The 57220-nt window shown below is 67.4% G+C and carries 53 protein-coding genes and 1 pseudogene (1 of these 54 cut by a window edge); 33 read left to right on the top strand and 21 right to left on the bottom strand.

Annotated elements, in window-relative coordinates:
- The 3 genes from ACWEOE_RS37275 (at position 1) to ACWEOE_RS37285 (ending at position 5096) form a co-directional block, all read left to right on the top strand.
- Positions 1-2973 (top strand): acyltransferase domain-containing protein, encoded by a 2973-nt coding sequence (locus ACWEOE_RS37275; protein ID WP_452017726.1) that lies wholly within the window; start codon positions 1-3, stop codon positions 2971-2973.
- Positions 2974-3064: 91 nt separating this feature from the next.
- The gene (locus tag ACWEOE_RS37280) at positions 3065-3811 is read left to right on the top strand and encodes a thioesterase II family protein (protein ID WP_452017728.1); all 747 of its coding nucleotides are present in this window, start codon (positions 3065-3067) and stop codon (positions 3809-3811) included.
- A 181-nt stretch (positions 3812-3992) separates the two neighbouring features.
- Complete coding sequence (locus ACWEOE_RS37285) at positions 3993-5096, top strand: IS630 family transposase (RefSeq protein ID WP_452017730.1); 1104 nt, start codon at positions 3993-3995, stop codon at positions 5094-5096.
- Positions 5097-5230: 134 nt separating this feature from the next.
- Here ACWEOE_RS37285 and ACWEOE_RS37290 read toward each other — a convergent pair.
- A pseudogene (locus ACWEOE_RS37290) lies at positions 5231-6363 on the bottom strand (IS701 family transposase).
- 574 nt (positions 6364-6937) lie between these two features.
- On the opposite strand from ACWEOE_RS37290, the gene ACWEOE_RS37295 reads away from it, so the two are divergent.
- The 5 genes from ACWEOE_RS37295 (at position 6938) to ACWEOE_RS37315 (ending at position 11907) form a co-directional block, all read left to right on the top strand.
- Positions 6938-7687: an SDR family oxidoreductase gene (locus tag ACWEOE_RS37295; protein ID WP_452017732.1), complete on the top strand. Its 750-nt coding sequence runs from the start codon at positions 6938-6940 to the stop codon at positions 7685-7687.
- A complete protein-coding gene (locus ACWEOE_RS37300) occupies positions 7684-8454 on the top strand; it encodes an SDR family oxidoreductase (protein WP_452017734.1) in 771 nt (256 codons plus the stop codon). The genes ACWEOE_RS37295 and ACWEOE_RS37300 overlap by 4 nt, the downstream gene beginning before the upstream one ends.
- Positions 8455-8602: 148 nt before the next feature.
- Entirely contained in the window at positions 8603-10258 is a 1656-nt protein-coding gene (locus ACWEOE_RS37305; RefSeq protein WP_452017736.1) for an AMP-binding protein, read from the top strand.
- A gap of 8 nt (positions 10259-10266) precedes the next feature.
- Positions 10267-11241 carry a phosphotriesterase family protein gene (locus tag ACWEOE_RS37310; RefSeq protein WP_452017738.1) on the top strand — a complete coding sequence of 325 codons (975 nt, stop codon included), beginning with the start codon at positions 10267-10269 and terminating at the stop codon, positions 11239-11241.
- A gap of 54 nt (positions 11242-11295) precedes the next feature.
- Positions 11296-11907: a TetR/AcrR family transcriptional regulator gene (locus ACWEOE_RS37315; RefSeq protein WP_452017740.1), complete on the top strand. Its 612-nt coding sequence runs from the start codon at positions 11296-11298 to the stop codon at positions 11905-11907.
- 144 nt (positions 11908-12051) lie between these two features.
- Here the strand turns inward: ACWEOE_RS37315 and ACWEOE_RS37320 are convergent, their stop codons facing one another.
- From ACWEOE_RS37320 to ACWEOE_RS37375, 12 genes are all read right to left on the bottom strand, one after another.
- Positions 12052-12273, bottom strand: a complete 222-nt coding sequence (locus ACWEOE_RS37320) for a GrpB family protein (RefSeq protein ID WP_452017742.1) — start codon at positions 12271-12273, stop codon at positions 12052-12054.
- Positions 12274-12521: 248 nt separating this feature from the next.
- The gene (locus ACWEOE_RS37325) at positions 12522-12713 is read right to left on the bottom strand and encodes a hypothetical protein (protein WP_452017744.1); all 192 of its coding nucleotides are present in this window, start codon (positions 12711-12713) and stop codon (positions 12522-12524) included.
- Positions 12710-14536 carry an amidase gene (locus tag ACWEOE_RS37330; RefSeq protein WP_452017746.1) on the bottom strand — a complete coding sequence of 609 codons (1827 nt, stop codon included), beginning with the start codon at positions 14534-14536 and terminating at the stop codon, positions 12710-12712. Before ACWEOE_RS37330 ends, ACWEOE_RS37325 begins: the two co-directional genes overlap by 4 nt.
- A gap of 157 nt (positions 14537-14693) precedes the next feature.
- Positions 14694-15548, bottom strand: coding sequence for an alpha/beta fold hydrolase (locus ACWEOE_RS37335; RefSeq protein WP_452017748.1), 855 nt, complete (start codon positions 15546-15548; stop codon positions 14694-14696).
- A gap of 192 nt (positions 15549-15740) precedes the next feature.
- Positions 15741-16859 carry an acyl-CoA dehydrogenase family protein gene (locus ACWEOE_RS37340; protein ID WP_452017750.1) on the bottom strand — a complete coding sequence of 373 codons (1119 nt, stop codon included), beginning with the start codon at positions 16857-16859 and terminating at the stop codon, positions 15741-15743.
- The gene (locus tag ACWEOE_RS37345; protein ID WP_452017752.1) at positions 16856-18040 is read right to left on the bottom strand and encodes an acyl-CoA dehydrogenase family protein; all 1185 of its coding nucleotides are present in this window, start codon (positions 18038-18040) and stop codon (positions 16856-16858) included. The genes ACWEOE_RS37340 and ACWEOE_RS37345 overlap by 4 nt, the downstream gene beginning before the upstream one ends.
- Positions 18037-19260 (bottom strand): acyl-CoA dehydrogenase family protein, encoded by a 1224-nt coding sequence (locus ACWEOE_RS37350; RefSeq protein WP_452017754.1) that lies wholly within the window; start codon positions 19258-19260, stop codon positions 18037-18039. The genes ACWEOE_RS37345 and ACWEOE_RS37350 overlap by 4 nt, the downstream gene beginning before the upstream one ends.
- A gap of 2 nt (positions 19261-19262) precedes the next feature.
- Positions 19263-20288: a phosphotransferase family protein gene (locus tag ACWEOE_RS37355; protein ID WP_452017756.1), complete on the bottom strand. Its 1026-nt coding sequence runs from the start codon at positions 20286-20288 to the stop codon at positions 19263-19265.
- Between the two features lie 102 nt (positions 20289-20390).
- Positions 20391-20843 (bottom strand): MaoC family dehydratase, encoded by a 453-nt coding sequence (locus tag ACWEOE_RS37360; protein ID WP_452017758.1) that lies wholly within the window; start codon positions 20841-20843, stop codon positions 20391-20393.
- 5 nt (positions 20844-20848) lie between these two features.
- Entirely contained in the window at positions 20849-21610 is a 762-nt protein-coding gene (fabG, locus tag ACWEOE_RS37365) for a 3-oxoacyl-ACP reductase FabG (protein WP_452017760.1), read from the bottom strand.
- Positions 21611-22094: 484 nt separating this feature from the next.
- Complete coding sequence (locus ACWEOE_RS37370; protein ID WP_452017762.1) at positions 22095-22436, bottom strand: indolepyruvate ferredoxin oxidoreductase subunit alpha; 342 nt, start codon at positions 22434-22436, stop codon at positions 22095-22097.
- A 21-nt stretch (positions 22437-22457) separates the two neighbouring features.
- The gene (locus ACWEOE_RS37375) at positions 22458-23450 is read right to left on the bottom strand and encodes an NAD(P)/FAD-dependent oxidoreductase (RefSeq protein ID WP_452017764.1); all 993 of its coding nucleotides are present in this window, start codon (positions 23448-23450) and stop codon (positions 22458-22460) included.
- Positions 23451-23676: 226 nt separating this feature from the next.
- Here ACWEOE_RS37375 and ACWEOE_RS37380 point away from each other — a divergent pair, with 226 nt between their 5' ends.
- The 10 genes from ACWEOE_RS37380 (at position 23677) to ACWEOE_RS37425 (ending at position 33554) form a co-directional block, all read left to right on the top strand.
- Entirely contained in the window at positions 23677-24909 is a 1233-nt protein-coding gene (locus tag ACWEOE_RS37380; protein WP_452017766.1) for a Rieske 2Fe-2S domain-containing protein, read from the top strand.
- Positions 24800-25870 (top strand): DODA-type extradiol aromatic ring-opening family dioxygenase, encoded by a 1071-nt coding sequence (locus tag ACWEOE_RS37385; RefSeq protein WP_452017768.1) that lies wholly within the window; start codon positions 24800-24802, stop codon positions 25868-25870. Before ACWEOE_RS37380 ends, ACWEOE_RS37385 begins: the two co-directional genes overlap by 110 nt.
- A complete protein-coding gene (locus ACWEOE_RS37390) occupies positions 25867-27162 on the top strand; it encodes a peptidase dimerization domain-containing protein (protein WP_452017770.1) in 1296 nt (431 codons plus the stop codon). The genes ACWEOE_RS37385 and ACWEOE_RS37390 overlap by 4 nt, the downstream gene beginning before the upstream one ends.
- On the top strand, positions 27159-28034 hold the full coding sequence (locus tag ACWEOE_RS37395; protein WP_452017772.1) for an alpha/beta fold hydrolase: 876 nt from the start codon (positions 27159-27161) through the stop codon (positions 28032-28034). Before ACWEOE_RS37390 ends, ACWEOE_RS37395 begins: the two co-directional genes overlap by 4 nt.
- Entirely contained in the window at positions 28031-28168 is a 138-nt protein-coding gene (locus ACWEOE_RS37400) for a hypothetical protein (protein ID WP_452017774.1), read from the top strand. The genes ACWEOE_RS37395 and ACWEOE_RS37400 overlap by 4 nt, the downstream gene beginning before the upstream one ends.
- Entirely contained in the window at positions 28165-29049 is an 885-nt protein-coding gene (locus ACWEOE_RS37405; RefSeq protein ID WP_452017776.1) for an alpha/beta fold hydrolase, read from the top strand. The genes ACWEOE_RS37400 and ACWEOE_RS37405 overlap by 4 nt, the downstream gene beginning before the upstream one ends.
- On the top strand, positions 29049-30023 hold the full coding sequence (locus ACWEOE_RS37410; RefSeq protein ID WP_452017778.1) for a quinone oxidoreductase family protein: 975 nt from the start codon (positions 29049-29051) through the stop codon (positions 30021-30023). The genes ACWEOE_RS37405 and ACWEOE_RS37410 overlap by 1 nt, the downstream gene beginning before the upstream one ends.
- A gap of 107 nt (positions 30024-30130) precedes the next feature.
- Complete coding sequence (locus tag ACWEOE_RS37415; RefSeq protein WP_452017780.1) at positions 30131-30862, top strand: IclR family transcriptional regulator; 732 nt, start codon at positions 30131-30133, stop codon at positions 30860-30862.
- Positions 30863-31317: 455 nt separating this feature from the next.
- Complete coding sequence (locus ACWEOE_RS37420; RefSeq protein ID WP_452017782.1) at positions 31318-32754, top strand: purine-cytosine permease family protein; 1437 nt, start codon at positions 31318-31320, stop codon at positions 32752-32754.
- Positions 32751-33554: an alpha/beta fold hydrolase gene (locus tag ACWEOE_RS37425; RefSeq protein ID WP_452017784.1), complete on the top strand. Its 804-nt coding sequence runs from the start codon at positions 32751-32753 to the stop codon at positions 33552-33554. Before ACWEOE_RS37420 ends, ACWEOE_RS37425 begins: the two co-directional genes overlap by 4 nt.
- A 90-nt stretch (positions 33555-33644) precedes the next feature.
- On the opposite strand, the gene ACWEOE_RS37430 is transcribed toward ACWEOE_RS37425, so the two are convergent.
- Positions 33645-34235: a TetR/AcrR family transcriptional regulator gene (locus ACWEOE_RS37430; RefSeq protein ID WP_452017786.1), complete on the bottom strand. Its 591-nt coding sequence runs from the start codon at positions 34233-34235 to the stop codon at positions 33645-33647.
- A gap of 291 nt (positions 34236-34526) precedes the next feature.
- On the opposite strand from ACWEOE_RS37430, the gene nthB reads away from it, so the two are divergent.
- Genes nthB through ACWEOE_RS37455 form a run of 5 tightly spaced genes read left to right on the top strand, consistent with a single transcriptional unit; the run spans position 34527 to position 38611 of the window.
- Complete coding sequence (gene nthB, locus ACWEOE_RS37435; RefSeq protein ID WP_452017788.1) at positions 34527-35234, top strand: nitrile hydratase subunit beta; 708 nt, start codon at positions 34527-34529, stop codon at positions 35232-35234.
- Positions 35231-35860, top strand: a complete 630-nt coding sequence (gene nthA, locus ACWEOE_RS37440) for a nitrile hydratase subunit alpha (RefSeq protein ID WP_452017790.1) — start codon at positions 35231-35233, stop codon at positions 35858-35860. Before nthB ends, nthA begins: the two co-directional genes overlap by 4 nt.
- A complete protein-coding gene (locus ACWEOE_RS37445) occupies positions 35857-36213 on the top strand; it encodes a nitrile hydratase accessory protein (RefSeq protein ID WP_452017792.1) in 357 nt (118 codons plus the stop codon). The genes nthA and ACWEOE_RS37445 overlap by 4 nt, the downstream gene beginning before the upstream one ends.
- 26 nt (positions 36214-36239) lie before the next feature.
- A complete protein-coding gene (locus ACWEOE_RS37450) occupies positions 36240-37772 on the top strand; it encodes an amidase (protein ID WP_452017794.1) in 1533 nt (510 codons plus the stop codon).
- On the top strand, positions 37769-38611 hold the full coding sequence (locus tag ACWEOE_RS37455) for an alpha/beta fold hydrolase (RefSeq protein ID WP_452017796.1): 843 nt from the start codon (positions 37769-37771) through the stop codon (positions 38609-38611). The genes ACWEOE_RS37450 and ACWEOE_RS37455 overlap by 4 nt, the downstream gene beginning before the upstream one ends.
- Before the next feature lie 108 nt (positions 38612-38719).
- On the opposite strand, the gene ACWEOE_RS37460 is transcribed toward ACWEOE_RS37455, so the two are convergent.
- The 4 genes from ACWEOE_RS37460 to ACWEOE_RS37475 form a co-directional block, all read right to left on the bottom strand.
- A complete protein-coding gene (locus ACWEOE_RS37460; protein ID WP_452017798.1) occupies positions 38720-39523 on the bottom strand; it encodes an IclR family transcriptional regulator in 804 nt (267 codons plus the stop codon).
- 234 nt (positions 39524-39757) lie between these two features.
- Positions 39758-40531 carry an enoyl-CoA hydratase/isomerase family protein gene (locus ACWEOE_RS37465; RefSeq protein ID WP_452017800.1) on the bottom strand — a complete coding sequence of 258 codons (774 nt, stop codon included), beginning with the start codon at positions 40529-40531 and terminating at the stop codon, positions 39758-39760.
- 13 nt (positions 40532-40544) lie between these two features.
- A complete protein-coding gene (locus ACWEOE_RS37470) occupies positions 40545-42800 on the bottom strand; it encodes a CoA transferase (protein ID WP_452017802.1) in 2256 nt (751 codons plus the stop codon).
- A complete protein-coding gene (locus tag ACWEOE_RS37475) occupies positions 42797-44407 on the bottom strand; it encodes an AMP-binding protein (RefSeq protein ID WP_452017804.1) in 1611 nt (536 codons plus the stop codon). The genes ACWEOE_RS37470 and ACWEOE_RS37475 overlap by 4 nt, the downstream gene beginning before the upstream one ends.
- Positions 44408-44456: 49 nt before the next feature.
- On the opposite strand from ACWEOE_RS37475, the gene ACWEOE_RS37480 reads away from it, so the two are divergent.
- Genes ACWEOE_RS37480 through dmpG form a run of 3 tightly spaced genes read left to right on the top strand, consistent with a single transcriptional unit; the run spans position 44457 to position 47373 of the window.
- A complete protein-coding gene (locus tag ACWEOE_RS37480; RefSeq protein ID WP_452017806.1) occupies positions 44457-45407 on the top strand; it encodes a 2-keto-4-pentenoate hydratase in 951 nt (316 codons plus the stop codon).
- Positions 45404-46354, top strand: coding sequence for an acetaldehyde dehydrogenase (acetylating) (locus ACWEOE_RS37485; RefSeq protein WP_452017808.1), 951 nt, complete (start codon positions 45404-45406; stop codon positions 46352-46354). The genes ACWEOE_RS37480 and ACWEOE_RS37485 overlap by 4 nt, the downstream gene beginning before the upstream one ends.
- Positions 46351-47373 carry a 4-hydroxy-2-oxovalerate aldolase gene (gene dmpG, locus ACWEOE_RS37490; RefSeq protein WP_452017810.1) on the top strand — a complete coding sequence of 341 codons (1023 nt, stop codon included), beginning with the start codon at positions 46351-46353 and terminating at the stop codon, positions 47371-47373. Before ACWEOE_RS37485 ends, dmpG begins: the two co-directional genes overlap by 4 nt.
- A gap of 88 nt (positions 47374-47461) precedes the next feature.
- Here dmpG and ACWEOE_RS37495 read toward each other — a convergent pair whose 3' ends face one another.
- Positions 47462-47833: a winged helix-turn-helix transcriptional regulator gene (locus tag ACWEOE_RS37495; RefSeq protein WP_452017812.1), complete on the bottom strand. Its 372-nt coding sequence runs from the start codon at positions 47831-47833 to the stop codon at positions 47462-47464.
- Positions 47834-47896: 63 nt separating this feature from the next.
- Here ACWEOE_RS37495 and ACWEOE_RS37500 point away from each other — a divergent pair, with 63 nt between their 5' ends.
- On the top strand, positions 47897-48760 hold the full coding sequence (locus tag ACWEOE_RS37500; protein ID WP_452017814.1) for an SDR family oxidoreductase: 864 nt from the start codon (positions 47897-47899) through the stop codon (positions 48758-48760).
- A gap of 317 nt (positions 48761-49077) precedes the next feature.
- Positions 49078-49719: a response regulator transcription factor gene (locus ACWEOE_RS37505; RefSeq protein ID WP_452017816.1), complete on the top strand. Its 642-nt coding sequence runs from the start codon at positions 49078-49080 to the stop codon at positions 49717-49719.
- A gap of 60 nt (positions 49720-49779) precedes the next feature.
- Here the strand turns inward: ACWEOE_RS37505 and ACWEOE_RS37510 are convergent, their stop codons facing one another.
- Both ACWEOE_RS37510 and ACWEOE_RS37515 read right to left on the bottom strand, forming a co-directional pair.
- Positions 49780-50298, bottom strand: a complete 519-nt coding sequence (locus ACWEOE_RS37510; RefSeq protein ID WP_452017818.1) for a flavin reductase — start codon at positions 50296-50298, stop codon at positions 49780-49782.
- A gap of 111 nt (positions 50299-50409) precedes the next feature.
- Positions 50410-51915: a PAS domain-containing sensor histidine kinase gene (locus tag ACWEOE_RS37515; protein WP_452017820.1), complete on the bottom strand. Its 1506-nt coding sequence runs from the start codon at positions 51913-51915 to the stop codon at positions 50410-50412.
- Positions 51916-52067: 152 nt separating this feature from the next.
- On the opposite strand from ACWEOE_RS37515, the gene ACWEOE_RS37520 reads away from it, so the two are divergent.
- The 5 genes from ACWEOE_RS37520 to ACWEOE_RS37540 all read left to right on the top strand — a co-directional run.
- Positions 52068-53252 (top strand): flavin-dependent monooxygenase, encoded by a 1185-nt coding sequence (locus tag ACWEOE_RS37520; protein WP_452017822.1) that lies wholly within the window; start codon positions 52068-52070, stop codon positions 53250-53252.
- 26 nt (positions 53253-53278) lie between these two features.
- Entirely contained in the window at positions 53279-53677 is a 399-nt protein-coding gene (locus ACWEOE_RS37525; RefSeq protein ID WP_452017824.1) for a hypothetical protein, read from the top strand.
- A 20-nt stretch (positions 53678-53697) separates the two neighbouring features.
- Positions 53698-54420, top strand: coding sequence for an SDR family NAD(P)-dependent oxidoreductase (locus tag ACWEOE_RS37530; RefSeq protein ID WP_452017826.1), 723 nt, complete (start codon positions 53698-53700; stop codon positions 54418-54420).
- A gap of 48 nt (positions 54421-54468) precedes the next feature.
- Entirely contained in the window at positions 54469-56739 is a 2271-nt protein-coding gene (locus ACWEOE_RS37535; protein WP_452017828.1) for a CoA transferase, read from the top strand.
- A gap of 178 nt (positions 56740-56917) precedes the next feature.
- Positions 56918-57220 carry the 5' portion of an amidase family protein gene (locus tag ACWEOE_RS37540; RefSeq protein ID WP_452017830.1) on the top strand. 1011 nt of this gene lie beyond the right edge of the window, so only the first 303 of its 1314 coding nucleotides appear in the window; the start codon lies at positions 56918-56920; its stop codon lies off the right edge, out of view.

Raw genomic sequence — 57220 nt, forward strand, 5'->3', positions numbered from 1 at the left:
GTGGAGGGGCATGGGACGGGGACTCGGTTGGGTGATCCGATTGAGGTTCAGGCGTTGCTGGCGACGTATGGGCAGGATCGTCCGGTTGATCGTCCTGTGTTGTTGGGTTCGGTGAAGTCGAATATCGGGCACACGCAGGCCGCGTCGGGTGTTGCCGGGATCATCAAGATGGTGATGGCCATGAAACACGGGTTGGTGCCCAGAACATTGCACGTCGACGAGCCGTCATCGTTCGTCGATTGGTCGGCGGGTGCGGTGCGGTTGCTGACCGAGGAGGTGGGGTGGCCGGCGACCGGCCGCTCATGGCGTGCGGGCGTGTCTTCCTTCGGAATCAGCGGCACGAACGCGCACGTGATCATCGAGCAAGCTCCGGCCTTCGTGGAGCTCGAGGAGCCCTCGCCGGCCGCCGAGCCGTCCGAGATCAGGGTGGTCGCGGGCGATCTCGTGCCCTGGGTAGTGTCCGGTCGTTCGCGTGAAGCGGTGTCGTTCCAGGCCGAGCGTCTGGTGAGCTGGGTGCGCGCGCGACCGGAGTTGACACCGGCTGAGGTGGGCTGGTCACTCGTCTCGGCGCGCGCCTTGTTCGAGCATCGCGCGGTGGTGACCGGTCGGTCGATCGAGGAATTGCTGGAGGGGCTCGAAGCCATCGCCGAGAGTGCGGAGCCGGCTTCGGTGGTGACCGCCACGACCGTTGGTACCGAAGGTCGGGTGGCCTGGGTGTTTTCGGGGCAGGGCTCGCAGTGGGCGGGGATGGGCCGGGGTCTGTACGAGGCTTTCCCGGCGTTCGCCCGCGCATGGGACACCGTGATGGAGTTGCTGGCCGCGCAACTGGAACTACGTCCCTCACTACGCGAGGTTGTGTGGGCCGAGGCCGGCAGCGCCGATGCGGAGCTGTTGGACAGAACCGGTTATGCTCAACCGGCCTTGTTCGCTGTGCAGGTTGCGTTGGTCGAACTGATTCGCTCCTGGGGCCTCGCGCCGAGTCACGTGCTCGGGCATTCGGTGGGCGAGATCGCCGCTGCGTGGTCGGCGGGGGTGTTCTCCCTCGAGGACGCGTGCCGGCTGGTGGTACTGCGCGCGGGGTTGATGCAGGCGTTGCCCGAGGGCGGTGTGATGGTCGCTGTGGAAGCGGGCGAAGAGACCGTTGAACGGGTCAGATCCGCCGTCGAGGGCGACGTCTCGATCGCGGCGGTCAACGGGCCGAGCTCAGTGGTGCTGGCCGGCCAAACAGGGCCGGTCGAACGGGTTGTGGCTGAGTTGGGAGCACGCTCACGCAAGCTGCGAGTGAGCCATGCATTCCATTCATCGTTGATGGATCCGATGTTGTCCGAGTTCGGCGAGCTGCTCGCGGCGGCACGTTTGCCTTGGCAGCATCCACGAGTGCCACTGATTTCGCTCGTGACCGGTGTGCCGGTCATGGGGGACGAGGTGGGTTCGGGGGAATACTGGGTGCGACACGCGCGAGAGGCAGTGCGTTTCGCGAAGGGGATGGAGTGGCTGCGTGAGCAGGGCGTGACTCGGGTGCTCGAGATCGGGCCGGACACGACATTGACGGCGTTAATCACCTCGGTGGATGCCGACCGGTCTGGGCCGGGCGGGTCGACTGCCGTGGGGATGCTGCGAAAGGGCAGGCCGGAGTCGGAGACGAGCTCCCGAGCGTTGGCAGCGCTGATCGCGTCCGGTGCCGATGTCGACTGGGCGACCACGTTCGGGCCGGTCGGAATCGTACCCCTGCCCACCTATGCCTTCCGGCGGCAGCGATATTGGCCTGAGCCGGCGGGAGCGCTGGAATCGCCTACCGGAATGGTTTCCGGTAGGCGGGCGAGGCCGGTGCCGTCGTTGCAAGAGCGAGTGGCCGGCGCCACTGGTGGCGATCGGCTGTCCGCGGCAATGGAGTTCGTCGCGGAACATGTTGCCGCCGTGCTGGGACACGCCGGCCCGGCCGACGTTGCGACCGACCGGAAGTTCACGGACATGGGCTTCGATTCGCTGAGCGCGGTCGAGCTACGGGCCCGATTGGGCACCGTCGCCGGAGCCGGCCTGCCGATCACGGCGATTTTCGACTACCCGACAGTCAGGTCGATGGCACAGTATCTTCTCAAGCTCCTCGAAGACGGGGCCGGTCAGCGGGGCGACAACGATTCCGGAGAGGAGTCGTGGGAGCTACTCAGTGACGTCATCAGGCATGGTTGGGATGCCGGGAAGCAAGCTGAGAGCGAGTCGATCCTTCGCGCGGTTGCCAGAATTCGGCCCACATTCGACGAGACGGAGATCGACCGGCTTGACTGTACGACATCCCTCACCGAGCGGGAAGGTGACCTCGATGGCTATCTCGTGATGGTTTCTCCACTCGTTGCGATGGGTGGGCCACACGTGTATCGGCGTTTTGGGGCTGCTCTGCCCGCGGGCTTGGCCCCGCTGGGCGTCGCAGTGCCAGGGTTCGAGAAGGACGAAAAGCTGGCCGTCGATCGCATGGCATTGACGAAGCTTGTCTCGGCTTCGATTCTTCGACAGACCGAGGGTGCTCCTTTTGTGCTTACCGGATACTCGTCGGGCGGCGCGCTGGCCATGGAGGTGGCGGACTTCATGGCTGAGTGTGGCAGCGCGCCCCGCGGCGTCGTGTTGCTGGATACGTTCTCGATGAAATCGAAGATAAAAGAAAAAGTCCCGCGGGGATTGCTGGCTGGGATGCGCGAAAGGGAAAATCCCTTGGCTCCGTTGAACAGTGTGCGGTTGTCGGCCCAGATCTGGTATCTCGATATGTTCGATGGCTGGGAGATCTCGGGGTTGCGCGAATTTCCAACTCTTCTAATTCGTTCGAGGGACCCGCTAGGGGATGGTTCCGATGACGGTCCCCTGCCTCCCGGTCCGATGTCGGCGATTCGATACGCCTCGGGTGATCACTTCACTATCATGGAGGATTACGCTGAAGAAACCGCCGATATCGTCGGTGCATGGATAGGGACTGTTCTCTGATGTCCACGAATACAGCGAGTCTCGTCGGTTTGGACTGCCTGGCGACAAAACGTTGTCCTAAAAATGCGAACTACTAGGAGATGTACATTCGATGGATGGCGAGAAATGGCTCCGCAGATTTGGTCCTTCGGAGGAGGCCACTCATCGGGTGGTGTGCTTTCCGCACGCTGGCGGGTCAGCGACTTTTTATCAACCGATGGCTCGGGCGCTGGCGCCGGCCGCCGACGTCGTCGCCGTGCAGTACCCCGGGCGTCAGGACCGGCGGGCCGAACCGATGGTCGAGAGGATCGACGACCTCGCGGACGCCGTTGTCGCCGCGATGGGCAGAAATCATGACCTTCCTCTGACGTTTTTCGGGCACAGCATGGGTGCCGTCGTCGCCTACGAGGTAGCGTGCCGGTTGCGGGAACTGGCCGGTTTTCGCTTGGCGCATCTGTTTGTCTCCGGTAGACCGTCGCCGGGGGCCAGTCGGCCTGGAACGGTTCACTTGCTCGACGACCAGGGCCTGATCACCGAAATCGAGTCACTCGGCGGCACGGATGCCGGCTTGCTGCGGGATCCGGAAATTCAGAATATGATCTTACCGGCGGTGCGCTCGGACTATCGTGCGATCGAGACATATCGGGCCGTCCCAGGGAAGCCGCTGGCGACGCCCATCACTGCCTTGATGGGCGAGAGTGACTCGCATACCACGATTGCCGAAGTGCAGGACTGGGCTTCCTGTACGACAGCGTCCTTCGACCTGGTGGCGTTTTCCGGCGGGCATTTTTTCCTTGTGGATCATGCGCCGGAGATTCTGGGGATGGTAAGGGCAACCTTCGGTGGAAGGCAGCTCTGACAGGGGCTGAGACGCTGACGGTTGTGCCGCAGGCGGCCGAGCGCGCTGATTCTTCGCTTAGTACTGCAACGACACTTCGTGATGGCCGCGTCGTCGGTAGTGGCTAGTGCCGCGCCCCAGAAGGTTGGCGAGGTAATAGCCCATGGCCTGATCCGCTGGTCGCGCCTGGCAGGCTGCCCCGGTGGAGGTGGTGCCCGTGGCTCGTCAGCCCGAGGTGTTCGTGCACGAGTTAGAGCCCGAACAAGCACAACGCTTGGTGAAGATCACCAGGTCGACGCGGGACCGGGTTCGATTACGTCGCGCCGGGATCGTGCTCGCGTCGGTGCAGCGCCGGTCCGCCGGTGAGATCGCGATGATGTTCGCCGAGACCGAGAACTATGTGCGGGAGGTGATCCACGCGTTCAACGAGCAGGGGTTCGCGGCGTTGGACCCAAAATGGAACGGCGGCCGACCAGCTAAATTCGGTCCGGCCGCCCGTGAACTCCTCTGCCGCATCGCCCGCAGCGCTCCCTGCGAACTTGGGCAACCGTTCACCACCTGGAGCCTCACCAAACTGGTTGCTTACCTGCGCAAACACCACCGGCTGGCCGTCTCCGCCGAGACCGCGCGACGCATCCTGAACACAGCGGGCGTCAGCTGGCAGCGCACGAAAACGTGGAAGGCCAGCCTCGACCCGGACTTCGCCCTCAAGATGGCGCGCATCCTGGACCTCTACGACCATCCACCCGTCGACGGGCGGGTGCTTTGTGTCGACGAGTTCGGGCCGTTGAACCTGCAACCCCGGCCTGGTCACGGCTGGTTCCGCCGCGGCCAGCCAGCACGCCTGCGCGCCACCTACAACCGCCATGCCGGTATCCGGCAGATGTTCGCCGCACTGGATCTCGTGTCGGGCCAGGTGTTCTACCGGTTCCGTGACCGCAAACGCTGGCCGCAGTTCCTCGACTTCTGCAAACAACTCCGCCGCCGCTTCCCCACCGGGAAGCTCTATCTGATCTGCGACAACTACAAACCCCACGCCAAGGCCGAGGTCACCGGCTGGTGCACCGACCACGGGATCGAGCTGGTCTACACACCGAGCAACGCGTCCTGGCTGAACTGGGTCGAGTGCGAGTTCACCGCGCTGCGCTACTTCGCCCTCGATGGCAGTGACTACCCGAGCCACGCCGCCCAGGAAGCCGCCATCGCCGGCTATCTCCGGTGGCGCAACCGGCACTGCCACCCGAAGCGACACTTCGCCGTCGGCTCGAAGATCCGCCGCCCGAATTACCTACCCAACGTTGCGTGACACGGCACTAGTACGTGCTCGGGCTTGGCTGGAGCGTCGCCATCGTGACCAGTGCATCGCATGCTGGATTGTGTGGCGGATCGGTGCGGTGACGCGGTTGAGCAGTTTGCGGATTTCGTTGGACGTGAGCGGTATCAGACCGGGTGCGGATCCCCTTTTTTCGCGGCGTCTCGGGTGATGACGAGGAATGCCGCCGCCGCCATGGAGAGGGTGATGTGCCGATACCATGCTTGGTATCGGCGGACCTGGTAGTGGTCGAGCCCTGTTTCGTTCTTCGCGGTTTGAAAACTTTCTTCGATTGCCCAGCGGGTTCCGGCGACGCGCACCAGTTCTTGGAGGTCGGTTGCGGCGGGGCCGAAGCAAATGTAATAGGCGATCTCGGTGGGGTCGCTGACTGAGCGGCGGGCCAGCAGCCAGTGGCCGACTTCTGGTCGGCGCAGGGGCGGATGTCGACGGCGGCCCAATCGTAGATCCGTTGCCCGTGGGCGCCATCGCCGCAGGACAGACGTTGCCAGGTGGCCGGGTCGACGTCCGCGATGACGGCGTGGACACGCCGCTGCCGCAGATCCATGGAAATCACCATCTGGGACTTGGGCACTGCGAGCACATGCGCGATGTCGTGTTATTCCAGCCAGAGCCGTAGCCGCCCGACCTGCCCATAGGCTTCATCGGCGGTGAACCATGCAAACGGGATTCTCGCGGCGAGCGCGCGTTCCACCATCAGTTGTGCCAGTTCGGGCTTGGTCGCGAATCCGACGTCGTCGGGAATACCGGCTGCAGCGCACCTTCCCCGATCCGCGATCCACTCTTTCGGCAGGTACAACTCGCGATCGATCAAAGCCCGCCCCCGATCCGAGGCGTACGCCAAGAACACGCCGATCTGCGAATTCTCGATCCGCCCAGCCGTGCCCGAATACTGGCGCGCCACGCCGGCGGATTTCGTGCCCTTCTTCACGAATCCGGTCTCGTCGGCGATCAACACGCCACGTTCGGCGTCCCCGAGCACGTCGACCACCGCAGTGCGCACATCATCACGCATGCCCTCGGCGTCCCAGGCGTAGAAGTTCAGCAGCCGCTGCATGCCCTGCGGACCCGTCTCACCGGCCATCTCTGCCAGGGTCCAGCCGTTCTTGCGCTCGGTTTCCGCCAGCAGCCCCCGCAGGTAGGAAACCATTTGCCGCCGCGGCTCCACCCGCGAAAACCGCTCCGCGAACCGCCCCGCGAACGCAGCGAAACGCGCCGACCAGTCCGTCACCAGCTCCAGCACACAAGATCAACTACACGACCGTCGAACCCGTACCTAACCGACACGCCGGTCGATTCATAACGAAGTGTCGTTGCAGTACTAAGGCTGCGACCCACGGTGACGGCGCCGTTCTCGTCTCGGCGGAACAGGACGGCGGCGCCGTGCCAAACCGTCAGAGTCATGTGCGTGCCCGGTCCCCAGCCGAGTTCCTCGAGTTGCGTTCGGGTGGCCAACCGGCCGGAGGCGTCCAGCTTGAGGGTCGTGCAGCTCCACATCGCCGCCGGATGCCGGGCATCCAGCTGCGGCAGGGGAGGCGGTGGCGACGGCGACGCGCCGATGGGACGACTGGGGCTCTGGGGCGCACCTGGAGGGATGAGGGCCGCGATTCGGGACTCAGACATCCGACCATCGCCTGGCGGTGTAGCGCAACCTGCAGGCCGACCCAGCGGTCGGACAGGACTCGTCAGAACGCAGTCCGCCTGTCGGAAGATCGAGCGGTCGGTCGAACTAAGCGGTGCGGGATGTATCCCCGGTAGCCTCCACTTAGCAGTCGCTTAGGTCGCACCGGTGTGCGGCAGAACAGGAGACCGACGCTGTGAACTCGTTCAAGGACCGCGTGGCGATCGTGACCGGTGCCAGCCGCGGGATCGGCCTTGCCATCGCGAAGGGGCTGGTCGAGCGGGGTGCGAAAGTGTGCATCACCGCGCGCAAGCCCGAGGCGCTGGCCGAGGCCGTCGCCGGTCTCGGTGAGGACGACGCCATGTTCGTGGCCGGGAAGGCCGACGACACGGCGCACCAGGACGAGACGGTCGCGAAGGTGATGGAGCGCTTCGGCAGGCTCGACATGCTCGTGAACAACACCGGCATCAACCCGGTCTACGGCCCCTCGCTCGACGTCGACCCAGCCGCGGCGGCGAAGATCCTCGCCGTGAACGTGCTGGCGCCGCTCGCGTGGACGAAGCGTGCCCGCGACGCGTGGATGGGCGAGCACGGCGGCTCGGTCGTCAACGTCGCGTCGATCGCGGGCCTGCGCGCGTCGCTCGGCATCGGCATGTACGGCGTGAGCAAGGCCGCGCTGATCCGCCTCACGCAGGAGCTGGGTGCCGAGCTCGGGCCGAAGATCCGCGTGAACGCCGTGGCCCCGGCCGTGGTCAAGACCAAGTTCGCGACCGCGCTGTACGAGGGCAAGGAAGAGGAAGTCGCCTCGGCCTACCCGATGAAGCGCCTCGGCGTGCCGGAGGACATCGCGGGCGCGGTGGCGTTCCTGCTGTCGGACGACGCGGGCTGGATGACCGGCCAGACCGTGGTCCTCGACGGCGGCGTGACCCTGGGCGGTGGCCTGTGAGCGCCGGGGTCGTCATCACAGGCGGTGGCGGCGGGATCGGCCGGGCGCTGGCGCGGCGCTTCGCCGCCGGCGGCGCACGCGTCGTCGTGGCCGACCTCGACGGCGAAGCCGCGGCCGAGGTGGCCGCCGAGGTCGGCGGCACGGCGTTCGCCGGCGACGTCGCGAGCGAGGACGGTGTCACGAAGCTGCTGGCGGCCGCCCGAGAGACGCTGGGCGAGATCGACGTCTTCTGCGCCAACGCGGGCATCGCCCCCTTCGGCGGCGACCAGGCGACCGAGGACGACTGGGCGCGCACCTGGGACGTCAACGTGATGGCCCACGTCCGGGCCGCCAAGCAGCTGCTGCCCGCGTGGCTCGACCGGGGCAAGGGCCACTTCATCGCCACGGCCTCGGCCGCGGGCCTGCTCACCACCCTCGGCTCGGCGCCGTACTCGGTGACGAAACACGGTGCGCTCGCCTTCGCCGAGTGGCTCTCTGCGACCTACCGCCACCGCGGCATCACCGTGCAGGCCATCTGTCCCCAGGGCGTGCGCACGGCGATGCTCGACAGCAGCGGCCCCCGCGGCGAGCTGCTCATGGGCGCCTCGGCGATCGAGCCCGAGCAGGTCGCCGACGCGCTGTTCGCCGCCATCGACGAGGGCCGGTTCCTCGTGCTGCCGCACCCGGAGGTCGCCGAGTACTACGCGCTGCGCGCCACGCAGACCGACCGCTGGCTCGGCGGGATGAACAAGCTGCAGCGCAAGCTCGAAGAGCTGCCGGAGCACTGAGCACCATCCGCCGAGCACCCCGATGTGGCGTCGGGTGCACCGAACGCCACATCGGGGCGCCTTGGCCGGGTGGGGTTGACGGACCGCCAGTGGGATCTCTAGCGTCGCTCTCCATACCGACTGGTCGGTGTCCGAGGGAGGGCGCGGGATGAGCTGGTACGACTCCAAGCCTTGGCTCGCGAGTTATGCCGAGCACGGCCTCGACATCGCGGAGATCACGCCGACGACGCCGCTGGCCACCTTCCGCCGCAGCGCGGGGCAAGCACCGGAGGCCACGGCCCTGGCCTACTTCGACGGTCGGCTCACCTACCGAGAACTCGACGACCTCTCCGACGCGTTCGCCCGCCACCTCGCGGGCGCCGGGTTCGGCCGCGGCGATCGGCTCGCGCTGGTGCTGCAGAACGTGCCGCAATTCGTGATCTGCCTGCTCGGCGCGTGGAAAGCCGGCGGGATCGTGGTGCCGGTGAACCCGATGTACCGCGCGGGCGAGCTGACCCACGTGCTCACCGACGCGGGCGTGAAGGCGCTCGTCTGCTCGCAGCAGGCGTGGCACGAGTTCGTCGGGGCGCTCGTGCCCGGCAGCACCGTGACGATCGCCGTGACCACGAGCGAGCTCGACCTGCAGACCCGCGACGACGAACGCGTGCTGGGCGAGGTGCGCCGTGTCGCGACGCCCGGCGCGGCCGACCTGCTCGACGTGCTGCACTCGACCCCCGGCGACCCGCCGCCGGATCCCGCGTTCGGCCTCGGCGACGTCGCGTTGATCAGCTACACCTCCGGCACGAGCGGGAAACCCAAGGGCGCCACCAACACCCACGGCAACCTCGGCACCAACGCCGCGATCCTCGCCGGCGCCGGACGCGTGGAGCCGGGAGCGACCGTGTTCGCGCTCGCGCCGCTGTTCCACATCACGGGCATGGTGTGCGAGGTCGTCTACGCCTTCGAGGTCGCCGGCACGCTGGCGCTCGCGTACCGCTTCGAAGCCGGCGTCGTGCTCGGGGCGCTGCTGGAGCACCGGCCGTCGTACATGGTCGGACCTTCCACGGCGTACATGGCGCTGATGGCGCATCCCGACGTGACGCCGGAGCACTTCGCGTCGTTCGCCTCGCTGTACTCCGGCGGCGCGGCTCTGCCCCCGGCCATCGTGGCCACGTTCCGCGAGCGGTTCGGCCGGTACCTCCACAACGGCTACGGCCTCACCGAGACCACGGCGGGGTGCGTCGTGGTGCCCGCCGGTGTCGAGGCGCCCGTGGACCCGGCGTCCGGCACGCTCTCGATCGGGCTGCCGGTGGCGGGGGTGGTCGTGCGGATCCTCGGCGAGGGCGGCACGGAGCTGCCGGCCGGTGAGGCGGGGGAGATCGCCGTCGAGGGGCCGATGGTCGTGCCAGGCTACTGGAACCGGCCCGAGGCCACGGCCGAGGCGCTGCCCGGCGGTCGGCTCCTGACCGGCGACGTGGGGTTCATGGACGAACGCGGCTGGGTCTACGTCGTCGACCGGCTCAAGGACATGATCAACGCCTCCGGGTTCAAGGTGTGGCCGCGCGAGGTCGAGGACGTGCTGTACACGCATCCCGGCGTGCGTGAGGCCGCCGTGGTCGGGGTGCCGGACGAGTACCGCGGCGAGACCGTGAAGGCCTACGTCAGCGCGGCCCCGGGCGCAGCGCCTTCGCCGGACGAGCTGGTGGCGTACTGCAAGGAACGGCTGGCCGCCTTCAAATATCCCCGTTCGGTCGAGGTGCTCGCCGAGCTGCCGAAGACCACCAGCGGGAAGATCCTGCGGCGCGAGCTGCGCGCCCGAGGCTAGGGAGAACGATGGTCGAGACGGTGCGGGGTGCGGTGGAGCCGGCGGCTCTGGGCAAGGTGCTGATGCACGAGCACATCTTCGTGCTGAGCCCGGAGTTCGTGGCGAACTACCCGGAGCACGACGGGTTCGACGAGGCTGTGCACGTGCCCGAGGCGATCGCGAAGCTGCAGGCGCTCAAGGACGCCGGGATCGACACGATCGTGGATCCGACGGTGATCGGGCTCGGCCGCTACGTGCCGCGGGTGCAGAAGGTCGCCGCCGAGGTCGGGCTGCAGATCGTCGTCGCGACGGGTCTGTACACCTACAACGACGTGCCGCACTACCTGTCGTTGCGCGGCCCGGGCACGATGCTGGGCGGCGACGACCCGCTGGTCGCGATGTTCGTCGGCGACATCACCGAGGGCATCGCGGGCACGGGGGTGAAGGCCGGGGTGCTCAAGTGCGCCACGGACGAGCCCGGGATGACGCCGGGCGTGGAGCGGGTGTTGCGTGCGGTCGCGAAGGCGCACCGGGCCACGGGGGTGCCGATCATGACCCACACGCACGCGGGGACCCGGCGGGGGCTGGAGCAGCAGAACGTGTTCGAGTCCGAGGGCGTGGACCTCTCGCGGGTGCTGATCGGGCACAGCGGCGACTCGGCCGATCTGGAGTACCTGACGGCCGTGGCCGACCGGGGTTCGTTGCTGGGCATGGACCGCTTCGGCGTGGACGTGTACCTGCCGTTCGAACAGCGCGTGGCGACGGTTGCGGCGTTGTGCGAACGCGGCTACGCCCGAAGCATGGTGCTCTCACACGACGCGTCGTGTTACTTCGACTGGCTCGAGGCGCCGATCCGCGAGGCCGTGCTGCCCAACTGGCACTACCTGCACATCACCAACGACGTGCTGCCCGCGCTGCGCGAACGCGGCGTCAGTGAAGCCGACCTCACCACCATGCTTGTGGACAACCCGCGCCGCCTGCTCGACCACGGCGGCGCCTACTGACCGGCCGCGGCCGGTAGGCTGGTTCTTCTCGGAATCGGAGAGGGGGTGTTCGCGATGACCCGGGCAAGCACACGCAAGACCGCCGTCCCCGACGAACAGCCCGCTGTGCCTCGCCGCCTGCTCCAGCACGCGACGAAGCTCTTCGCCAAGAAGGGTTTCGACCGCACGTCGGTGCAGGAGATCGTCGAGGCGGCCGGCGTCACCAAGGGCGCGATGTACCACTACTTCGGCTCCAAGGACGACCTGCTGTACGAGATCTACGCCCGCGTCCTGCGCGAACAGACCTCCCAGCTCGAACGCGTCGCCTCCTCCGCCGCCCCCCTGCGCGAACGCCTGACCGCCGCGGCGTCCGACGTGGTCGTCAGCAGCATCGACAACCTCGACGACAACACCATCTTCCTGCAGTCCCTGCACCAGCTCAGCGCCGACAAGCGCAAGGCTGTGCGCGCCGAACGCCGCAAGTACCACGAGCGTTTCCGCGGCCTGATCGAAGAGGGCCAGGCCACGGGCGAGTTCCGCACGGACAAGCCGGCCGACTTGGTCGTGGACTTCTTCTTCGGGTCGGTGCACCACTTGGGCACGTGGTACCGGCGGGGCGGGCCGTTGTCGGCGCGTGAGGTGGGGGATCAGTTCGCGGATCTGCTGTTGTCGATGCTGCGGCCGTAATTTCTGCCCCGCCTCCGGCAGGGCGTGCGAGATCGCCTTTGAGCCGGCTTCCGGATTCAGCGGTCTGATCGGCCGGGGGCCGATCGCACCGCCGAATCCGGAAGCCGGCGCGATCTCGCGCCGTGGCCGGGTTCCCGCCTGAGCTCACTCGGTCGGCAGCACCACCCCGTGGCGGGCCAGGACTTGGGCGACGAAGGCCGTTTTGCCTGCCGTGTAGATTTCGCGGTCCGTGGTTTCCGTGGTGAGGCGTCGTTTCAGCGCGCCGTACTCCGCGGCCAGCCCCGGGTCGCCCCGCAGGGCGTCGCGGAAGGTGAGCTGGGCCAACCAGCGCGGGTGGCCGGCCGGGATCACGTGCAGGTGCGCCACGCGGTGCTCACGCGGGATCGGCGGTGGTGACCTGCGGTTTCTCGTACGCCCAAGCCGGCGTTTCGGTCATGGCTCGGCACGTTACCCACGCCCACCGACAGATTCTCTGCCTCGGGTGCGAGATCGCCTTCGAGCCGGTGCCCGAATCCAGCGGTCGGATCGGCCGGGGGCCGATCGCACCGCCGAATCCGGACACCGGCGCGATCTCGCGTCATGGCCGAGTCAGGGAGCGCGGCCGCCGAGGCGGATCAGTCAGGCGTGCTTCCCGGCACGATCTGGTCCGCCGGGTCGAACGGAAGGTAAGTCGTGCCCAGCCTGGGGGCCCAGCCGATCGTCAACTGCGCAACGGCGGGCTTCTCTGCGTGCTGCGGAAGAAACCCGATGTCGACCGGGGTCGAGAAGTCCACGGTCAGGAATCGGGTGGGCTCGGCGACGCTCACGACAACGCCCTCCTGATCGCTTCCTCGCCCAGGATCGGGTCGTTGGTCGGGTCTTCGGGAGCCAGGGCGAGCGCGCGTGGTGCCAGTCGGGGAGCCGTGAACACCGGGTCCGGTGGCGCCGCGCTGTGGTACTCGGGGAAGTGGGCCTGGTAGTCCACCGCGGACTGGACCAGGGCGGGCTCCGCGAAGCGCGGTCCCCAGAACTGGGCCGAGATCGGCAGGCCAGCGGTGGACCCGACGGGGAAGCTCACCATGGGCCAGCCCAGCGCGTTCGGCACCTGGTAGTACGCCCGGTACACCGGGAAGCCGGGGCCACCGCCGGCGCGCCGGCCGATCACGTCGCCCAGCGCCAGCACGAGCATGAAGTCCACGCCGGCGTCCTCCAACGCCTTGGTGTAGTTGGCGATGAGCCGGCGGCGCCGCTGTTCGCCCTCGTAGCGGACGGAGGCGGGGATACCGCCGTTGAAGCGGTCGGCGCTGGCGAAGCTCGCCGTCGATTCGCCGGGCGCGCGACGGCCGTACTGGCCGGTGAGGGTGGCGACGGCGTCTGGCGTCGGGATGCCGCTCGCGCAGAAGTCCGCGACCGCCGCGACGAACCGGACCTCGTAGCGGTTCGCGTTCACCACCGCGGCCGAGGGTGACACCGGCGATCCGTCGACGGTGGCCAGCACGTCCGCCGATGCGAAGTACGGGTTCTGCGCGGGGTCGGTCATGTCCAGGCCCGGGAACTCCTTCACCTGCGCGCCCAGGCTCTTCAGCTGGCCCACCAGGCGGTTGAACGCCTTCAGGTGCTCCGCGCCGTAGGTGTCCTGCGGGCTGACCCCGGTCTTGATCGTGCCGCCCACGTTCATCCAGTCCGTCTGCGGGATCCCGATCGTCAGCCCCCGCAACGGAGTCCGTCCGGGTCGCGGCGACGACGGGATCGCCGGGAACGGCAGGGGCGCCGAGAGCGTCTGCGGGTCGTTCACCGGGTCGGGACCGAGGATCGTGCTCAGGATCAGTGCGGAGTCTCGCGCGCTGCGGGAGATCGGGCCGAGCACGTCGTAACCTGGCGAAAGCGGCATCAACCCGGCGATCGAGACCGTGCCCAGCGACGGTTTGATCCCGCTGGCACCGTTCGCGGCCGACGGCATGATGATGCTGCCACCCGTCTCCTCGCCGATGCACGCCGCGGCCAGCCGCGCGACGGGTGCGACTCCCGAACCCTGGCTCGATCCGCCCGGCACGTACGCGGGGCTCCAGGCATTGCCCGCGAACGTGCCCGTGATCGAACCCGAGAAGGCCGAGCAGATGGTGTTGCCCAGCAGCACCACACCGGCCGCTCGCAGCCGGGCGACCACTGTGGCGTCCTGCAGTGCCTTGTTGCCCGCGAACGCCGGGCTGCCGTCCTGCGCGTTCAGGCCTTTGATGCCCACGGAGTCCTTGACGCCCATGGGGATTCCGCACAGCGGAGACAGGCTGTCGCCGTGCCGGCGCCAGTCGGAGATCCGCTGGTCGGCGGCGCGGGCGGCGGCCAGCGCGCCGGCGGAGTCGACGCGCACGAACGCGTTGTACGCGCCGTTGTCGCCATACACCTCGTACGGGCCGTTGAACTTCGAGATCCGGTCGAGGTAGGCCTTGGTGATCTCGACGCTCGACGTCCGGCCCGCGCGCAGCAGGACGGCGAGCTCGGTGATCTCGTAGTCGACGAGCCGGCCACGGTGGGGGATCTGGTTCACCGGCGGTAGCGCCGGGCCGCCGGCCGGAGCGGCGCTCGCCGGCGCCGCGCCCAGCGTCAGGGAAAGGGTGCCGCCGGCGACCGCCGCGCCGGCGCCGCCGAGCACGGATCTCCGGGTGAGTCTTGCTGGTAGTGCCACGTACTGCCTCGCTTCCGAGCAGGTGGGGAAGGGCAGGCGCGACGCTAGGACCCGGTGATTGCCGGGGAGTTGTGGCACGTGACGGGCACATTTCCGGTTCGGACAGATCGGTCCGAACCGCTGCTCAGTGGCGGCGGAGGTGGTCCACAATCCGCGGCACGATGAACTCCCCGGCCTCCTCCGGAAGCCAGTGGCTGGCCCCCTCCACCACCTCGAACGAGTACTCCCCGTCCACGTACGACCGCGTCAGCTCCGCGGCCGTTCGCCCCAGGTACGGGTCCTCGCTGCCCCACAGGTACAGCGTCGGCACCGAAATCCGGCCGGCGGGGATGTCGAACTCGCTCGCCGTGGGGCCGCGGTACCAGTTGAGCGTGGCGGTCAGCGCGCCTGGCTCCGTCAGCCGCGAAATGTTGCGCTCAACCAGGGCCGCGGGCACCCGATCGCCGTAGGCGGCGCGCAGCTCGGCCGCGTCGTCGGCCAGCAGGGAGGCCTCGGCGCGGCCGTCGAGCCGGCGGAAGAAGCGGACGTAGCCCAGGTCGCGGAACTGGCGGGCATCATCCGTGGCCGCTTGGTGCAGTGCGGCTGGGTGGGGCGTGGTCAGCACGGTCAGCGACCGGAGCTGGTCCGGGTGCGCGCTCGCGAACGCCCAGCCCACCATCGCGCCCCAGTCGTGCGCGACGAGGTGGAAGCGGTCGGAGCCCAGGGCCGCCGCGAAGGCGATCACGTCGGTGATGAGGTGGCGCACGGAGTACTGGTCGACGTCCGACGGCCGGGCGCCCGCCGCGTAGCCCCGCTGGTCGACGGCGACGGCACGGTAACCGGCCGCGCCGAGAGCCGCGAGCTCCGTGGTCCACGAGTCGGCGAACTGCGCCCAGCCGTGCAGCAACAGGACCAGCTCCCCGGTTTCGGGGCCGGCCGCGAGCGCGCTGTGCCGGTGGGTGCCGACGGTGATCGTCAGCTGCTCGGGTCCCGATGCCATGATCATCAGGCTAGAAAGCCGAACCTTGTGGCCACCACAGGAAAAAGTGCACTCTTGCCGCCTGTTCGTACGCGACTGTTTAGCCCGCGACTGTTTTGACGCGACTGTGTCGAGGTACCGGGCGCCACCGTCCACAGTGGCCACCACGCGCGCAGGCCCCGCCGGCCGAAAGGCAGACGGGGCCCTGAAACCTCAAGCCGGCAGGTCCACCAGATCCGCCAGCCGCGCGCGGTGGCGGCCCGGGGTGCCGAACGCGAGCTCGTCGCTCTTGGCCCGCTTGAGGAACAGGTGCGCGGGGTGCTCCCACGTCATGCCGATCCCGCCGTGCAGCTGGATCGCCTCCTCCACGGCGTGCACCGCGATGGGGGCGACGCGGGCCTGGGCCACGGCCACCGCGATCGCCACGTCGTAGCCGCCGGCGAGGGCGTCGGCCGCGTACCGGGCCGTGGCGCGCGCGTTCACCAGGTCCGTGTACAGGTTCGCCAGCCGGTGCTTGAGCGACTGGAACCCGCCGACCGGGCGCCCGAACTGGTAGCGACCCTTCAGGTACGTCACGGTGGTCGTCAAAGCCCACTCGGTGAGGCCCGTCTGCTCCGACGCCAGCAGCCCCGCCGCCGTGGTCAGTGCCGTGTCCAGCGCCGCCTCGGCCTCCGGACCGGCCACGACGAGCCGGGCCGCCGCCCCCTCGACCACGACGTCGGCCACGCGCCGCGTGAGGTCCAGCGACACCAGCTCCGTCACCTGGGCCGCCGAAGCCTCCACCGCGTACAGCGCCGGCCCGTCGGGCCCGGTGGCGGGCACCACGAGCAGCTCGGCGGCGGAAGCGTCGGCCACCGTCCCGACGCGCCCGCTCAGCGTGCCGTCGGCCCCGACCGTGACCGAACCCGGGAACACCGCACCCGGTGCGGTCGACAGCGGCACCGCGAGCGCACCGATCAGCTCACCGGGCGCCAGCCGCCCGAGCAGCTCGGCCGCCACCGGCCCGCCCGCCGCCAGTAGCGCCGACGTCGCCAGCACCGCGCTGCCCAGGAACGGCACCGGCGCGACGCTGCGGCCCAGCTCCTCGAGCACCACGGCCGTCTCGCGCGCCGAAGCGCCGTGGCCGCCGAGGTCCTCGGGCACCATCAGCCCGGCCGCGCCGAGGTCGGCGGCCAGCGTGCGCCACAGCTTCAGGTCGTAGGGCTCCGAAGTCTCCACGCGCGCCAGCAGCGCCGCCGGGGAGGCCTGGTCGGTGAGCAGGTCACGCACTGAGGCGCGCAGGTCCTCCTCCACGTCGGAGTACAACAGGTCCGGGGTGGGCAGCTCGCTCATCGCGGCAGGTCCTTCCAGGCGACGTCCTTGTCCACCCGCGGCTCGGACGGCAGCCCCAGCACGCGTTCGGAGATGATGTTGCGCAGGATCTCCGAGGTCCCGCCCTCGATCGAGTTGCCCTTCGCGCGCAGGTAGCGGTAGCCCGCCTCGCGCCCGAGGAAGTCGACCTTCTCCGGCCGCCGCAGCGTCCAGTCGTCGTAGCGCAGGCCTTCTTCGCCGAGCAGCTCGATCTCCAGCCCGGTGAGCTTCTGGTTCAGCTCGGAGAACGCCACCTTCATCGCCGAGCCCTCCGGCCCCGGTGCGCCCGCGGTGAGCTGCTGGCGCAGCCGGGAAGCCGACAGCCGCAACGACTCGGCCTCCACCCAGTGCTGCACGAGCCGGTCGCGCAGCTCCGGCGTGCGCAGCTCGGGCCGCTCCCGCCAGGTCTTCGCGACCATGCCGATCAGCCCGCCCTCACGCGGCAGCGCGTTGCCGCCGATGGCCACGCGCTCGTTCATCAGCGTGGTCTGCGCGACCTTCCAGCCCTCGCCGATGGCGCCGAGCCGCTGTGAGTCGGGGATCCGCACACCGGTGAGGAACACCTCGTTGAACTCGGCCTCGCCGGTGATCTGGCGCAGCGGCCGCACTTCGACGCCGGGCGCGGTCATGTCGCACAGGAAGTACGTCATGCCCTGGTGCTTGGGCACGTCGGGGTCGGTGCGCGTGACGAGGATGCCCCACCTCGCGGTGTGCGCGCTCGAGGTCCACACCTTCTGGCCGGTCACGACCCAGTCGTCGCCGTCGCGCACCGCGCGGGTGGCCAGCGCGGCGAGGTCGGAGCCGGCGCCGGGTTCGCTGAACAGCTGGCACCACACCTCCTCGCCCGTCCAAAGTGGACGCAGATACCGCTTGCGCACCTCGTCGGTGCCGAAGGTGAGGATGGTCGGCGCGGCCATGCCGAGGCCGATGCCGATGCGGCGCGGGTCGTTGTCCGGCGCGCCGGCCGCGGCGAAGGCGGCGTCGACCACCGGCTGCAGCGCGCGTGGCGCGCCCTGGCCGCCGAGGCCCTCGGGGAAGTGCACCCACGCCAGCCCCGCGTCGTAGCGGGCCCGCAGGAACTCCAGGCGTTCGAGGGACGCGGGGTCGTGGGTCGCGAGGAACGCGGCCACCTGCCCGCGCAGGTCTTCGGCAGTGACACTCATCGGCCGGCCTCCGCCCGGTACTTCTTCAGCTCACGGCGCGCCAGCGAACGCTTGTGCACCTCGTCGGGACCGTCGGCCAGGCGCAGCGTGCGCACGCCGGCCCACAGCTCGGCCAGCGGGAAGTCCTGGCTCACGCCACCGGCGCCGTGCGCCTGCACGGCCTTGTCGAGGATCCACTCGACGGTGATCGGCGTGGAGATCTTGATGGCCTGGATCTCCGTGTGCGCGCCCTGGTTGCCCACGGTGTCCATCAGCCACGCGGTCTTGAGCACCAGCAGCCGCTGCTGCTCGATCTTCACGCGCGACTCGGCGATCCAGTCCTGCACCACACCCGACTCGGCGATGGGCTTGCCGAACGTCTCGCGCGAGAGCGTGCGGCGGCACATCAGCTCCAGCGCCCGCTCGGCCATGCCGATCGCGCGCATGCAGTGGTGGATGCGGCCGGGGCCGAGACGGGCCTGGGCGATCGCGAAGCCGGCGCCCTCGTTGGCGATGAGGTTCTCGGCCGGCACCCGCACGTCCTCGAACAGCACCTCGGCGTGCCCGCCGTGGTCGCCGTCGGTGTAGCCGAACACGTGCATGCCGCGCTTGATCGTCACGCCCGGGGTGTCGCGTGGCACGAGGATCATGCTCTGCTGCTGGTGCGGGGCGGCGTCGGGATCGGTCTTGCCCATCACGATCATGATCTTGCAGTTCGGGTTCATCGCGCCGGAGATGTACCACTTGCGGCCGTTGACGACGTACTCGTCGCCGTCGCGGCGGATGCTGGTGGCGATGTTGCGCGCGTCGGACGAGGCCACCTCGGGCTCGGTCATCGCGAACGCCGAGCGGATCTCGCCGTCGAGCAGCGGCTGCAGCCACTGCTTCTTCTGCTGCTCGCTGCCGAACATGTGCAGCACTTCCATGTTCCCGGTGTCCGGCGCGGCGCAGTTCACCGCGGTCGGCGCGAGCCGCGGGCTGCGGCCGGTGATCTCGGCCAGCGGCGCGTACTGCAGGTTGGTCAGCCCCGCGCCGTCCTCGCCGGGCAGGAAGAAGTTCCACAGGCCGCGCTTGCGCGCCTCGGCCTTGAGCTCCTCGACGACCGGCACCGACGTCCACGGGTTCTCCCGCTGCGCCAGCTGTTCCTCGAAGACGGGCTCGGCGGGGTAGACGTGGGAGTCCATGAAGTCGAGCAGCTGCCCGCGCAGCTCCTCGGTGCGCGCGTCGAACGCGAAGTCCATAGCTACTTCTCCTCTTTGAGCGTCTCGTAGCCGTGGGACACGAGCGGGACCACGGCGTCGCCGATGCCCTCGAACCCGGATCCGACGGTCTGGCCCTTGCTGTAGCGGAAGTAGATGCCTTCCAGGATCACGGCGAGCTTGAAGAACGCAAAGCTCACGTACCAGTTGAGCGCGGAGGTGTCGCGGCCCGAGCGCTCGGCGTAGCGGGCGATGACCTCGTCGGGGCTCGGATAACCCGGCGCCGAGCTGGCGTTGGAGACCATCTGCAGCGACACCTTGTCGCGCTCGGCGTAGGCCACCATCAGCGCGAGGTCGGTGAGCGGGTCGCCGAGGGTGGACATCTCCCAGTCGAGCACCGCGGTGATGCGGTCGTCGCCGTCCACGAGCACGTTGTCGAGCCGGTAGTCGCCGTGCACGATCGTCGCCGGGGGAGAAGCGGGCAGCTTCGCGACCAGGCTGTCGTGCAGCTCTTCGGCGCCGGGCAGGTCACGGCTGCGGGAGCCGTCGAGCTGCTTCTTCCAGCGCCGCAGCTGACGTTCGAGGAAGCCCTCGGGCCGGCCGAAGTCGCCGAGGCCGGCCGCTTCGGGATCCACGGCGTGCAGGTCGACGAGCGTGTCCACGAGCCGGAACCCGATCTCGCGGGTGCGCTCGGTGCCCAGCTTCTCGAGCTCGGAGTCGGTGCGGTACGGCGTGCCCGCAACGAACTCCATCACGTAGAACTGCGCGCCGAGCACGTCGGCGTCCTGGCACAGCACGACGGTGCCCGGCACCGGGACCGCCGTGCCGGCCAGCCCGGAGATCACCTTGAACTCGCGCGCCATGTCGTGCGCCGTCGGCAGCACATGCCCGAGCGGCGGCCGGCGCACGACCCAGCGGTTCGTGCCGTCTCCCACGATGTAGGTGAGGTTCGAGCGGCCGCCTTGCACGACCTCGGCGGTCAGCTCGCCGGTGACCAGACCGGGCCGCTGCTCGTCGAGGTAGGCGCGCAGGCGGGCCAGGTCGAGTCCTGGCGGGTCGGACGGGGTCATCGGGCCTCCTCGTGGTTCTCCCGGGCCAGGCTACCGACTGGTCGGTATGTCGTACAGCCGCCGGCCCGGGTGTCCCCCGGGCCGGGTTGCCCGGCCGCGGTGTCAGGCGATCAGGCGGGCGACGAACTCGGCGACGCAGGCCGGCTTGGCCTCGCCGTCGATCTCGACGGTCCACCGCACCACAGCTTGCTTGCCGCCGGTCACGTCTGTCACCTCGAGCAGGTCCGCGCTGCCGCGCACCCTTGCCCCGACCTTCACCGGCTGCGGGAACCGCACCTTGTTGAGGCCGTAGTTGATGCCCATCTTCAGGCCGTCGACGCGGTAGACCTGCGAGCCGAAGCGCGGCAGCAGCGAAAGCGTGAGGAACCCGTGGGCGATCGTGGTGCCGAACGGTCCCGCGGCCGCCTTCTCGGTGTCGAGGTGGATCCACTGGTGGTCGTCGGTCGCGTCGGCGAACTGCTGCACCCGCTCCTGCGTGACGGTGAGCCACTCGCTCTCGCCGAGGTGCTCACCCGCGGCGGCCGCGAACTCGTCGATGTTCGGGAAAACGCGCATGAGCCTCAGTCCTTCGGTCCGCCGGCGACGTAGATGACCTGACCCGACACGAAACCCGCGCCCTCGCTCACGAGGAACGAGGTCAGGTGCGCGATGTCGTCCGGCGTGCCCACCCGCTGCACGGGGATCTGCGACGCGGCCGCCTTCTTGAAGTCCTCGAAGTCCATGCCGAGCCGCTCGGCGGTGGCCGCGGTCATGTCCGTGGCGATGAACCCGGGCGCGATCGCGTTGGCGGTCACGCCGAACTTGCCCAGCTCGATGGCGAGCGTCTTGGTGAAGCCCTGCATGCCGGCCTTCGCGGCGGAGTAGTTGACCTGGCCGCGGTTGCCCAGCGCGGAGGTGCTGGACAGGTTGACGATCCGGCCCCACTTGGCCTCGGTCTGGTACTTCTGCACCGCGCGCGTCATGAGGAACGAGCCCTTGAGGTGCACGCCGAGCACCGAGTCCCAGTCGTTCTCGGTCATCTTGAACAGCAGGTTGTCGCGCGTGATGCCCGCGTTGTTCACCAGCACGGTCGGCGCGCCGAGTTCCTCGGCGACGCGGGTGACGGCGGCCTCGACCTGGTCGGCGTCGCTGACGTCCAGCGACACGCCGACGGCCCGGCCGCCCTCGGCCACGATCGCCTCCGCACCCTGCTTCACCGACGACTCGTCGAGGTCCAGCAACCCGACGGCGAACCCGTCGGCGGCGAGGCGACGGGCGACGGCGGCACCGATGCCGCGGCCGGCTCCCGTCACGATGGCAACCCGGGCGGGGGAATCGGTCACGAGGACCTCCTCATCATTGAGAAACAGCGATCGGGCACGCAGTGCGCGCGCTAAGCATCTGCTTAGGGAAGATACCCGGGGGGCTCTCGGAGGGCCACCGGCCCCGACGTTCGCTCGTTGCGGTGGTGACCACGGAGGGCCGGCTGTCGGGACCCCTGTCTGTGCCGGCGCAGACAAACGCCTGGAGACGCGTGCTGATAGTGATGTGCTTCACGTTGAAAGCCGGTCGTGAAAAGTTCAGCCGTGGGCGTCGCGTTCAGTGATGGAGGCCGGCTGAAGGACTGTCAGCTCTGCGATGGCCGCGGATCGTGGACGTGATCCGCGGCGGCCCGCAAGCCGTCAGTGAGCGGCCGTGGGCGGCACCGCCGCGCCGGCGTGCTCCCGTTCGGCAAGGCCAACACCGTGTGGCGGAGCGGGCGAACAGCGAAGCCGACGGCGGCAACCCGCGGCCGGCTTCGCGGGAGCGGACGCGACCGGGTCCTCGTCAAGCCCCGTAGCCTGCGATGAAAGCGGTGTCCACTCCCAGCTCGCCGACCGTGGCCGAACCGCCGGGATCGCCGAGAGGCCGGTCGCGACCGGGGAGCGGGTCGGTGAAGAAGGCGAGGGAGTCGGTGAGGAACACCTTCTTGTCGTCGTCGGTCCTGGCCTTGCGGTCGACGAAGATGGCGTCCACCGGGCATTCGGGTTCGCACGCGCCGCATTCGATGCATTCGTTGGGGTTGATGTAGCTCTTGCGGTCACCGATGTAGATGCAGTCGACGGGGCAGACATCGATACAGGCTCGGTCGGTGACGTCGACGCAGTTGGCTCCGATGACGTAAGACATGATTTCTCCGGATTTCTTCGGTTAGACGTTTTCGGTCGAGTGGCCAGGAAAGAGATTCAGTTCGGGATCGATTTCGACGGCAGCGTTGTTGACCGCGGTCGCGGCTTCCCCGAACCCGACCGACATGAGCCGAACTTTGCCTTCGTACTCGGTGATGTCGCCCGCCGCGTAGACGCGGTGGAGGTTGGTGTGCATCCGCGAGTCCACCAAAATCTTTCGGCGGCGCAGTTCCAGGCCCCAGTCGGCGAGCGGGCCGAGATTGCTGACGAAGCCCAGCGCGGCCACGACGCTGTCCACCTTGATGACCTCCGGGTCCTCGATACCGCGGACGCGCACGTGCGCTTCCTCGACCGTTTCTGTTCCATGCAATGCTTCGACTTCCGCATTGGTGATGATCCGCACGCCGGATCCGGCGAGTGCGGTGACACCGGCCGCGTGGGCCCGGAAAACCTCCCTACGGTGTACCACCGTCACCGATTTGGCGACAGGCTGCAGCGTCATTGCCCAGTCCACTGCGCTGTCGCCGCCACCGACCACCAGCACGTCTCGGCCGGCGTGCATTGACGGCGCCGGCACGAAGTAGGTCAGTCCCCGCCCCAGGAAGCTTTCACCTGCCGGCAAAGGACGCGGTGTGAAGGTCCCCAGGCCACCGGCGAGGATCACCGCGCCGGCCTCGATCACCTCTCCATCGGACAAGGTCACCCGAGGTTTGCCCTCGTCCGAGCGGCCGAGACCGATGGCTTGCCTGCCAAGCCGATAGCCGGGTCGAAATTGATCGGCTTGGGCGCGCAGCGCGGCGACGAAATCCCGACCTCGGACGGCCGGCAGACCGGCGACGTCGTGAATCTCTTTCTCCGGGTAGAGGGCGCTTACCTGGCCACCGGCCTGGGGAAGACCGTCGACGACGATTGTGCTCAAGCCGCGGAACCCGGCGCAGTAGGCGCTGTACAGCCCGGTCGGTCCTGCGCCGACGACGAGGACGTCAGTCGTGGTCGCTTCAGCAGGCATAGACATTCTCTCCTGGCTAAGACGTGGCGAAGGCGAATCGCGTGTTGCGGCGCCTTTTCGATGGCACCGTAGCCGTGACCGGACGACGGGTCTCGGTTTCCGGACCGCTGAGCGGAATGCGTATCCCTGGTGGTGGCGGGGTCCGGTGAGCGGACCGAAATGGTTGGCGGGCTCTGCCGGCGGTGGTGAACTCGCGGTGTCAAGGTTTTGGACAATCTTCGAAGGAGCGGCAGTGACTGCAGAGATCGGGACCTCCTCGACCACGCCACGCCGCGGGTCACGCAAGACCGGGCTGCCTGGTCGTCAGGACTGGTCGAACTGGCCGCACTACGAGGCCGCCGCCGCCGGCTTCCGTGGGTACTGGTACCCCGTTGCGTTCGGCTCGCACGTCGCCGGCAAACCGCGGCGGATCACGTTGCTGGGCGAGAACATCGTCCTCATCCGTGACGGAGGCAGCCATGGCACCGTGTATGCGCTGAAGGACCGGTGCCCCCACCGCGGGGTTCCGCTGTCGCAAGGGAACCAGCAGTTTCCGGGCACAATATCGTGCCCATACCACGGCTGGACCTTCGACTTGAAGACCGGGAATCTCGCAGCGGCCATCACCGACGGACCGCAGTCGCCGATCTGCGGCAAGGTTACCCAGCCGACTTACCCGGTTGCCGAACGGTTGGGCATGGTCTGGGTCTTCGTTGGCGACGGTGAGCACACCCCGCCGATCGACGAGCAGTTGCCGGAGGAACTCAGGGACAACGCTGCAGTAGTCGGCGCTCGAATCCAAGCGCGCGAGGGAAACTGGCGTTTCGCGTGCGAGAACGGCTACGACGAAGGCCACGCGAAATACCTCCATCGCACTGCATTGTGGCGCTTGTTCAAGGCAATGCCGGTGTGGAATGAAACTCGCATCATCCAACGCGGACGCTGGATCTTCCGGGTTCAGGAAAAACAATACTGGACGGCTGATTTTCCCGAGCTCGGCAAGTGGGACAACCAAGCTTGGTACAAGCTCAAGCCGCCCAAGAAGGTCAGCAACATCGGTAATACCGGAAGTCATCGGACCACGAACCCGGTGATCGCGGCCCAGGAATTTCCCGGGTTCGCTTCGGTCAGCGTGCCCGGCGTGCTGCGCATCGCTTACCCGACGTTCATTCACTACGAGTTCTACGTTCCGGTGGACGCCGGCAACCACCTCTACGTGGGCGTCATGGCCAATTTTTCTCGCGGGTGGAAAACGATTCCCTTCTATGCGAAGTACCTCGGTTTTGTGCGATGGTTGTTCCACGGGCAATTCTCCGGACAGGACAAGTGGATGGTCGAGGTCACGGACGCTCCGCCGGAGAAGCTTTACCGGCCGGATGAATCACTGCTCAAGTGGCGCAACCTCGCCGAGGACACTGCCGAGGAGCGGATGGCCAGGCTCACCGAGCAGGGTGTGGAACCGGCCGGCGCGCCGCCGGCGAACTGAATGTGAGGCAGGCACTGTGACGGAAGTTGTCCTCGGAGTGGGAGCGTCTCACTCCACGCTGATGAACACCCACTGGGACGAGGTCGTCCACACCGAGCGTGCGAACGCGTTCCGGCTTGGGCTGGACCAAGCCAGGGACGCTATCGCGGCGGTACGGCCGGATGTCGCGATCATCATCGGCTCCAACCATTTTCGCGGGTTCTGGCTCGACATGATCCCCTCGTTCACGCTGGGGGTCGGTGAGGTACTCGGCGCGGGCGAGGCGGGCACGCCCGCCGGACCACAAAGGACCGACCCCGAGTTCGCACAAGCGCTCGCTCAGGACCTGGTGGATCGTGGAACCGAGGTGGCCATCTCGGCACGCCTGCAGATAGACCACGGGCAAACCCACGCGATCCAATACTTGCTGCGGGACATCGACGTTCCAGTGGTGCCGTTGGTGATCAACGTCTTCGCGGCCCCGCTCCCGAGCATCCGGCGGTGCGTCGAGCTCGGCCGGAACCTCACCGCTGCGGTGGAGGCCATGGCGGGCGACCGTCGCGTCGTGGTCATCGCTTCCGGCGGGCTGTCACACCAGCTGCCTTGGCCGGCTGACTGGCGGGACCCGCACGGCGACGACGAGGAGTTCCTCGTCGAGGCATGGCTCAACGGACGTGGGGACTGGGAGCGGTACGACAAGCACCGCCGGGAAATCATCACCGCCGCGCGGCCGACGATTTTTTCCGAGTTCGACGAGCGGTTCCTCACCGAGTTGGAGGAGGGCGAGCTCGCGCACTACATGGCCTGGTCGAGCGCGGACCTCGAGGAGGCAGCAGGCAACGGCGGTCAAGAGCTGCGGACCTGGTTGACGATGGCCGCGGCACTGGGCTTTTCTGCCGGCAGGAAGCTCGCCTACGCACCTATGCCGGAATGGCTCACCGGGATGGGCGTCGCGATCGTCGAACGGGATACCCCGTCGTGAGCAGGAACCCTTCAGAGCTGATCGAAGGGGTTCTGGCCGAACTCACCGAAGCTCGCCTCCGCGAGGCCGCCATGACACTCACGTCTGTGGCCAGCCCCACCGGCCGTGAGGCCGGATTGGCCAAGGTCCTCACTGCTCGGCTCACCGCAGCTGGTGTCGACGCGGTCACCCAGCACATCGACGAACACCAGGCGAACGCCGTCGGCAGGCTACGAGGCCGCGGGGGCGGCGAAGACCTCATGCTCTACGCACCGATCGACACGCTCACCACTGGTGATCCCGGCCTCGACCTTCCGTGGATCGGATCCGAGTTGCGTTCCGACATGTTGCCCGAACCCCGCGAAGACGGCCCGCTGGTTTCCGGGCTCGGGGCGAGCAACCCGAAGGGGCACGCGGCGTGCATCCTCGTGCTCGGCGAGGTGCTAGGTCGGCTTCGGCCGGAGCTTGCCGGTGACATCGTGTTCGCGTTCGGCGCGGGTGGGATGCCCACGAATGCCATCGAAGCCATCGGATATCCGGCTCGGGCCAATACCGGGCAGGGAGTCGGTTGCTCGTTCCTGTTGGAGCGCGGTTGGTATACCGACCACGCGGTGATCGCGAAGCCCGGCGATTTTGTCGCACACGACGAGGTCGGGTTGTGCTGGTTCGAGATCACAGTGCCCGGTATCCACACCTACGCCGGCAGCCGGCATCGGCTGGCGTACCGCAACCCCGTTGTCTCTGCGGCTGAGGTGGTGACGCGACTCGAAGCGTGGCTGACCGACTACCCCTCCCGCCACCGCACGGCGACGGCGGCTCCTCAGGGCATCATCGGCTCGATCGCGGGCGGGTGGGAACGCATGCTCGCCGTGACTCCTGCGAGCTGCCGGATTCGGATCGACATCCGCATCGCTCCCGGGACCCGGCCTGTCGACCTCAAACGCGAATTGAGCACATACGTCACCCGGTTGTCCGGTGAGCTCGATCTCGACCTCGGGCTCGAGATGGTGCTGTCGATCCCGGGCACGTGCACCCCGCCCGATGCGCCGATCGTGCGGACCACGGTGGACGCCTGGGAAACCGCGTCCGGTCGAGTCCATGAACCGATACCGGACAACAGCGGCGCGACCGATGCCAACATTCTGCGCGCGCGAGGAATCCCGACCGCTCGCGTGGGCATGCCGAAGGTGACCAGCGACGAGTTCGACATCGATTTCCCTCGCGGGATGAACACCGTCGATGTCCGTGCGATGCGCCGACTGACGGAAGTTCTCGCCCGCACTGCGATCACCACGACGAAGGGACGATCATGACCCCACCCCCAGTCAGTCATTACGCCGACGGCGGTGGAATCCGTTACCACTACCACGACCTCGGAACCGGACCCGACACAGTCTTCCTGCACGGAGGCGGGCCCGGCTGCACGGCGTGGACGGATTTCGGGCCGGTGGCGCCGCTGTTCGCCGCCGACCGCCGCTGCCTGCTGGTGGACATCCAGCAGTACGGCAAGTCGGAAAAGGCTCGGATCAGCGGTCCGATGTGGGACCACCACGCGGCCAAGACTGTCGCGCTTCTGGACACCCTGGAGGTGGCGCGGGCGGACTTCATCTGCAACTCATGGGGTGGCACGATCGCGCTCAACCTGGCGGCCAAGTACCCCGAGCGAGTGCGATCTCTGGTGATCACCGGGAGCATGCCCGTCTTCTACGGACCCCTTGCGCCGCTGCCCGAAGGCGGCCGCAGGGGGCGCAATGCACGCGACGTCTACTACGGCGGGGAAGGTCCCACCCGGCAGAAGATGCGCGAGCTGATCACCCGGCTCGAATGGCACGACGGCAGCAAACTCCCCGAAGAAACACTGGATCGACGTTACGAGCAAAGCCTGGATCCGGGCGAACGGGAGCTTGCGGCGATGTCCGACTCGCCCCGAGGCGATTGGCAGGACCTCACGGCGGAACTGGGGCAGATCCAGGCGCCTGCGCTGTTCGTCTGGGGAATGCACGACGCCTTCCTCACGCCGGAGTACCCGCTGATGCTTGCCCGGATGGTGCCCCGAGGAAATCTGCACGTGATGGACGGGGTCTCTCACCACCTGCAGGAGGAACGTCCGGCTGCGTACCACGCCGTCGTCTCGGGTTTCCTCGACTCGGTCGCCGATCGGCCGGCGCGAGGAGAACACTCGTGAAATTTCTGATCGCCCTTGTTTTGACCGCCGGACTGGTCACGGCAGCCCGTGCCCTGGCCGCGCGCAGCAACACCCAGGTCCACCGCATCAACCAAAACCAGCCCCACCCGGAGAAAACGGAGCAGCGATCGTGACCATCTGGACGGACCTCAGCCCGCTTCCCGTCCGCGTCGAGTACATCGACGCCGGCGGCGTTTCGACGCGGGTTCTGCGAGCCGGCACGCCCGGCGCCGAGGCGGTCGTGTTCCTCCACGGCACCAGCGGCCACCTCGAGGCCTTCAGCCGCAATATCGCCGCCCACGCCGCATACGACCTCCACGCCCTCGACATGCTCGGGCACGGTTACACCGGCAAACCGGCCAAGCCCTACGAGATCACGGACTACGTCGCACACCTGCTCGACTACCTCGATGCCGCCGGCATCGCGCAGGCACACCTCGTGGGTGAGTCCCTGGGAGGTTGGGTGGGTGCTCGCACCGCCATCGACCATCCGGATCGAGTGCTCAGCCTCCAACTGCTGTGTGCGGGCGGTACGGTAGCCAACCCGCAGGTCATGGACCGCATCCGAACCAGCACGAAGCAGGCCGTGGCCAGCGACGACATCGAGCTCACGCGCAAGCGGCTTCGGCTGTTGATGGCCGACGAGGCCGACGCGACCGAGGAGCTCGTCCAAGTCCGCCACGCGATTTACCACCACCCTGACTTCGTCGCCAACGTGGACAACCTGCTCTCGCTGCAGGACATGGAGCGGCGCCAGCGGAACCTTCTGCGCCCCGACGATCTGGCGCGGATCACCCAGCCCACCCTCATCGTATGGGGGCGGCAGAACCCGTTCGGTGAGGTTCCCGAGGCCGACCGGATGCACGAGAACATCCCCGGTTCGCGCCTGGAGCTGTTCGACCACTGCGGACATTGGCCCCAGCACGAGCAGGCCGACCTGTACAACCCGATCAGCCTCGAGTTCATTCGCGCGGCTTCGAAGAAATCGGGCACGAACGCGAAGGCAGCATCGTGATGAGAGCGGCACGTTTCCACGGTTGGGGGACAACGCCCGTTGTCGAGGACGTACCCGAACCGGTGCGCGGCCCCGGCGAGTTGCTGGTGCGCGTCGATGCGGCCGCGGTCGCGCATCTCGATGTCACGGTGTCGAGCGGGGAATTCGGCCTGAAACCGCGGCTGCCCTACATCGGCGGCGTAGAAGGTGCCGGTGTCGTGATCGACTCGGATGCCGACTCCGGCATGGCGGAGGGCACGCGGGTCATGCTCAGGGGAGCGGGTCTCGGCATGAAACGGGATGGCACCTGGGCTGAATTCGTGAGTGTGCCGAGCAAGGCTGCGATGCGGCTCGATCTGCCGTTGGCCCCCGAAGTAGCTGCGACCTTCTTCGTGCCCGCGACCACGGGTTATGTTGCCGTGCACGATGTCGGCGTCGTCCAGCCCGACGATCACGTGATCGTCGCGGGGGCCGGGGGTGCCGTCGGGTCGATGGTCACTCAGCAGGCGCTCGGCATCGGCGCGCATGTGGTTGCCGTCGTTGCCGACGATGACGCTCGTGCGCGGGTGCCGGCCGGGGCGGAAACCGTCGCGTTGACCGATACCGGAGCGATCCGGGCGCTGGCAGAAGAGCGCCCCGCGTCGGTGCTGGTGGATACCCTCGGCGGGCCAGGCCTCATCGAGCGTGCCCGATGGGTGCGCCCGGGAGGCCGGGCTGTGCTCATCGGCTACGTCCTCGGTTCAGGGGTCGAGCTCGACCTTTCCACTTGGCTCCTGGACGATGTCTCCTTCTTGCCGGTGAACATGATCAGACGAGAGCGCCGGGCTCGGGAGATCGCGGGTCAGCTCCTCGAACAGCTCTCGAGCGGAACCCTGCGAATCGACACCCAGGACTTCGCGCTCGAGGACATCGCGGAAGCTGTCGACGCTCTCCGCGGCGGGAGGCTGCGCGGTCGCGCGGTGGTGACACCTCACCCGCCAGACCGAGTTCGGTGAGCGACCGCGATCCGGCGCCGGGGCGGCGATCACTTGCTGGAAAAGGGGACGTCCCGGCGCGGGATGGTGGCGCGGCGCCCGCTGCCGGGACCGTGCCCGGACCCAGCGTGTTGGACAAGGTGCAGCACATCCTGGAGGCGTTCGGGCCGCACGACGAGCACCTGAGCCTGTCCGAACTCGCGCGGCGGTCCGGAGTTGCGAAAGCATCCGTGCACCGCTTGGCTCAGGAGTTGCTGCGCTGGGGGGTGCTCGAGCGCCGGGGCTCTGATTACTGGCTGGGCATGCGGTTGTTCGAACTCGGCCAACGCGTGCCTCGCCAACGAATCCTCCGTGATGCGGCGCGACCGTACATGGAAGACCTTTTCCAAACCACTGGTGAGACCGTCCACCTCGCGGTGCTCGACGGCCTGGAAGTCCTGTACTTGGAAAAGATCTCAGGCCACGGCCCGGCGCCCGAGCCTTCTCGCGTCGCGGGTAGAGCACCGTTGCACTGCACTGCCACCGGAAAAGTCCTGCTCGCCTTCGCCGGTCCGCACCTGCTCAAGGAGATCGTCGCCGGGCCGCTCGAGCGGGTGACGCCGCGGACGGTCGCCAGCCCGGAGCTCCTTCTCCAGGAACTCAAGCGCGTTCGCGAGTCCGGCTGCGCAACCGAGCACGAACAGACCCGCATGGGCTATTTCAGCGTCGCCGTGCCGGTGAACAGCGCGAGCGGCGCCGTAATCGGCGCGTTGTCCATCACCGCCCCCCTTTTCCACGGAGACGTGCAGAAGCACGCCGACCTGCTGGCCATGGTGAGCCGCCGTATCACCAGGAAGATGAGCGAGAGAAACGAGCCCTGAACGCTTCGAGTCGGCGTTCGTGGCACCGCGACGAACGACGCGCCGAGACGAGGTACCACCTATGCCGGGGCAGCGGTTCACAGAGTGGAACGAGAGCTTGCCGTGGTGGCGAGTCTCAGGTGTTCTGTTCGCCAGCAGCCGCCGGCCGGACCGGCGGCCTGACAAAATGATCATCCGAAGTGGCATCTGAACGTGTCGTGAGGGCCGCGGTTCCGGGTGCGGCACGAGATTCGGTGAAAGACCATGCGCAAGGGTTTCTCGGTCAACGCGGGATTTCTGTGATCGCCAAACCGGGTCTTCAGCACGCTGATCGTGCGCTGGTAATTCCTCTGTGCATCGTGGTTTCGCCTCATAGCTGCAGGACGTGGTCGCGACGCAGGGTCTCGTCGGTGTCCGACTGACCTCGAGAAACGATCGGTGGCCACCGATGGATGACGGATCGAAAGGCAGGCCACGTGACTGACCAGGACGCGGGTACGAGTGCCAGAAAACTTCGGCAGGCAATGGATGACAATTCGCTCAATCCGGTACCGGAGGCTGAACGCAAGTCGGGCTGGTACCTGTCCTGGCTTCCGGCAGGCGTGGCGACTTCACTGCTCCAGCTGACCATCGCGGGGACCATCACAGCTCTGGTCGGGTCCGTGCTGGGGTTGGTCGCCGGTGCGGCGGTGGGCGTCTTCGTGATGGCGCTGGGCTGGCTCTACGGCAACATCGCGCGCGTCGAGGGCCTTTCGGGAACGGTGCTTCCGCGCTTCTACGGCCTGGGTGTCCGTGGCTCGGCGATAGCGTCAGGCGCCTTTGCGATCATGATCATCGGGTTCCTGGCGATCGAGAACGTCTTGCTCTACAACGGCACACTTTTCGCATTCGGTTGGTCGGATACAACCGCATCGCGGGTGTTGATATACGGTGTTCTCACTGTTGCGTGGATCGTACTTAGCATGTTCGGTATCCGCGTGGTGACGCGAACCTCCTCCGCGCTCGTTGTGGTATTCATCTGTCTGCTCGCCTACATGACGTTCCGGATCTACCACGACTCGTCGGTTACGTTCGGCGAAGCCTTTACTCAAGCCAGCACTTCGATGACCGGGTCGGCGTCGTCGAGGTTTTTCGCTGTGATCGGAATCCTCGGCGGGCAAGGAGCGGGGCTGATTCTGGTAAACGCGGATTATGCGCGCTACGCTCGATCGAGCCGGGGGGTCGGTGGTGTCAGCCTCACCGGTACGATCATGCTGGACCTGACGGGCATCGCCCTCGGGATCCTCGTGCTGACCGGTGGGAACAAGCTCGTCGGCGAGTACCTCCTTGCGCACGGGCAGGCGCTGCCCGGCCAAGAGGTGCTCCAGGCAAGTGAACTGGCGACCCAGAACACCGGGGCCTACTTCGTCATTCTTTCCGGAATGGTGGGATTCGCCCTGATTTATGTGGCGCAGGCCAAAGTTCAGGTGCTGAACGTCTATTCGGGTTCCTTGGCGCTGTCAAACCTGTATCAGGTCCTCTCCGGCAAGCATCCGAGCAGGTTCGTGATGATCCTGATCACCAACGCCCTCTGCCTCGTGATGATCGCCGCGAACGTCTTCGATCAGCTGTCAAGCTTTCTCAACGTGCTCGGCATCGTGGTTATCGGGTTCATCGCCTTGGCCGTCGCCGATTTCTACATCGTGAGGCGTTTCCGGCCACGCAGCGGTGAGCCCGAACCGGTCAACTGGGCCGGTGTCGGCAGCCTCGTCGGCGCATCGGTGGTCGCCTACATTCTCAGCGAAACCGGGGTGTTCCCGTTCGGCTTTCTTGCTTCGACGGTGATCGTGCTCATCGCGTACCCACTCGTCCGATTGACGACGAGCAAGGCGGTCCCGGCGAGTGAGCCTCTGGCGAAAGCAGCGGACGCATGAGCACGCGCGGATATGCGGATACGCGTCTGGGGCAGATCCACTACGTGGAACAAGGCACCGGCTCGCCGTTGCTCCTGTTGCATCAGACCCCGCGTTCGTGGGACGAGTTCGCCGAACTCGTACCAAAGTTGTCGGAGGGACGCCGTGTCATCGCGATCGACATGCCCGGCTTCGGGCTGAGTTACCACCTGCCGGCGCCGCAGACCATCGAGGATTACGCCCAAGGGGTGATTGCCTTCGCCGACGTGCTGCACCTTCAGCGGTTCAGTGTGCTGGGCCATCACACCGGCGGCGCGGTGGCGATCGAGCTGGCCGCTCTGCAGCCGGACCGCCTTACGGCGTTGGTGCTTTCTTCGACACCGTGGATTGATCGTTCGTACCGTGAAGCGCATACCGCCGGCGCCGGCGTCGACGAGGCTGTTGTCGACGCCAGTGGATCTCACCTGGCCACCCTCTGGCGCCTCCGGGAACCCTATTACCCACCAGGGCGACCGGAGCTGCTGAACCGGTTCATCCGTGATGCGCTCGCGCCCGGCCTCGATCCCGCGGAAGGCCATCGGGCCTGTGCGCGCTATGCCATGGAGCGACGCGTGTCATCGGTGACGGCACCGACACTGCTGATCGGTGCGTCGGGCGATCCGTTCGCTCTGCCGGACGTGCCCCGGTTGAAGACGCACCTCGTCAACGTGCCGAAGATCGAGGAGCACATCGTCGAGGGCGGAACCATCCCCTTGATCGAAGATCGCACGGAGGAGGTCGCAGCCGTCGTCAATCGGTTCCTGGCTTACCAAGGCCTCTGAGGGGTCGGTTTTCGTCGGATCCGGAAAGTTCGAGGTGGGTCCGCCGCGTCGCGGACCCACCTCGGCATTGGCAGTCTTCGTCGATTTCGCTCAGCGCTCCGCGGACGCCTCGGCTGTTACCTCAGCACGAGTGGGCATCCTTCGCATCAGATCGCGAAGAAGGGCGAGGACACCTTCGGTCCGCTCGTCATCGTCGTACAGGAAGTGCTGGAGGATCACGCCGTCGAGGGCCGCGAAAACCAGTGCTGCCGCTCGCCCCCCGGCGTCGTCGATGTTCGCCGCCTCCAGCGTCTTGCCGATCTCGTGCAGGTACCCGTCGTACTGTTTGATCACGTTGTCCGTTGGAAGCGCCCCGCGAATCGCCTGGATCGCTTCGTCGAGCTGCATGACGGGACGTTTCCACGATTCGCTCATGGCGTGGACGAACGACTTGGCGAAATCGTCGATGGATCGCACCCGAAGGCCGATGGCGAGGGCGTCGCTGCACGCCGCTTGGCGGAATGCTTCCGCGAGCAACCGTTCACGGGTACCGAAGTGGTGCCGCACCAGCCCGTGGGCAACTCCCGCTTGGCGTGCTACCGCCCGGTACGTGACGGCGTCGGTTCCGCAGGTACCGACGATCTCGATGGTGGCGTCGAGTAGGCGCTCGCGGGCGGATTTGCGGTCCGGGTCAGTGGGCATCGTCCGTCCAGCCTCGGTTCACTCGTGGGCTCGGCAACCTCACGTCACCACTGTCCCACAGTCGCGGAGTTGCGTCAGCTTCGTCGGCGTGCCTTGATTCCTACCACGAGGACTGTCGTCTGCGTGGGCGAAGCGATCAAGGGTCCGGTCACCGAGACAGCGTGTGGTCTCACACCTCCGATCGGTCTTAGTGTGGAGCGCACCCCGGTGACCGGCAGGTGGCAATGGTCCACTCGGTCCGGCGCAGGCCATCGGGTTCGGTCACGGATCGCCCTCGGGAAGGTGTTCGGAGTGCGCAACGTCCATGACGTCGGCGGGATGCTCGGTTACGGCGCCGTTCCGCCCGGCGACGGGAAAACTTTCCACCACGACTGGGAAAAGTTGGCGTTCGGCTTGACTTTGGCTGCCATCGCCAACGGCTTCCTGAACAACGTGGACGAGAACAGGTACGCCAAAGAACGGATGCGGCCCGAGGACCTCATCCGGTGCTCGTACTACGAACTCTGGCTCGCCTCGCTCGAGATGAATCTCGTCGAAAACGGCGTTCTGACCCTGGAAGACATCGCCCGGCGCGAAGCCGAATTGCGCACCGGGCACGCCGCGGTACAGGGTCAACGAACCGAACCCAGCCATCTCGGCCCGGCGATCGACGGGCTCGTCAGCCAGGGTGGAGACACGTCTGTCGAGGTCGGTGCGCCGGCGGTCTTCAGCATCGGGGACGTGGTTGTCGTCGACCCGCCGAACACCCGACAGCACAGCCGGGTACCGACTTACGCGTGCGGGCGACTCGCCACCGTGACAGCGGTGCTGGGAGGCTTTCCGCTTCCGCAGGTCGTTGCACACCACCTGGGGCCCGGCGCGGACTGGTGCTATCAAGTGAGATTCGAGGCGTCAGCCCTGTGGGGTACCGGGGCCGAGGCACCGTCCGACGGTGTCTACCTCGACGTTTGGGAAGCCGACCTCCGGCCGGCACCGACGAACGGACAAGGAGTCCCATGACAGCATTTCCCACCGACCCCGGAACCACCCTGGGACGTTACCCTGCTTCCAACCAGGACCTGCTGGCCCGCGCGCGAGCCGTCGAACAGCTTCTGATGGAACGCGGAGCCCTGGGATCGGGCACCGTCGACCGCATCGTCGAACGCTACGAGCGGGACATCGGACCTCTTCTCGGCGCCAAGGTCGTCGCTCGCGCCTGGGTGGACCCGGAGTTTCGCGAAAGGCTCCTCACCGACGCCACGGCCGCGTGCCGCGAGCTCGGAATCGGGGGGATGCAAGGCGAGCACCTCGTCGCACTTCCGAACAGTGCGGACATTCACCACGTGATCGTCTGCACGCTGTGTTCGTGTTATCCCTGGCCCGTGCTCGGGATTCCGCCGTCGTGGTACAAGAGCCCGGAGTATCGGGCTCGAGTGGTTGCGGAACCCCGATCAGTCCTCGCCGAGTTCGGCCTCGACGTGTCTCCGGAAGTCGAGGTCCGAGTGGTTGACACGAGTGCCGAGACCCGCTACTTCGTTCTGCCTGAAATGCCTTCCGGAGCCGAAGGCCTGAGCGAGGAAGAGCTGGCCGCTCTCGTGACCCGGGACTGCATGATCGGCGTCGCTCGACCGGAGGTCGCCGCATGAGCACCCAGATGGCAGGTCTCAACGACCTCGAGGGCACGGCCGCGCTACCCAGGAGCAACGGTGAGCTCGTCTTCGAAGAGCCTTGGGAAGGCAGCGCCTTCGGTCTCGCCGTGGCGCTCTGCGAAGGCGGGGTTCTGGAATGGGAGACATTCCGCCAACGCTTGATCGCGAGGATTGCCGGCGCGCAGGCCGCGCAACCGGAAAACTGGTCCTACTATGTGTGCTGGCTGGACGCCCTGCAAGATGTTCTCGCCGCGCAGGGTGTCCTGGATCCGGCCGATGTGGAAAGCCTCGCCGCCGAGATCATCGCGAGGGAGTTCCACCACGACGACGATCACTCACACCATTCCTGAATCAGTCTCTCTTGCACACATTGTTCGTGAACACCATTGTGGCCGTGTTGCCCGCCGATCATTCGGCGGGACAACGCGTGGTGTTTGCGCCGGAGGAAGCCAGGCAAGGACGGATACTCTTGATCGCCCACGATGGATCGACCGGGGCAACTGCGCCACAGCGCAGCCCGCAGGCGCGCGAGTGGCTCGCGATGATGGCGCGGGGCGAGTGCTCCTCCGTTGAGGTGGCCCGGCATTACCTGAAGCGCATTTCCCAGGTGAACCCGGTCGTCAACGCCGTCGCCGCTCTCGACGAGGAGCTCGTGATCGCCCAGGCCGAGGAAGCGGATCGCCGCCGTGCCGCGGGGCACGGCGGGCGCCTGCTCGGCCTCCCGGTGACAGTCAAGGACAACCTCGGCGCTGTCGGCCTCACCTGCTCGTCGGGCACGTGGGGCCGCCGAGAACATCGTCCGGTGGACGATGCCACCGCTGTCCGGCGCATCCGGGCGGAAGGCGGCATCGTCCTGGCGAAAACCGCAATGCCGGAACTCGCGTCATCTTATGAAACGGACAACGCGATCACGGGTCGCACTTGTCATCCTCTTGATGTCCGGCGGACTCCTGGCGGCTCCAGCGGTGGTGAGGCGGCGCTGCTCGCCACCGACGCTTCGCCCCTTGGCCTGGGCACCGACGGAGGCGGCTCCATCCGGGTGCCGGCACACTACTGTGGCTTGTTCGGGTTGCGGCCGACCGTCGGGCGGGTTCCCGAGACGGGTGCGTGGCCGTCGTCCAGGGCGAGTGGTTACGCCGACCTGACGTGCGTGGGTCCGATGGCGCGCAGCACGGCCGACGCGGCTTTGCTCCTGTCGGTGATCGCGGGAGCTGACGACATCGATCCGTACGCCCACGATGTTCCCCTTCAGGAGTGGGCGAGCGGCTCTGCCGACGGCATGCGCGTGGGCTTCTACGATCAGGACGGGTTCGCGATGCCGACGGAAACCACTCGCGCCACCGTTCGGCACGCGGCCCAGATTCTCGCGTCAGCCGGAGCGCGAGTGGAGGAAACCGTCCCGCCCGACCTAGGCGAAGCGACGGAGCTCTTCTTCGGGGCGACGGGCGCTGCGGGCGGGCACGATCTCATCGCCAACCTGGCCGGCGCGGACGGAAATCACACCGAACAGTTCACTACGTTTCTCTCTCTCATGAAACTCCGGGACCCGACTGCAGCGGAGTACTTCTCGCATCTTTCGCGCTTGCACGAATTCCGGGCGCGTGTTCGTACTTGGCTTCGCACTTTTGACGTAGTCCTCGCGCCCGTGGTGACCGGGCCCGCTCCCTTGCACGGCTTTCCCCCGGCGGGCGTCACGCGCGAACAGTATTTCGCCTACGAAGCGTTCAACTACGTGCACGCGGTCGCCGTGGCCGGAGTTCCGGCGATGAGCGTGCCCGTCGGGCGAGAAGACGGTTTGCCGGTGGGGGTGCAGGTCATCGCCGCTCCGTGGCGAGAGGATCTCGTTTTCCGGGCAGCGCAGGCCCTCGAAGACGGCGGAGCCAGGTTCATCCCCGCGAGCGTGGCATGACCTGGCTCGAGGTGGATGCCGGCGTCCGGCTGCGTGTCGCCGATCGGAGGCCGCCGGGGGAAAGCCGCGAACCAGTGGTACTCGTGCACGGGTGGAAGCAATCGCATCGTCTTTACGATCGGCTCTCGCTCGCCTTGGTTGAGCGAGGTCATCGTGTGATCTCCTATGACCATCGTGGTATGGGCGAGTCGGACAAACCCGACGGGTCTTACGGGTTCGACATCCTCGCCGGAGATTTGGAAAGGGTGCTACGAGCCCACGACGTCCACGATGCCACCCTGTTCGGCTGGTCGATGGGCTGCACTGTCATGCTCGAATACTTGAGGCGATCGACGCTGGGAGTCGGCCGCGCGATTTTGCACAATGGTCCCCTTCGGCTGATACAGGCGCCGGATTTTCCCCATGCGATGCCGAAAAAGCAGTTCGAAGACTACCTCGTCCAAATGCAGCGGGGGTGGCCTGCCTCCGAACGTGTGTTCCAGGCGGAAAGTCTGCTCGATCAATCGGATGCAGTTCTCCTCGACCTTCTTCTCGCAGTGGCGCTGCAAACTCCGTTGGACATCGCCCTCAGGGTGGTGCGAAACCAGGCCGCGATCGACCACAGGCAAGCGGTTTGCGCCTTGACTGTGCCGGTACTGGCCGCGTATGCCGATCGAGATCCCTACTACCCGGCGAGCTTGGCACAGTGGATTGCGGATCACGCGCCAGAGGGCCACGTCACGGTCCTGAAGAACAGCGCGCATTGCGCGCCTCTGGAGGAACCGGAACGCCTGGCCGAGGTCATCAGCGATTTCGCGGAGCGGGCCGAACGTCGCCGCAGTGCTGGTAGTCGAGGCTGAGACGAGAGGTGGTGACCCGCGTATCCGGCGTGGGCCCGAGCTTCACACTCCACGTCGAGGTGCCTCGTCGTCCCGCGCCGGGGCGTCGACCCGGCGCCGGACGGGGAATCAGCCTCCCTGCTCGTCGGTGTCCGGAATGGCGCGAGCGATGGTCGCCGCAGCGCGCCGCAGCTCGGGCAGCAACGTGTTGACCGCAAGCCGGCGTGCTGAATCCGTGGCCGACACCGCAGCGTGAACCGCGCCATCGGTGCTGATAACGGGCACCGCAACACTGGCGTACCGGGGGAGAGTTTCCTCGACTTCGACCGCGAACCCCTGTGCTCGGATCCGGGTCAGCTGGCGTTCGAGATCCTGGAACGACGCAACGGTGCGGGAGGTGAGGCGGGTCAGCGCGGTGGCTTTGAACGTTTCGAGTTGCTCCGCCCCGGCCGGGGTCGCCGCGAGGAGCATCTTGCCCGTAGCGGTGCACGTCGCAGGTAACCGGCCGCCTACCTGCGAGTGGCTGAGCACGTTCGCTCCGCCGGCGATCTTCTCCAGGTAGAGCACGTGGCCGCCGTCCAGCACGGCGAGATGGATCGTGGCTCTGGTGACGGTGAACAGGTCCGTGAGCACCGGCCTGGCCACGGCCCTCAACGCGGCGGTCGCGGGGACGCGTTGCCCAAGCTGAAAGATCCGCATTCCCAGCTGATATTGGTCTCCTCGCCTTTCCAGCAGGCCCCACTGGACCAGCTCCTGCGCCAGGCGGTAAGCGCTGGCTTTCGGTACTCCGGAGCGCCGGCTCAATTCGGTCAGCCGCAATTGATAAGGGCCGGATTCGAAAGCCCGCAGCAATAGCTGCGCCTTGCCGAGGACCGAATTCGGCCGATCCTCGTCGCTGGTGGGTAGCGCGTCCACGGCAAGCTGTGCCGACATTGGCTCTCCTCACCGGCGGGAACGAGACCATCTGATTATCCACATGGATAGGTCGAGAAGTCCAGTACCGGAACCGACGTCGTTTGCCAACGGGAATCGGTGCGGTCCTGAGGCGGAGATCCGTTCACGCCGACGTTATCATCGGTGACGAACCGTGTTGACGCGAAGCGCGAGTCCTACGTGCCAGCCAACTGAGTCGGTCCTCAAGGGACGTTGGGCCGGAGCTGTGCCGCGTCAGCGGCCCGAGAAGACCGCGGTGCGCTTGTCAAGGAACGCCTGCAGGCCCTCGGCCGCATCCGCGGACCTGGTCAGCTCACCTACGCCCTCTTCTTCCCTGGACAGCGCGTCTTGGATCGCCAGGCTGAAGCCGTCTTCGACGACACGCTTGAGCAGCCCGATGGCCAGCGTCGGCTTGGCCGCCCACTCGTGAGCCTTCTCCGTTATGGCCTCCGTCCATTCTCGATGGGGTACGACGAGGTCGACGAGACCGAGATCGAGGGCCTGTTGCGCGGACAGCCGCGCCCCTTCGATCATCAGGCGCTTGGCCAAATGGGGTCCGACCAGCCGTGGCAGTCGTTGACTACCGCCCGCGCCGGGGAACAGCCCGAGCTTGATCTCCGGGAACCCGAAGGTCGCGTCGTCCGCGAGGATGCGCAGGTCACACGCGAGGGCCAGCTCTGCACCGCCGCCCAGCGCATGGCCGTTCATGGCGGCGATGACCGGTTTGCCGGCGAGTTCGATCGACCGCTGCACATCGATCCACCGCCGCATCTTCGCCTGGTTCTCAGCGGACAGGTCGCGCATCACGGCGATGTCCGCGCCTGCGACGAAAAAGCGCCCTGTGCCGGTGATCACAACGCAGCGTACCTCGGAGTCCTCGGCCAGTGGAGCCAGCACTTGCAAGAACTCCTCGATCAGGGCGGGGTTCACCGCATTGGCGGGCGGCCGGTCGATCCGGACGGTGGCCACGGCGGCGTCGCGGCTCACCTGCAGCACTTTCGTTGTCATCAGGAGACTCCAGTCATTCTGTCGCGCCGGCCGCCGCGAGCGCGGCCAGTTGCTCGTCGTCCAGGCCCAGCAGTTCAGTGAGAACACTCGCGGTGTCCTGCCCGAGCAGGGGCGCCGGGGTCGTCAGCGAGCCGGGGGTGCCCATCAGCCGTGCGACGACTCCCTCGTGCTGGACCGGGCCTGTCAAGGGATGTTCCAGAACGGGGTAGAACCCGCGCGCGGCGAGGTGCTCGTCGTCCGCGACCAGGTCTCTTCCGGTGGCCACCAATGCCGCGGCCACCCCCTCGGCCTGCAGCAGGGAGACCAGAGCCGGCGCTTCCTGCTCGCTGGTCCAGGAAGCCAACGTGGCGTTCACGAGATCCTCGTGTCCGCGGTCTTCAGCGAGGCCTGTCAGGCGGCGAAGGGCTGCCCACTGCTGTTCGTCCTGTGCCGAGATCGCCACCCACCGGTCGGTCCCGGCCGCGGGGTAGACACCGTGCGGCGCGGGATGCCTGGGGGAGTCGCCCAACGCGGGCTCGAGGAATGCCGGTCCCATGGTTGCGGTCATGGCTTCGAGTTGCGAGAGGTCGACGTGTCCGCCGTGCCCCCGCGTCAGCATTTCGAGCAGTGCGAGGACAGCTGCGTTCGCGGCCACCATGTCCCCGAGCCCGAAGGTCAGTCCTTGGGGCGGTCCTCCGGGTTCATGGGTTTCGTGGGAGAGACCCGACATGGCCGCGAGGGTGTCGGCGAAGGTCACGGAGTCGCGCCATGGGCCGGTCTGCCCGGCACCCGCCATCGACACCAGTACGACGTCGGGGTTCGCGCTGCGTAATGATTCGTAGTCCATGCCCCAGCGGGCGAGCACCCCTGGGCTGAAATTCTCTATCACGACATCGCAGTGCGGGACGAGATCACGAAGTAACTGCTGCCCTTGAAGTGTGCGCAGGTTGAGGGCGACACTGCGCTTGCCGCGGTTGAAGTTGAGGAAATAGCCGCTGTCGTCGGGGTCAGTGCCCGGGCGCAGGTGCATGGACGGTGCGAAGCGGGTGGGGTCCTGACGGTGGCGCGATTCGATCTTGATGATTTCCGCGCCGTGGTCACCGAGAGTCTTCGTCGCGTAAGGGCCGGCGAGGACCCAGGTCAGGTCGAGGACACGGATCCCGGCCAGCGCACCACCGTCCCGAATGCGGAGTTCACGATCACGTGCCCGAGACCCGCTCCGCCCGCCGCTGAGCCAGCCGGGTGCGGCCCGGGGTTCTTCCGGCGGCGCCAGCGACTCGGGTCGCGCGGGCGACCGCCAGGGAAACCCGACGTTGCGCACATTCGATCCGGTGAAACCGACGAAGAACTCCCTCGCGAGCAATTGCGGGTTGTCGGCGATGCGTGAGGGGGGCACGACCTCGGCCCAGGGCAGCGCCCGGGCTCGTCCCTGCTTCGCGATCTCGCCGGCCCGGCGTTTCACTGTGAACTTGCGCAGAACCTCGTCGACGTGTGCCCGGCCTTTCCAGCGGGTGACCGGATCGGCCCAGCGCTCACCGGTGAGATCCTCCGCTTCGCCCTGCTCGGCAAGCCAGCCGACCAAGTCCGTCCACATGCGATCGCTGCCCGAGTATCCCCCCGCGACGTAGCCGTCGACGGCTGGGAAAATTCGGTGCGCCACGTGCTCGTAGACGCCTCCGGTGCGGACGGGGTAGCGGTTTGCGTGGATCCAGGCGATCGCCCCGGTCTCGAGCGTGGCCGCAACGGCCTCCTGCACGGAGATGTCCACGAGCTGCCCGGATCCGGTTCGGTCCCGCGCGAGCAAGCCAAGCAGAGCCCCGATCGCCGCGTGTGCGCCGGCCAGCTGCGTTGCTTGTTCTCGCGGCGGAGGAGCCGGCGGCTCGTCGGGCCGGCCACCCAGCCAGGTCATACCACCGGCGGAGGCGAGCACGAGATCGTCGCCCCTCCAGCCGCGGCGTGGGCCGGTGAGCCCGAACGGCGACACAACGACGTGCACGGCGTGCGGCCACCGCGACGTGCCGCCGCCCTTCAGCCCCCTCAGCTGGTGCAGCGGTCCGCTTTCCAGCACCACGTCGGCACCGGCGGCGAGTTCGTCGAGCTCACGCTCATCGGACGCGCGGACCCACCGCTTCCCGGCGTGCCAGTGCAGATCCGCGGCCGCCCCCCGCCACGGTCCGCGGTCGGTTCGCACGACCTCGGCCCCCATCCCGACGAAGAGCCGGGGACCTTGGAAGGCAAGTTCGTCCGTCAAGTCCAGCACCCGCAGCGGCGCCTGTGCGTGTCCGGTCATGACTGCTCCTCAGCTGCTCGGGTGCCTTCGGCGTCCCAGGTGGACTCGGCCAGGCCTTGTTCGCTGAGCACTGTCTTGCGCACTTTCCCGCTGGCGGTGCGGGGCAGGTCGGCCACGACCCGAACGTAGCGGGGGACCGCGTGCCGCGGCAGGTGAGCGCGACACCACTCGTGCACGGCGCGAGTATTCAATTCGATGCCTTCCTGCGGGACCAGCGCCACTGCGAGTTCTTGCTCCGTCAGCTCCGAGTCCACGCCGAATGCAGCGACGTCGAGGACGCCGGGCATTGCTCGAACCACTTCTTCCACGTCCCAGGTCGCGATGTTTTCGCCGCGCCTGCGCACCACATCGGCACGGCGGCCGCTGAAGATCAGGTATCCGTCTTCATCCAGCCGTCCCCGGTCGCCGGTTCGGAACCATTCGCCGTCCCAGACTTCGGACGTCGTTGCGGGGTCGCCGGCGTAACCGGTGAAGCTGAGGTGGGGCACTAGGGGCCGGACGGCAATCAGCCCGTTTTCTCCGCGGGGCGACGACCGTCCGCCCTCGTCGAGGATCGCGACGTCGTACTCGGCGACGACCCGGCCGGCAGTGCCGGGGCGCCAGTCCTCGGGGGTGTTCGTCGCCACATCGCCGAGCTCAGTGCAGGCGTAGGCCTCGAGGGGGATGACGCCGAACCGGTCGCGGAATCGCAATGCGAGTTCGCGCGGGGCCGGGCCGCCGTAGGCGAGCCGTACCTCGTGCCTGGTGTCAGCCGCGGACGGCGGGTGCCGTTCGAGCATTGCCAGCATCGCGCCCATGAAGTTGAAGGCAGTCACCCGTTCGGTCCGGCAGATCTCCCAGAACCGGGAGGCCGAAAATCGGGCGTGTGCGACCAGCCGAGCTCCCGCCAGCAACGCCGGCAGCAGCGCCGCGTGACGGACGTTGATGTGGTTCCAGGGGAACACGTTGAGCAGTACGTCTTCAGGCCCGTAACCCATCGTCTCGCGCACGCGGCGGGCATGGCGAATGGCGGCGAAGTGCGGGAGGACAGCCGTCTTGGCGCGACCGGTCGTGCCCGATGTGGACAGCATGACCAACGGGTCGCCCGGCTCCGGCGCGGGGCGATGCCAGGGGTGTGCGGGCAGTTCCCCGAGCAGCGGGAGGTCGTTTCGGCTCCCGTCGAGCAGCACTATCGACAGGTTCGTTGTGGCCATGGCGAGACCGGGGTTCGCTTCCAGCACGGCTGCCTCGGTGAGTATCAGCCGCGGCTCGGTCGCGCGCACCACAGAGCAAGCGGCAGATTCGGTCACGTCCAGGGCAACGGGGACTTCGACAGCGCCCAGAGCCGAGAGCGCGAACAGGACCTCGAGCGCCGCACGGCCCGGGCGCAGGCAGGTGATGACAGTGGCACCTCGCGGGACCAGTGACGCCAGGCGGGCGGCCACGTAGTCCGCCCCGGTCGCGAGGTCCGCCGCGGTGACGCCGGCGCCTTTCTCGAAGCGCACCACCTCTGCGTCGGGCGTGAGCTGCGCTCGCTGGGCCAGCAACGCAGGCAGTGTCGCAGGTGGATTATCGGTTTTCAGCGCAACTCCCCGGACGCTCTCGGTATCGACGCCCTCGACGATCACCGACCTTGCGGCCCGTGGACAAGCCGCGGTTCCACCCACCGAACCGCCGGTGCGCGGCCTGCCGAGCCGAGCTCCCCACCTGCCGGTGGCAGAGAACGGCGCGGGTACAGGCGTACCGGGCCGTTTCGCTCAGCGGTCCGGGATTCTGGTCTTCTGCGGGATGGGCGGCGATCGTGGGGTTCATGGAGGAAACCGCATGAATTCCACGTCCGACGACATCGTCGAGGCCGCATCGCGGCTCCGGCGCGCGGAAGCGGCGGGGCGTCCCACCGGGCCGGTCCGCGACTTGCTGGGCGCGACGAACGTCCGGCTGGCCTACTCGGTGCAGCAGGAGCTGGTCCGGCGCCGCACGGCCGGAGGAGGGGTGGTGGTGGGCCGCAAGGTCGGCCTCACCTCGCCGGCAGTGCAGCGGCAGCTGGGCGTCGACCAACCGGACTTCGGAGTTCTGTTCGCCGACATGGACGTCTCCGGCGCGGCTCGGGTTCCCGCAGGCAGGCTCCTGCAGCCCAAGGTCGAGGCCGAGGTCGCCTTCGTCCTCGCCGAAGACCTGGACGGCGGGCATCGTTCGGCCGCCGAAGTGCGTTCGGCTGTCGCCTACGCGGTGGCAGCGCTGGAAATCGTCGACAGCCGGATCGAAGGATGGGACATCACCATCGCCGACACCGTGGCCGACAACGCTTCCAGCGGACTGTTCGTGCTGGCGGAACACCAGCTCACCCTGACCGAGTTCGAACCTCGCGACGTCACCATGCGCCTGTTCGCCGACGACGAACTCGTCTCCGAGGGTACCGGCGCCGCGTGCCTCGGTGATCCGCTGAAAGCACTTGCCTGGCTCGCGCGCGCCGCGGCGGAGTTCGGAGAACCCCTGCGCGCCGGGCAGATCGTGCTCTCCGGCGCACTCGGCCCGATGGTGCCTGCTGTGCCCGGGACCCGCTTCCGCGCCGAGATCTCTCCGCTGGGCGAGGTCGAGGCCACTTTCGCCCGAGAGGATGTCGCATGAGCAAGACCAAGGTCGCGATCATCGGGTCCGGCAACATCGGCACCGACTTGATGATCAAGGTGATCCGCCTTTCCGCCACCCTCGAAGTCGCAGCTCTGGTCGGGATCGATCCCGGCTCGGACGGTCTGGCACGAGCTGCCCGGCTCAAGGTCCCCGTCACGGCCGACGGCGTCGACGGACTCATCCGCATGCCCGGCTTCGAAGAAATAGCGATTGTCTTCGATGCGACCTCGGCGAAAGCGCACGTCGTCAACGCAGCCAAGCTCGCGCCCTACGGCAAGACCCTGATCGATCTCACTCCTGCTGCTGTCGGTCCGTTCGTGGTCCCGCCGGTGAACCTTGACGAGCACTTGGCCGCGGGCGCGACCGACGTCAACATGGTCACCTGCGGCGGCCAGGCCACCATACCGATGGTCGCAGCGGTTTCGGCCGTGACGCCAGTGCGATACGCGGAGATCGTGGCGTCCATCGCGTCGAAGTCCGCCGGACCCGGCACCCGCGCCAACATCGACGAGTTCACCGAGACCACCGCCCGAGCCATCGAGACGGTGGGCGGCGCGGCACACGGCAAGGCCATCATCGTGCTCAACCCCGCGGAACCTCCCATGATCATGCGCGACACGGTGTTCTGCCTCATCGGCGACGCAGACCACGACGAGATCCGCGCATCAGTCCAGGACATGGCGCACCGGGTGGCGCAGTACGTGCCGGGATATCGCCTGAAGCAACAGGTCCAGTTCACTCCTCTGGCCGCCGGCGAACCTCTGCACACCCTGGTCGGGAACGACGCCGGCCCGGTCACGACCCGGGTGTCGGTGTTCCTCGAGGTGGAGGGCGCGGCTCACTACTTGCCCTCTTACGCGGGCAATCTCGACATCATGACTTCCGCCGCGTTGCGCACTGCCGAGTCGGTGGCACGGCGGCGTCTTTCGGAGGCGACCCGATGACCGGCAGGCTCTACATCCAGGACGTCACCCTGCGCGATGGGATGCACGCCATCCGCCACCGAATCGACCCTGCCGAGGTCGGACGGATCGTGGCCGCTCTCGACGCCGCAGGCGTCGATGCGATCGAGATCGCGCACGGCGACGGGCTCGCGGGTAGTTCGGTCAACTACGGCCCCGCCAGCCATTCAGACCACGAGTGGATCGAAGCAGCGGCGGAGAACGTGACCGACGCGGTGCTCACCACGCTCCTGCTACCCGGTATCGGCACGATCGCCGACCTGCGGGCGGCGCAGGCGCTCGGCGTCCGCTCCGTGCGCATCGCGACGCATTGCACGGAAGCGGACATCTCTGCCCAGCACATTGCCACCGCACGAGAACTCGGCATGGACGTGTCCGGGTTCTTGATGATGAGCCACCTGGCGCCTGCCGAAGACTTGGCGGCACAGGCCAAGCTGATGGAGTCCTACGGCGCTCATTGCGTGTACGTCACGGACTCGGGTGGGCGCCTGACCATGAACGGAGTCCGGGAGCGCATTCGCGCTTACCGTGACGTGCTCGACCCCGGAACGCAGATCGGCATCCACGCCCACGAGAACCTCTCTCTTTCGGTGGCCAACAGCGTTGTCGCGGTCGAGGAAGGCGTCACGCGAGTCGATGCGTCGCTGGCCGGTCAGGGCGCAGGTGCCGGCAACTGCCCGATCGAAGCATTCATCGCGGTCGCGGACCTGGAAGGCTGGGCGCACGGGTGCGAGCTTTTCGCGCTGCAAGACGCAGCCGACAACTTGGTGCGGCCGTTGCGCGACCGGCCCGTGCAGGTCGACCGGGAGACCCTCACGCTCGGGTATGCGGGTGTCTACTCGTCATTCCTCCGCCACGCCGAGAATGCCGCAACCCAGTACGGTCTCGATGCGCGCGAGATCCTGCTGGAAGTCGGCCGCCGGGCTCTCGTGGGCGGTCAGGAGGACATGATCGTCGACATCGCGCTCGATCTGGTCTCCGCGAAAAATCCTCGTCTCTGAGATCTCATGGCCGCCTCATCGGGTGGCACGCTGGACGCGAGGGCAGCGGAATCCGCTGCCCTCGCGCCCCGGCTGAGCCGTGGTGGGATCACACGTCCTGAGCACCGCGCGAAACTTCAGCGGTACCGGATTCGGGGCCGGGTATCGAAAGGGCCCAGTCGGACATCGCCTCGAGCACGCCGCGCAACCCTTCGCCGAGAGGAGTGAGGCGGTATTCGACGCGGGGCGGGATTTCGGGGTAGGACGTTCGGACAACGAGCCCGTGGGTCTCGAACTGTCGCAGTCGGCTCGTCAGCGTGTGCGGGCTGATGCCGGGCAGGGCATGCCTGAGTTCTGTGAAGCGATGGGGGCCCTGCAGAAGTTCTCTGACGATGAGCGTTGCCCAGGGGCCCTCGAGGAGGGTCAGGAAGCGGGCGACGCCGCACGACGGCAGTGTGGGATGGTGTGTGATGGCTGCCACTTCTTCATTATACTACATTAGTGCAGTTGATGTAACTGATGCAGTGCATGCACTAATGGGTTCATGAAATATGTGGTTCATGGCGCAACGGGCGCCCAAGGCGCCCCCGTTGTCGCAGCTCTCACCGCCGCTGGTCACTCCGTCGTCGCCCTCACCCGCCACGCCGACGCCGTCGTCGACAACGCTCGTGTAGCGGCCGTCGACAATTCCTCCAGCGCCCAGCTCGCCGGCGTCTACCGCGACGCCGATGGCGTTTTCGTCCACCTGCCGCTGGGCCCGGAGGACTTGCGTCAGTCCCAGGCGGAGAACATCGTCTCGGCCCTGCGGAAGGTTCGCCCGAAGCGGATCGTGTTCTCCACCAGCGGCACCATCGTCGATGCGCCCGGAAGCGTCCTGCAGGCGCCGGATGACAGCGCGGTCATGAAAGTGATTTCCGGTTTGCGGGAAAGCGCGCTGTCCCACGCCGTGATCGCCGCTCGGCTGTTCCTGGAGAATCTCCTGCTGCCGCCGGTCGTCGCCGGGGTGAAGGAAGACGGTGTCCTGCGGTACCCGCTGCGCGCGGAGTTCGGTGCGTCGTGGGTCTCGCACTTGGACATGGCCGATGTCGCGGCTGCGCTGCTCACGGCTTCGGACGTCACCGGAGTGGTCGCCGTGGGCCAGTACCCCCCGCTCACCGGGCCGGACCTCGCCGAGGCTTTCGCGGGACACTTCGGGCGTCCTGTGTCTTACGAGGCCATCGCACCCAGTGCGTTCGGAGAGGCCATTGCGCCGGTGATCGGCGAATACGCGGCAAGCGGTGTCGCAGGTCTTTACGAGCTCTTCGATACGTTGCCTGCCAACGCCATCCCGCCCGAACGGTCGGCGAGGGAACTGCTCGGCATTGCACCTCGAGCCACCGGTCAATGGCTCGCCGACATCGGCCTTTGACCTTTGAGCTCCTGCCGTAACGCTGCCGCGTCGTACCGAGGCACGGGGGCGAGGTTCGTGCCGGGCCGGGCGGACCCGCCCGGCCCGGCCGGCCCATGCAGCCCCGGCGGCCAGGCCGGCCGGGGTGGGCCGTGTGTCAGGTGTACCCGGCAGAGTTGTTCGGGCATGATCGCGCTTGCAGGCAGGCGTGGCCGGACCGGCCCAGTCCGGATCGGACCGGACCGGTCCGGTGACCGAAACGGCATGCAGGACGTGTGGCACGGGTCCGCGTACCGTTGTCGGCCAGGCTCTCGTTCGGCCCTTTCCGGGAGGTTGAGATGATCCGCCCTGGTGAGCCGACGGCCGGCAATGCACAGCCGACGGTTCACATCGTCGACGACGACGAGGACTTACGGCAATCGCTGCGGTTCCTGCTCGCCAGCGTCGGGGTGCAGGCGCTGGTCTATCCGGACGCGCCGACATTTCTTGCCGAGTTCGATCCCGCCGAGGTCGCTCTCGTGGTCGTCGATGTGCGAATGCCCGGAATGAGTGGATTCCAGCTGCAGGACGTGCTGCGCGAACGTGGGTATCCGGCACCGATGATCTTCTGCTCGGCTTACGGCGACATTCCGATGTCCGTCCGGGCGCTCAGCAATGGAGCGGTCGACTTCTTGGAAAAGCCCTATGACGCGCAGCGCATGCTGGAGGTCGTCCAGCGGCAACTGGCCTCCGCGGAGGAGCGCTTCGCGGAGGCCAGGGCTCGGCGCGACGTTCTCCGGCGGTTGGAAAAGCTGACGAAACGCGAACGGGAGGTACTTCGTCTCGTCATCGACGGGCTGTCGAGCCAAGCGGTTGCCCGTGAGCTTGATGTGAGCGTGAAGACGATCGACGTCCACCGAGCCCGGATCAAGGCGAAGACCGATGCCGAAAGCCTGGCGGCGTTGTCCCGGGACGTCCTCCTGCACAGAGTGGAGGTCTGAGCGCCGGAGTTGCCGGCCCGAGATGCAAGTCCCTCCCTCCCTGCCGCCGGCAGAGCGTTGTTACTGAAGATCTTCCGGTCGCGGCGGGGGCAGCGTGTGAAAGGAACGTCGAAAGTAGACGAGTGCCCCGCTTTCCTCGTTGGCGTGCACGTGTTCGACATCGACGAACAGGACGGAGTGCGAACCCGTCTCACGAAACGCCGTCACGGTCCCGATGACGGCTGCCGCGGCGCCCCGCAGCACTGGAACACCGTACGTCGCGACATCCCAGCGATCGTCTGTGAAACGCTCCGCCGGCGGTAAGCCCGTTGCCCCCGCAAAATGCTTCGCGAGGTATTCGTCTGCGTGGGCGAGGACGTTGACGCAAAGCCGCCGATTCCCGAGTAGGACACTGTGCGAGCGGCTGGACCGGTTGACGCAGACGAGTGCTGTCGGCGGCGAGTCGGTGACCGAGCAGGCGGCGCTCACGGTGATTCCCGCCTTGCCGTGCTCGCCGTCCGTGGTGACGACGTTGACAGCTGCGGACAAGTTGGCCATCGCAGAGCGGAAATCGGAAGCGGTCTGGGTAAGCTCGGACATTTTTCCTCCTAGGCCGTGTGCGTGCCGACGAGCCCTGGCGCCTAGGGTTATTATGGAATCGGCGGGCGACCCGTCGTAGTGGGAAATTCTTCGCCCGGCCTGAAGATTTCTCTAATCGGGAGGGTCCACGACGATCGGCAGCCTGAAACCGAAACGAGAACCTCGGCCGAGACGCGGTTCGGCCCAGATGTAGCCGTGCTGACGGGTGATGATCCGGTAGCTGAGTGCCAAGCCGATACCGCTGCCGTGCTCCTTCGACGTGAAGGATTCGGCCAACGGATCGTGACGGATGCCGCGACCGTAGTCGTCGACGGTCACCACGGCCTCGCCGGCCACCGCACTGATGGTGATCTCCAGACGGCGGTCCTCGGGACGGCAAACCGCCATCTCGTCGATCGCGTTGAAACAGAGATTCAGGAGTACCTGACCGGTCAGGACCCGCTCGCAGCGCACGAAGAGGGCTTCCGTGGCTTGGTGCACCACGACTTCGATGCCTGCCTCGCCCGCGCGGAGCATCACGAAGTAGAGGCACTCGTCCACGACTTCACGAAGGTCGATGATCTTCTCGTCGGAATCGAGGTGGCCGACGAAGGCTCGCACGGACGTGACGATCGAGCTCACGCGGTCGATCTGGCGAATCGCGCTCCCGACACCGAACGTCAGGAGCTCCGCCGACTCCGGGGTCAGACAGCCGCTCTTCTGCAGCAAGTCGAGGTGTTTGACCGCACCGGCGAGGAAATTTCCCGCCGCGGCAAGTGGCTGGCCGAGCTCGTGCGCGATGGCCATGGCCATGTCACCCATGGCTGTGTAGCGGGCTTGGTAATTCTCGCGGTGCAGCTCACGCTCCCGAACGGCCTCGCGCTGCATTCGTCCCGACACATCGTGCAGGATCATCAGGAAACCGTCGCCAGGGTCGGCCAGGCGTTCGACGGTGCCCTCGAGCCACACCGGCGTATCGGCGGGGGGTCCTACTTCGAGCTGCACCTCGGCCGCGGGGTGTGCTCGGTCCACGAGGTCCCCCCACGAAATTTCGTGACGGCCCCGGTGCAAGGTGGCGACCTCGCCGATCGAACGGCCTGTGTCGACCGGCGTCATGTCCAAGCGGGCCATGGCAGTGTCCGTTGCGAGGCGGACCGTACCTGCTGCATCGAGCAGCAGCGCGATCGTGGAGGTTTGCCGAGCCAGCGCGTCGATACTCGAGGTGGTCCGTCGAAGTGCTTGCTCGGTTTGCTGTTCTCGTTCGATGTCTCGGAACTGGACCATGACCGCCGTGCCGTGATTGAGCTCTACGCGCAGGGCCAAGGCATCGGTGGGAATCACGCGTCCGCTGCGAGTCCGGTAGTGCCACTCGATGCGGCTACTCCCGCGCTCGACTGCGTCTTGGAGCCAGGCCCGGCCGAGGACTCGGTGGTACTGCGGTGCTGTGCTGCTCATGTCGTCGGCCGTCAGCGGGCGGAACTCGGTGACGCTCCACCCCAGGAGGTCACAGGCGGCCCGGTTCGCCCAGATGATGGTCTTCGTGGCGGCGTCGTGCACAAGCACGCATGTCCGGCTCTCCTCCATGAGCACCGCGAGGTCGGCGGTCGTGATCTCCGGAACTTCCGGTACTGCGGACATCGCGCCAGTGTAGGCCGGTTCGGCCGGCCCAGCGCGTAAGGGAATCCCCTACATGGGGAAAGAACTTCTGTACGAAGAGAAGGGTGATGCCGATTTCGGCTGTCGCCCTTGATTTCTAGGCTCGGCGGTGTTCGACGACGAAGGAGGCGAAAATGCGGCAGGTCGAGGAAGAACGCGATGTGCGGCGGCTGAGCAAGGCGCCGGAGTTCCCGGGCGGAGGCCGTCTTTCTCTCGATCGAGTGCTGGATGAACTCGCCGGCCGGCGCGATGAGTTCCGCGAACAGAGGTACGTCTCGAAGGACTTCGTCAGGTTGCTGAAGGACGCTGGGATCTACCGTGCGGCGACTCCGGCGCGCTTCGGCGGGGAGCCTGCCGCGCCGGCCGATTTCCTGCGCGCGATCGAGCGGATCGCAGAGGTCGACGGCTCGACCGGCTGGGTCGCCAGCTTCGGTGCCTCCAACGTCTACCTGGCGGCTTTGCCTCTCGAGACGCAGGAGCGCCTCTACGCCGACGGACCGGACGTGGCGTTCGCCGGGGCGTTGTTTCCACCTCAGAAGGGGGAGGAAACCGACCTCGGTTATCGGTTGTCCGGTCGGTGGAAGTTTGCCAGCGGATGCATGGGCGCGGACCTGCTCGGAGTCGGGCTGGCGGGCGACGAGGCGTCCGAGGGCAAACCGCGGACCGCGCTGCTGCGGCCCGACCAGGTCGACATCATCCAGGAATGGGACGTCGTCGGGATGCGTGGCACCGGGTCGTTCGACCTCGTGGTCGGCGATGTCGAGGTCCCCCGCGAATGGACTTTCGTGCGCGGCGCGGAACCCATGGTCGACGAGCCGCTGTACCGCTATCCCACGCTGGCGTACGCGGGCCAGCTGCTCGCTGTCGTGGGCGCTGGAGTCGCCAGTGCGGCACTCGAATACGCCCGCCAGACCGGAGCGGGGTACAAGGGTGTCACCGGAGCTCCGAAGCTGGCCGACCGGTCCTACTACCGATCGGGAATCGCGCGTGCCCAGGCGGCGTTCAGTTCGGCTCGGGCTTGGTTCTACGAGGTGACCGAACAGGTCTGGCAGGGTGTTCTGACCGGGGACCCGGTCTCGGACGATCAAAACGCGCAGCTGCGGCTCGCCTCGGCCCATATCGCGAAGACGTCTTCGGACGTGGTCGGTTGGCTCGTCGAGGTTTCGGGAACCGGGGCGATCGCGGACACGCACCCCTTGCAGCGGATGTTCGGTGATGCCTTGGTCCCGAAGCAGCACGCGTTCCTCGGCCCGGCGATCTACGACTCCGCCGGTGCGGTGCTGATGGGCTTGCCGCCGACCAGCCCCGGCTTTCGCTGAGCCGCGACCGTCTTGAGGAGAAGCGCATGACCGGGCGTCCCCTTCGCGTACTTTTCTGCATCGGGATCAATCAGAACTTCTTCGACTTACCGGCCGACGACCTCGACCAGCGGGATGTCTGGCTGGCGTTCGTCGCGATGATGGATAGCATCAAGGCCATGCCGGGTGTCGCTTTCCTGGCTGACATCGACGACGACGCTCACATGGTCGGGCCCTCCGACGGCTGGCCGTGGACTTGTTACCTGGTCGCCGATGTCGACACAAGGGAGACCGTCGAAGCGGCGTGCAACCTTCTCCGGACGACCCGGGTCGGAGCGGGCGAGGTGAAGCTCTGGCGCTTTGCGAAAATCGAGGCGCGGATCGGCCGTGCTCTCACCATGCGGGAAGACGTCACCGGCACGCCCGACGCAGGTCTCGCGAAGTGAGCAGGCATCGGGTCGCCGTGGTGACCGGGGGCGCCCGTGGCCTCGGCGAAGCGATTGTCCGGCGGTTGCACGCCGAGGAATATCGCGTGGTCGTCGCCGACGTCGACACAGCCGCAGCCGAAGCGCTGGCAGGCGAGCTTGACGCCACAGGTCCCGCGGTGCAGGCCTGCACAGTGGACGTCGCGGACCGTGACGCCCCGGCCGAGTTGCTCAACCACGCTCTGAAGTGCTTCGGCGAGGTGCACGTTCTGGTCAACAATGCGGCACGGACGCAGGCGACGCCGCTCATGGAAATCGATCCCGACGATCTGGAAGCGCTCATGAAGGTGAACTTCGGCGGGACGTTCCGACTCTGCCAGGTCTTCGGCGCCCATTTCGCCGGTCAAGGTCACGGCCGGATCGTCAACATGGCGTCGCTCGCGGGGCAGAACGGCGGTACCACGACGGGTGCGCACTACGCGGCATCGAAGGGAGCGGTCCTCACCACGACCAAGGTGTTCGCGCGGGAGCTGGCCTCCCGCGGTGTCACCGTCAACGCGGTGTCGCCCGGTCCGCAGGAAGGCGACACCGTCCGCACCCTCGTCGGAGGGGAGCGGCTCGACGCTTTGCGCGCCAGCATTCCGGTCGGCAGGCTCGGCGATCCCGCGTTCGTGGCGCGGACCGTGGCGCTGCTGGCTTCGCCCGAAGCGAGCTCGGTCACCGGTGCGTGCTGGGACGTCAACGGTGGTCTGTACCTGCGCTGAAGCCCGCCGTACCGGGTTCGCCGAAGCACCTAGGACGAAGGAGACGACATGACCGACCGCGATGGCCAGCTTTTGCGCGTGCTGGATCTCACCGATGATCTGGGCCTCTACGGCGCTCGTGTGCTCGTGGGCACGGGAGCGGACGTGGTGCGGGTGGACCCGGGGCCGCCACTCGGGCCGGCGGCGCACTCGCACTGGCACGCAGGCAAACGCCGGGTCCCGGTGGGTGGTGAGAGCGAGCTCGACGAGCTGGCGCTGGGGTCCGACGTCGTGTTGGAGAGCGGTCCGCTCGTGAACCTCCGGGGCCTGCGAGAGGACGGCACTTCACGGTGGCCGCATGCTGTACACGTCGTCGTGACACCCTTCGGGATGAACGGGCCACGCCGGCACTGGAAGGGTGACGACCTGGTGCTCGCGTCCGCCGGCGGCATGACTTGGCTTGGCGGAAAACCAGAGGGACCGCCGAAGCCGCCGCCGCGGGAGCAGGCGATCCAGCTGGCCGGCGCCAACGCGGCCACCGCGGCTCTGCTCGGAGTGCTCGCTCGCGACCGTACCGGCTCAGGGCAGCTGATCGATGTGTCTGTTCAGGAAGCGGTCGCCGCGACGCTCGACACCGGTGCCATCACGTGGATCCACGCAGGTCGCTACCCAGTTCGCAACGGCGGGGTGTACGAGCACGTCGCGCACCGGATTTTCGCGGCCGCCGATGGATGGGTTGCCGGAGGGTATTCCGGCAGCGATCGCATGTGGACGGATCTGCTGTCCTGGATGGCCGAGACGGGTGAGGAAGCGGACCTGTCCGAGGAGCGGTGGGCCGATCCGGTGACTCGATGGCAGGAGCGATCGCACGTCGACGAAGTCGTGCAGCGATTCATGGCGCGACGCCTCGCGGGGGACATCGCCTCGGAAGGGCGGGCGCGGGCTCTTCCTTGGGCCGAGGTGGTTCCTCCGACCCAGCTCTCCGAGAATCCCCAATTGCGCGCCAGAGACTTCTTCACCCGGATCGTGGGGCCGGGGCTTCCCAGGGAAGGTGTCGCCGACATCGGCTTTCCGTGGCGGTCGCCCGCGCGGCCGAGAGAGGTCAGCTTGCCGGACGAACGCGAGCCCGGACGGGGGTGGCGGTCGCAGTCGCACCGGGTTCGCCGAACACCCACCACCACGGATGTCAGCGGCGGTGCCCTGACCGGGCTGCGAGTTCTGGATTTGACCTGGGTTCTCGCCGGCCCCTATGCGACGAAGATCCTCGCCGAGCACGGCGCGGACGTCGTCAAGATCGAGTCGAGGCATCGCCAGGACCCCACCCGGTTCGCGCCCTCGATGCGCTTGCGGCCCGGAGCGGGCCACGACGACAGCGGGGTCTTCCTCAACTTCAACCGTGGGAAACGCAGTGTCGCGCTCAACCTGCGCACCCGCGAGGGACAGCGGGTCCTGCGCGAACTCGCACCTCACTTCGATGTCGTGGTGGAAAACTTCAGCCCGGGTGTCATGGCCCGCTGGGGCATGGACTACGAATCGTTGCGTGCGATGAATCCTGGCATCATTCTCGTCTCGATGGCGGGTGTGGGACAGACCGGTCCGTGGCGCGACGTGGCGACGTTCGCCGACACCCTCGCCGCGATGTCCGGCCTGTCTTTCGAGACCGGCGACCGCACAGGCAGGCCAGAGGGATTGACGTTCGGCCTGGGAGACATGATCGCCGCCAATGCGGCGGTCGCGGGAGGGCTCGAACTGCTCGTGCGGGGCGAGGGCGGCCACCTGGACTTGTCTCAGCTGGAGGCCGTCGTAGCCGCCATGGGACCGGCTCTGCTCGAGCGTGCGTGGGGCAAGGACCCTTCATCGAGCCGGCCGGAGGCGTTGCAGGGTGTCTACCCGGCCGCCGGCGAGGACCGGTGGGTGGCGATCTCGACGCGCGACGAACGGGAACGCGCGGCGCTCACAGAGCTGGCAGGACTTCCGGGCGGCGAGTGCGATCACCAGGAGGTCGCAGCCGCTCTGTCCGCCTGGACACGCCGCCAGACAGCGGAGGCGATCGCGGATCGTCTGCAGACAGCCGGCGTTCCGGCCGCCGTCGTCGCCAACGGCCGAGACCTTCTCGCGGATGAACATCTGGCTGCTCGCGGATTCTACCCCGTGTTGAAGCACCCTGTGGCCGGCTCGTTCCACCACGAAGGCATCGTGGCGCGGCTCGAGGACACACCCGGCACGATCGCCGTTCCCGCGCCGCTGCTCGGCCAGCACACCTCTGAAGTGCTGCGTGAAGTACTGGGTTACAGCGACGGACAGCTCGCCGCGCTCGGCGCGGCGGGCGTGACGGAGTGAGGAAAACGGTGCCCTTGCCCGCAACTGTGCCGGCGAAGCGGGGCTGTCCGGGTGGGGGAGACGGCGTCGGCGGGTTTCTCGCGAACTGCCAGGAGAGTGCACCCCGGAGCGCAAAGGAAGACGACAGATGATCGATCGTTCGAGCGAAACGACTTCAGCGCTGCGCCCGGCCGAGTCCGTGGACGAAGCGCGGGACCGGGTCCGAGGTGCTCTCCTGCGGGCGGAGCAGGCCGCCGGCCTGGGCGGCTTCATCTCCCTTGACCGTTCACCCGAAATCCCCGGCGAAGGCACCAAAGGCCCGCTGTTCGGCGTTCCCGTTGTGATCAAGGACAACATCCACGTCGCCGGCCTGCCCAGCACGGCGGGCACGCCTGCTCTGCGCGACTTCGTCCCGGCAGCCGACGCCCCGATGGTGGAGCGACTTCGCCGGGCCGGAGCAGTCGTTCTCGGCAAGGCGAACATGCACGAGCTCTCCTTCGGG

It is taken from the genome of Amycolatopsis sp. NPDC004368 (assembly GCF_053602515.1).

Excerpts from the sequence above, each read along its gene's own strand:
- ACWEOE_RS37280 (WP_452017728.1), top strand. The coding sequence starts at position 3,065 with ATGGATGGCGAGAAATGGCTCCGCAGATTTGGTCCTTCGGAGGAGGCC.
- ACWEOE_RS37305 (WP_452017736.1), top strand. The coding sequence starts at position 8,603 with ATGAGCTGGTACGACTCCAAGCCTTGGCTCGCGAGTTATGCCGAGCAC.
- ACWEOE_RS37310 (WP_452017738.1), top strand. The coding sequence starts at position 10,267 with ATGGTCGAGACGGTGCGGGGTGCGGTGGAGCCGGCGGCTCTGGGCAAG.
- ACWEOE_RS37315 (WP_452017740.1), top strand. The coding sequence starts at position 11,296 with ATGACCCGGGCAAGCACACGCAAGACCGCCGTCCCCGACGAACAGCCC.
- ACWEOE_RS37335 (WP_452017748.1), bottom strand. The coding sequence starts at position 15,548 with ATGGCATCGGGACCCGAGCAGCTGACGATCACCGTCGGCACCCACCGG.
- ACWEOE_RS37340 (WP_452017750.1), bottom strand. The coding sequence starts at position 16,859 with ATGAGCGAGCTGCCCACCCCGGACCTGTTGTACTCCGACGTGGAGGAG.
- ACWEOE_RS37345 (WP_452017752.1), bottom strand. The coding sequence starts at position 18,040 with ATGAGTGTCACTGCCGAAGACCTGCGCGGGCAGGTGGCCGCGTTCCTC.
- ACWEOE_RS37350 (WP_452017754.1), bottom strand. The coding sequence starts at position 19,260 with ATGGACTTCGCGTTCGACGCGCGCACCGAGGAGCTGCGCGGGCAGCTG.
- ACWEOE_RS37355 (WP_452017756.1), bottom strand. The coding sequence starts at position 20,288 with ATGACCCCGTCCGACCCGCCAGGACTCGACCTGGCCCGCCTGCGCGCC.
- ACWEOE_RS37360 (WP_452017758.1), bottom strand. The coding sequence starts at position 20,843 with ATGCGCGTTTTCCCGAACATCGACGAGTTCGCGGCCGCCGCGGGTGAG.
- ACWEOE_RS37370 (WP_452017762.1), bottom strand. The coding sequence starts at position 22,436 with ATGTCTTACGTCATCGGAGCCAACTGCGTCGACGTCACCGACCGAGCC.
- ACWEOE_RS37375 (WP_452017764.1), bottom strand. The coding sequence starts at position 23,450 with ATGTCTATGCCTGCTGAAGCGACCACGACTGACGTCCTCGTCGTCGGC.
- ACWEOE_RS37385 (WP_452017768.1), top strand. The coding sequence starts at position 24,800 with ATGAATCACTGCTCAAGTGGCGCAACCTCGCCGAGGACACTGCCGAGG.
- ACWEOE_RS37395 (WP_452017772.1), top strand. The coding sequence starts at position 27,159 with ATGACCCCACCCCCAGTCAGTCATTACGCCGACGGCGGTGGAATCCGT.
- ACWEOE_RS37410 (WP_452017778.1), top strand. The coding sequence starts at position 29,049 with ATGAGAGCGGCACGTTTCCACGGTTGGGGGACAACGCCCGTTGTCGAG.
- ACWEOE_RS37425 (WP_452017784.1), top strand. The coding sequence starts at position 32,751 with ATGAGCACGCGCGGATATGCGGATACGCGTCTGGGGCAGATCCACTAC.
- ACWEOE_RS37430 (WP_452017786.1), bottom strand. The coding sequence starts at position 34,235 with ATGCCCACTGACCCGGACCGCAAATCCGCCCGCGAGCGCCTACTCGAC.
- nthA (WP_452017790.1), top strand. The coding sequence starts at position 35,231 with ATGACAGCATTTCCCACCGACCCCGGAACCACCCTGGGACGTTACCCT.
- ACWEOE_RS37445 (WP_452017792.1), top strand. The coding sequence starts at position 35,857 with ATGAGCACCCAGATGGCAGGTCTCAACGACCTCGAGGGCACGGCCGCG.
- ACWEOE_RS37455 (WP_452017796.1), top strand. The coding sequence starts at position 37,769 with ATGACCTGGCTCGAGGTGGATGCCGGCGTCCGGCTGCGTGTCGCCGAT.
- ACWEOE_RS37460 (WP_452017798.1), bottom strand. The coding sequence starts at position 39,523 with ATGTCGGCACAGCTTGCCGTGGACGCGCTACCCACCAGCGACGAGGAT.
- ACWEOE_RS37465 (WP_452017800.1), bottom strand. The coding sequence starts at position 40,531 with ATGACAACGAAAGTGCTGCAGGTGAGCCGCGACGCCGCCGTGGCCACC.
- ACWEOE_RS37470 (WP_452017802.1), bottom strand. The coding sequence starts at position 42,800 with ATGACCGGACACGCACAGGCGCCGCTGCGGGTGCTGGACTTGACGGAC.
- ACWEOE_RS37485 (WP_452017808.1), top strand. The coding sequence starts at position 45,404 with ATGAGCAAGACCAAGGTCGCGATCATCGGGTCCGGCAACATCGGCACC.
- dmpG (WP_452017810.1), top strand. The coding sequence starts at position 46,351 with ATGACCGGCAGGCTCTACATCCAGGACGTCACCCTGCGCGATGGGATG.
- ACWEOE_RS37500 (WP_452017814.1), top strand. The coding sequence starts at position 47,897 with ATGAAATATGTGGTTCATGGCGCAACGGGCGCCCAAGGCGCCCCCGTT.
- ACWEOE_RS37505 (WP_452017816.1), top strand. The coding sequence starts at position 49,078 with ATGATCCGCCCTGGTGAGCCGACGGCCGGCAATGCACAGCCGACGGTT.
- ACWEOE_RS37510 (WP_452017818.1), bottom strand. The coding sequence starts at position 50,298 with ATGTCCGAGCTTACCCAGACCGCTTCCGATTTCCGCTCTGCGATGGCC.
- ACWEOE_RS37515 (WP_452017820.1), bottom strand. The coding sequence starts at position 51,915 with ATGTCCGCAGTACCGGAAGTTCCGGAGATCACGACCGCCGACCTCGCG.
- ACWEOE_RS37520 (WP_452017822.1), top strand. The coding sequence starts at position 52,068 with ATGCGGCAGGTCGAGGAAGAACGCGATGTGCGGCGGCTGAGCAAGGCG.
- ACWEOE_RS37525 (WP_452017824.1), top strand. The coding sequence starts at position 53,279 with ATGACCGGGCGTCCCCTTCGCGTACTTTTCTGCATCGGGATCAATCAG.
- ACWEOE_RS37535 (WP_452017828.1), top strand. The coding sequence starts at position 54,469 with ATGACCGACCGCGATGGCCAGCTTTTGCGCGTGCTGGATCTCACCGAT.